The following is a 57671-nucleotide window of genomic DNA, read 5'->3' on the forward strand; positions in this document are numbered from 1 at the left end:
GCCCTGCGTCAGCCTTTCGGCCTGGGTTATGCGCCGACGCGGGTGCCGATGTCCGAGGCGGTACGGCAGGTGGCCGGTTCGCCCTACGGGGCCTGGGCGCTGACCCGTACTGGCCGGGTGTTCAGCCTCGACAATGGCGATCAGGTCGAAGGCTTGAGCGATATGTCGCAGATCGCAGCTGGCTTCCTCTATCTGGTGGGCAATCGCCGCGATGGGGTGGTGTGGGGCGTGGGTGCCGACGATTTCGGCCAGTTGGGCGACGGCAACTACGCCGAGGCCAAGCTCGCTTCGGTCGTCTACAACGTCAACGCTGGGACCAACGGCAACGACTGGTTCCTCGATCTGCAACCGGGCACATCCAAGTTGCCGACCCAGGGTATTCCACCGTTTATCTCGATTGCCTCACGTTCGGGCAGCACCTCGGCTTTCAACCTCAATGCCGAAGTCCGCTTCTTCCGGCCCAATCCGCCCGGCAGCAGCGGGGCGTTCAGCGCGGCGACCGATCCGGTTCAGGTCTTCGTCGCCGCGTTCTCGACGCCCGATGCCCAGTTCGGCGGCGGTCAGGGCTTTGCCTCGCTCGATACGCTGTTTATCCGCGATACACGCGGTTGGGGCCGCTATCTCGGCGGGCCGCTGCAACCGTATATGAGCGGCGTGCCGCCGACCGGCAGCACCCTGGTGAGTCTGCTCAAGGGAGAACGGGTCGATCAGTTGCCCAGCGGCACGGCCATCTATCTGGGCTGGGGCACCTCGGCCGACGAGATGCTGGCCAACGGCCGCTACAAGGTCGTCTACACGGTGAAATAGATGACCCGCGCCCACAGCCGGCGCCGCTGGCGTTCCGTGATCGTGATGGCGTTGACGCTGTCGCTGGCGTTCGGCCTGGTGGGCGGGCATCGCTTCTGGTACTGGATCGAATACCGCTGGTTCGATTTCCTGACCGTCCAGACCGCGCCCCATGCCGCCACCTTGCCCATCGTCGTGATCGGCATCGACGACGCCTCGCTCGCCGCCTTGCAGCAGCGCTGGCCGTGGCCCCGTGAAATCCACGCCCGACTGATCGATAAATTGGCCGCGGCGGGCGTGTCGGTGGTGGCGTTTGACGTGATCTTCGATCAGCCGACCGACCCGGCCAACGATGCTGCGCTGGCAGAGTCGATCCGCCAGGCCGGCAATGTGGTGCTGGCCGCCAACCCCTATCGGCAGGAGACGGCCTTCGGCCTGCTGTCAGGTATCGCCGAGCCTTTGCCAATCCTGCGCCAGGCGGGTGCGCGGGTCGGGCTGGTGGCCGTCGAGATGGAACTCGACCGCGGCGTGCGGCGCCTGCCAAACCGCGATGATGCCTTCTGGCGCCGTATCGTCGAGGGACTGCGTCGGGCCAATCCATCGATGGCGCCCCCACCGCCTTTGCCTGAACGGCCCTTGCTGCGCTATCTCGGGCCGGATCACAGCTTTCCCTACCTTCCCTACCATCAGGTGCTCGATACCGATATCGAACCGCTGCGTGAGGCGCTGGCCGGCAGTCTGGTGCTGATCGGCCGCGACACCCGCGCCACCGGCGAGCTGGGCGCGGCGCAGACCGATATGTTCTACACCCCGTTCACGGCCTATACGGGGCGCGATACGCCTGGGGTGGAAATCCACGCCACCGCCGTCGACAACGCGCTGCGCGGCGTGGCCATCGGCGAAGTGCCCTGGCAGGCACGGCTGGCCTTATTGCTTGTGGCGATGGGGTTGGGAACGCTGCTGCTGTCGCGTTTTCATGGCTGGTGGTCGTTGGGGGCGACGCTGGGCTTGGCGGGCGGAGCGCTGGGCTTGTCCTATGCGCTGTTTATCTGGCTCGGACTATGGCTGCCACCGCTGGGCGCCGTGACGGCGCTTGCCTTGTTCTATGTGGCGCGGGCGGTCGATGCCTTTGTGGTGGAACAGCGGCAGAAACAGCGGATCAAGCGGATCTTCTCGCTCTATGTCCCGGCAGCCGTGGCCGAACGACTGGCCCAGCAGGAAGAGGAAAGCCTGGCGCTGGGCGGCGAGCAGCGTGAGTTGACGTTGATGTTCACCGATCTGGCGGACTTCACGTCAGCAGCGGAGTTGCTGACGCCGCAGCAGACGGCGCGGCTGCTCAATGTCTATTTCGGTGGGATGACCGAAGCGATTTTCGAGCATCAAGGCACGGTGGATAAATTCATCGGCGACGCTGTGATGGCCTTCTGGGGCGCCCCACTGCCGGACACCCATCACGCCGACCACGCCGTCGCCGCCGCCCGCGCGATGCTGGAGGCCGAAGCGGTCATCAATGCACGGTTGAGCGATGAGGGACTTCCGCCCGTCTCCACCCGGATCGGCATTCATACCGGCGAGGCCGTGGTCGGCAATATGGGCGCCCCCAAGCGCTTCAACTACACGGCGCTGGGCGATACGGTCAATCTGGCGGCACGGCTTGAAGGACTGAATAAACGCTATGGCTCGCGTTTGCTGGTCAGCGGCGCGACCGTGGCGAGGTTGCGCGACAAGTCCGGGCTGCGGCTGGTGGAACGGGTACGGGTGAAGGGCAAGCAGGAAACCGTCGAGGTCTACACTCCCTGCCCCGACCCCTGGCTGGTAGAACAAAGCGCCTTCGCGCTCGATTACTACTGCTGGCAGGATTGGGATAAGGCGGAACAGATATGGAACGAGATCGTGCTGCGCTATCCCGACGATTTGGTGGGATTGCGTTATCTCGCGCGGATTAGTGAGTTGAGGTTTAATCCGCCGGCGGAGGGGTGGGATGGGGCGGAGAGTATGAGTGAGAAATGATCAATTCAAACTATAATTGGGGCGACCACTCAAAAATACAACCACCTTGAAATCATCTACTTTTCCTATTTAAAACAGAGAATAATTTCATGACATCATCTTTCTTATCACAAAACAACCATTCAGCCAATATCTCATAAAAAATGCTCTGAACCCTTTCATTTCCCACATTATAATCCGCCCCTATTCTTTGGAATATATCCCTCAAAGTCGACTTACAAGTATCTCTTTTTCCCTTTTCACTCATGGTGGACATATCTTTAAAATCTAATCGACTCACCAATTCTTTATGCCCTCCAAAAAAGTCCTTAAGAGACCTGTTGGCTCCAGCTATATCACGACTCAAATAATCCACCAATCCAACCTCAGGAGTACAAGGCAAATATTTTATCCGCTCATTGTAATCCGCAAATTCACCAAGCCTCTCATAATTTTTACTTTCCTCCCATCCTCTAACACTTTCATTTTTGACATCTTCATCTAGCACAGCCATCAGGACAGTACTACAAGGAAATACCCCTTGACTTCCCGACAGCATCCTAGCTGTATTCATAAATGGACCGACAGGAATAACCTTCACAACAGGAGTTAGAGCAGCTTTTTCCTCAAAGACAACATTTGCCCATAAACGTAGCAAAGCCTCACATAACCAGCGAGCAGCTTCATCTTCAACATAGATTACTCCATCAGGAGTTGGCTCTTCATCAAAGGTAATATTTCCCAGAACGTATGTTGGATAGCAATTTTTTACCATTTCAACAATCCCCTCATTACTATCCAAAAATATAATTTGTTGACGTTTTACATTTTTCAAAAGACTAACCGAATGAGTAGAAAATATTACAGTAAGTTCTTTTTTCTCAGCAATTTCAACCAAATACCGCAGAAGCTCAATTTGGGCTCTAGGATGAAGAGCCAATTCAAGCTCATCAATAAGCACCAAGGATTTGCCAACACATTTCTGAAGATGCTTTACAAGCTTTAAGACACATAACTCACCCAGACTAAAATTCTTCTCCGAAAAATATTTAATCCCCCCCTCGCCCTTACACTCCAGAACAAATACAGAATTCCCCGCCCCAGTAGTTAGGTTTACAGTTTTCAGTCCAGAAAATTTTTCGGTGCCCAATATCGTATTAGCCGTAAGCACGATCTCAGGATCTGCATCTTTAGTCCTCCTAACCAGAAAATCCTCGGTGCGAGGCGTAATGCGGTCCGCTGTTGCACCTATATAAAAAACTTCTGGGTATCCAAAATTATCGAGAAGCTTCCTCTTGGAGCGAGGTCTAGGCACCCATCGTTTCCCACCATAGGTGTATACAACCTCCATATCATTTACCCTGTAAATAACTTCCGCCCCTGTAAAATCATCAAGTCCTGACGAATGATAAGAACGTATAAAATGCTTAGCAAAGGCATGTGAATTTTTTATCCGCATAAGACACGCAAGCACTGTGCTCTTACCAGACCCATTCCTTCCAGACAACAAATAAACGCCTTTACCAGGAACTTCAAATTCCAGTCTTTTTATATGCTTTAGATTGCGAATGATTATTGAGTTAGCCATATAGACCCCAAAACAAACTCCGGCGCCCTATTCCCCCGCCCAAGCAAACAGGACGCCAAGAAACCAACAATCAAATATTGACACTCGGCGGAATCAAACTCGGCAACAAAAACTCATAAACCTGCTTCCGAGTCTTATTTCTCGCCTGAATCGTCTCTTCCACCCCCTGCAAATTCATCCGGAACATATCGAGCGGCCCGCCTGGTTTGGTGATTCTTGGGTCTTCGAACCACGGCAGATACGGGAAGGTATTGGTTCGATATTCCCCAAGCTGGCGGTAATGCACCGACCCCAGCAGATAAAGCACATTCAACTGTTCCTGCGCCTCATCAACAGGCGGCAGCAGCTTCAGCCAGGCGGACTGGCTCTGGCCGCTCTCCTTATTGGGCGCACTGCTCCAGCCTGCGCCGGAGATGGCCGGGGCGTAGGTCATGTCCGGTTTTTGCGGGAAATTGACGGCTGCATGCTGGGCGCTGGCCGTGTAGATCACCATGGTCAGCACATCGCTCAACTGCGCCTTGGTGTTGATGGGCGTGAAACCCTTGATCTTGCCGTTGCCGATCAGATCGGCCGTCCAGGCTGCCAGCTCGGTGTCGTTCAGGATGTCGGTATTGCTCTGGTAATAGACATCGACATAGCTCTCGGTCCATTTGGCGATTGCCTGCCATACCAGCAGGCCGTCGTCGCGGTAGGGGTAGTCCGGCAGATAGTTGGGGTTGTCGACCCCCCGGGCCTGCAAGTCCTGCGGCAGGCGCTTGGCGTAGAAGTCGAACGCCAGCCGGTCGTTGCCAGCAGCCTGCTGGGTGGCCGTGATGGTGGCGCCGAAGATATGGTCGATCGGGCCTCCCGGGGCAATCAGGCTGTCGGCGGCGCTCTTGTTGATGAACAGCGAACCCTCGAAGTGCGGCAGCAGTAGAACGTTGATCGGGTGGGTCTGGGCCAGATTGCGATGGGTGGCGACGCAGAACGCTTCCATCACCAGGTGGGTGCGCGCCAGATGGACAAACAGCTCGTGGTAATTGCCCTCGGCCACTTGCACCACGGTCTTGGCCATCTGCCAGCCCCAGTAGTCGGGCTGAGATGGGTCCGAGACACGCAGGAATATGGGATTGATCGCCGGGTTCTGGCCGTTCTGGATCGCCACCGGCACCAGCTCACTGCCGCCACGCGGCACGGCGAACAAGGCAATGGGCGCATAGACCGCCTTGGGTTGGCCATTGGTCTGGCCCGGGTTGGCGACCAGGCTGTCGAGTTCGGCGTAATCGAGCAGATAGAGGCGGTGGTCCTGAAGCGCGGCGGCGAGGCTGTCGCCCTTGCCCATCACCTGCTGGTATTGCGCATCGCTCAGCGGAAATTTGGCGGGCAGGCTCTGCACCCCGCTCAACAGCATCGGATTGGGACCGGCCACCCGCAGATGGGCGAATTCCTCATCGGTCATGAAATCGTAGGAGATGGACGGCCGGGGCAGCGTCTTGAACAGGGCCTGATAAGGCTCAAGCGGATCGCTGCCGCTGCTGGCGAGCTGGGCCGGCTTGGCCATCAATGCCTGCGCCAGGTCGAGCATCTGATCGAGCACTTCTTGCAGGGCCTGCTGGTGTTGCGTCACCAGATGGAAGGCCGCAGAACCCAGCCCCGACAGCAGCCGCGTGCCTTCGTCGGCCATGGTGGTCTTCAGATCGGCATGGAGCGGCTGCACGATGGCGCGCAGGTTTTCCAGCTTTTGCCCCAATGCGCCCAGTTCCGCACTGGCCGGCGAAGCGGCGAGCTTGGCAGCCAGCAGATTCTCCAGAATCGCCAGACCGGTTTCACCGACCTCAGCCAGCCATACCAGCGTCGGGGTATCGGCGTAAGGCACCTCGGTCGCCATTGGCACACCGACCACATTGGGCATGTCGTCGGTCCAGCAATAGGTCAGACGGGCGCTGTCGAGCTGTTGCTCGCGCTGTTCGCGCTCTTTCGGGGTGTCTTGCTGCGGCAGCGTCGGATGACGCCTGGGGAATAAATCGAACATGATCGGGTTTCCTCCTCGGGTAGGCGACGTCGCGCCGCCGCCGGCAGCGGCACGCGCCTTGCTGCGACCCGACGCAGACAGCACCTGGCGGCCCATCGGCAACGGATCGGGGTCGTACAGAGGGGAAACCCATTCATCGGAACGTCAAAAGAACAAAACCCCGGCGCTACCGGAAGGTTGTCCACAGATGGCGGATGCTCCGACTACCCCTCCCCGGCATTAAGCGCTCCACGCGGCTTGCACTGCTTACCGCGTGGGTTTATAGGAATTTATGTTCCTGTCTATAGATGCGTGGTTACCGCATTGCAAGGCTGATACGGTAACAAGCAGCACGATCTTTATTGCGCTGCCGCAAGGCGCCGCGCCAGTTGGCCCGTTACGCTCGCACCATTATCCAAAGGAGCTTCGCATCCATGTTCTCGCTTGCTGGCCGACGCGGCCTGGTGGTTGGAATCGCCAACGAACACAGCATCGCCTGGGGCTGCGCCCGTGCCTGCCATACGGCGGGCGCCGAGATCGCCGCCACCTATCTCAATGCCAAGGCCGAACGTTTTGTCCGCCCCCTGGCTGAATCGATCGACTGCCCCATCATCCTGCCGTGCGACCTGGAGCAGCCCGGCCAGCTCGAAGCGGTGTTCGGAGCGATTGCGGAGCATTGGGGGCGGCTTGATTTCCTGATCCACTCGGTGGCCTACGCCCCGCTCGAACAACTGCACGGCCGGGTGGTCGACTGCGACAGCGCCGCCTTCTTGCGGGCGATGGATGTGTCCTGCCACTCACTGATCCGCATGGCCAAGCAGGCCGAAGCGCTGATGCCAGAAGGCGGCACCATCCTGACCATGAGCTACTACGGTGCCGAAAAAGTGGTGGAACACTACGGCATGATGGGTCCGGTCAAGGCCGCGCTCGAAGCCACAGTGCGCTATCTGGCCTATGAACTGGCAGCACGCCATATCCGCGTCCATGCCCTCTCCCCCGGCCCCATGCCCACCCGCGCCGCTTCGGGACTCGCCCACTTCGACGAATTGCTCGCGCAAGCCGTCGCCAAAAGTCCCTTGCATACCCTCGCTACCCCCGACGATGTGGGCGCGCTCAGCGCCTTTCTGGTGTCGGACGCTGCCCGCAATCTGACCGGTTCGGTATTTCATATCGACGCCGGCTACAACATTGTGGACTGACCATGCCGATAGACGCCCTCTCGCTCCTGCTCCACCGCGCCCAAGGTCTGCCGCCATTGCCGACGGCCGTGGTCCACGCTTGCGACCCGGCCACCTTGCAAGGTTCGCTCGACGCGGCAAGACGTGGACTGATCGTACCGATCTTGATCGCCCCGACCGCCAAACTCGCCGCAGCGGCCGATGCCGCCCGCGTCTCGCTCGAAGGCATCGAACACCTCGACGTGCCGCATAGCCATGCAGCGGCGGCGCTGGCAGTCCAACTGGCCCGCGAAGGCCGGGTCGGTGCCTTGATGAAAGGCAGTCTGCATACCGATGAGCTGATGCACGCCGTGCTGTCGAGCACCAGCGGCCTGCGCACCGAACGGCGGGTCAGTCATGTGTTTGCCATGGAAGTGCCGGCTTACCCCAAACCGCTGTTTATCACCGACGCCGCCATCAATATCGAACCGAGCCTGATCGACAAACGCGACATCGTGCAGAACGCCATCGACCTGCTCCATGCGCTGGGCTTCAGCCATCCCAAGGTGGCGATTCTGGCGGCGGTCGAAACCGTCAATCCATCGATGCGCGCCACCCTCGACGCTGCGGCGCTGTGCAAGATGGCCGACCGGGGTCAGATCACCGGTGCCATCCTCGACGGACCATTGGCATTCGATAACGCCATTTCCGCCGAGGCGGCCAATGCCAAGGGTATTACGAGTCCTGTTGCGGGCTGCGCCGATATCCTGCTGGTTCCCGAACTCGAAGCGGGCAATATGCTGGCCAAGCAGTTGCAGTATCTGGCCGGCGCCCGTGCCGCCGGCATCGTGCTGGGCGCCCGGGTGCCGGTGGTGCTGACCAGCCGGGCCGACAATGCCGAATCGCGCATGGCCTCGTGTGCGCTGGCCCAGATTCTGGCGAACCGACCATGACCATCCTGACCCTCAACGCCGGCTCGGCGACGCTGAAGTTCGCCGCCTACTTCGACGACGGCGAACGACCGCTGCTGCATGGCCAGATCGAACATCTGGGCCCGTCCACCTCCGACCCGCCGCCGCGCTTCTACGCCTGCCGCGCCGACGGCCAGCATCTGCTCGAAACCGTGCTGCCGCAGCGCGACCCGGAAACCGCCCTCCACCATCTGGCCGCCTGGCTGGAAACCGAAGTCAGCTCGGTCACGGCCGTCTCGCACCGTATCGTGCACGGCGGCCCGCGCTATAGCCGCCCGACCCTGCTCGACGACGAAGCCTTCGACTATCTGGAGGGCCTGGTGCCGCTGGCCCCGCTGCACCAGCCGCACGGCCTCGCCGGTGCGCGCATCCTGCAACAGCAGTTGCCGCAGGCGCGCCATCTGGCCTGTTTCGACACCGCCTTCCATCGCACCCAAAGCGAACTGCAACAACGCTATGCCTTGCCGGAAGAACTGTTCCGGCTGGGCATCCGCCGCTATGGCTTCCATGGCCTGTCCTATCAATATGTGGCCGAACAACTGCCGCAGGTGCTGGGCGAACGGATCGGCCGTGGCCGGGTCATCATCGTCCACCTGGGCAACGGCGCCAGCGCCTGCGCGGTGGTCAACGGCCGCAGCATCGCCAGCAGCATGGGATTCACGGCACTCGAAGGCCTGATGATGGGCAGCCGCTGCGGCCGGATCGATCCGGGCGTGCTGCTGTATCTGCAGGATTCGCTCGACTTCAGCAGCGCCGATATTGCCGACCTGCTGTACCGCCGCTCCGGCCTGCTCGGCGTCTCGGGCATCAGCCACGATATGCGCCAGCTCCAGGCCAGCGCCCATCCGGCGGCACGGCGGGCAGTCGAGTTGTTCTGCCTGATGGCGGCGCGCGAGATTGCCTCGCTGGTGGTCAGCAGTGGCGGTATCGACGCCCTGGTCTTTACCGCCGGGATCGGCGAACACTCGGCCCTGGTGCGCGCCGGCATCGTCGAGCGGCTTGAATGGCTGGGTTTCCGGCTCGACCCGGAGGCCAATCACCAGACCATCGCCACCACGTCCTGCATCAGCGACCCGGGCAGCCAGCCCTCCTTGTGGGTGATCCCGACCAACGAAGAAGCGATGCTGGCGCGCCAGGCCGCACGCTGGCTTGAAGAGCACCAGTCGGCATGAGCCGCAAGCCTGGGTTTTCCCCTACCCCCAACAAAATCAAACATTTGTCATATAAAGTACCTTTTGTTAATATTCCACTTTTCCCACCCCCCTGCGCCCGCGCCCCATCAGCGCGGGCGTGGTTTTGCCCGATACCTGTCAATTTTTATATGCTGAATCGTTTGCGTATCCGGAATCGTCTTCGTATTGCTTGCTGCACCCTGGCGCTTAGCGGTGCCGTCCACGCCCAGGATCTACTGATCGACCACCAACCGATCGCCCTGCCTTCGATCGCCGACCTTGGCGGTTCCGAGCGCAAAACGAGCGATCTCGAGCAAGGCATTGCCACCGTCCTCAGCCAGACCTTCGGCCTGCCCGTCACCGCCCACCAGGACAAACGCGGCGTGCTGACCGTCGAGAGCAGCGCCGGCCGGCTGTACGGCCTGCCCCTGTCGCCGCTCCGTCGCGGCGGCAACACCAGCGACGGGCTGGCGACCCGCGACAACGGCGCTGTGGACATCAGCCGGGGTGGTGTCACCATTACCCTGATTCCCAGCCTCGCCGACCTGCAATTGGCCGTGCGTCGCCTGCGTGGTCAATTCGGCGCCGGCGCCGAACTCGAAGTACGTGAAGACGGCAGCCTGCTGCTCACCACTGGCGAGCGCCCGCGTGTCACCGATGCCGGGGTCTACTCCCTGCGCCCCGAATGGGCCGCCACCCCGTCGAGCGGCAAGGAAGGGCTGTGGAAGCTCGACGACGGTCGCTATGTGTTCCGTGACCAGGGCCGCGAACAGCAACTCCGCCCGGCCTTCGCCGATATGCCGGCCCTGCTCGCCGCGCTGCGTGCCAGCGATCCCGCAGTCGTCTGGTCGCTCAACACCGATGCCACCTTGAGCGCCCGCCTGCACGGCCGCCTCTACCGCTTCACCCCCGATCCGCGTCTGATCCAGATGCCGGAGTGCTACCGCAATCAAAGCTGGTGGCTCGAAGCAGGCGATTTCTACCTGCCGAGCCGCGACGGCAAGACGGCGCAACGGATCAGCGTCGAATAACCGCCAGGACGCCCTTAAAAGCGTCCAACCCCAAAAAACCCTAGGGTGCTTTAGCCGTAAGCGATGTAAGGCACCCTCACCCCGGCCTTTCACGAGACGTGGAATATCAAGATGGCTGCACTGCACGCCATCTCAAATTTTCCTGCTGAATTTTTTATATTTTATTCATTACCTGCCTCATAGCTTGCAGTGGATTTTCTTAAAATTTTCATTTTGAGCCCGCATCAACTCCCGGCGTGTCAGGGTGGCATGCCAGAGAATCGGGAATACAACGCCATGCGTTCCCGCCTGCCTGACGGCACAGCAGTTTTCTAGCGTGAAGAGAGAATTGATGGGAGAAACGTCGTTTCTCCCATTTTTTTCGTCTGAGATTCTCTTTCTGCTTCAGGCGCGGACAGCGCAATAAAAAAGGAAGATAGTTGGACGGATCCTGGCGGTTTTGCTGGCCACTCGCACTTACCTTATTCCAGAAGAATATGGGTTATGGATTCTCCGCCAATTGACGCATTTCCGGATTATTGACCAGCGATTCCCACTTTCCATTTTCCAGAAATGCCGCGCCATGCACGCCAGCCAACAGCAGCACCCCATCACCGACCGATAAATTTCCGGCGCAGATTGCGGCTTCAAGCGGCAATACGGCTGAAGTGAATTTACCGTCCACGATCTGATAGACGCCGTAGTCGGATGTACACCAGACCCGATCCTCGTACCAGACCATGTCCTTGAATGGCAGGGTGTAATCGTTCTTTTGCAGCATTTGCCAGTCATCGCCACGGCCGACAAAGACAGTGCCGCACTGTGCGCCGATATAGACTTTACCGTCTTCACCACAGCAAACGGCTGTCAAATACATATTGGAAGGAAAATGGCATTGGCTCCATCTTGCTCCATTCCAATGCCACACATCGCCTTTTCCACCAACGGCATAAATATCACAGCGCGAAAATCCGTCTATATCTTCGAAACTTGGCGCATAGGTCAGATCACTCCCGTCAAATTGAGTCAGAACATGACCTTCTTCGAGACCTATCCATTTACCGGATGATTCACGATAAAAGGCACAACGACCGCTATCTACAGCGTAAAGATAACCTTCAATTTCCTTAAGGCGTGTTACCGACCCGCCTTGGCTCAAAGATTTGGGGATTTCTGGCTCTACTTGATCACCGTCCAGATTGAAAGAAAACACCCAGCGTCGGTCATCCACGATGACTGCCTGACTCTCTGGTTTTTTAACTGCGGCCAGCATTGGATAGTCAAGCATATTAAAATCGATGCTACCCCAACGATTATCAGGATCCTCATCATCCCGCATGTAGAACACGAATCTCGTGGTTAATTCGTAATTCCATACTTCTTTTGAACCTTCAGGAGGATTAGCTTTGCCGAGCAGATAAAGAGTGTTGCGATTTCCGACGGCACAGCCAACCAAGGTATAGCCTTCGAAGTGTGACTGCCATGTTTCCAAATTCATTAGATCTCCAGACAGTTTTAGGATCCAGTGGAACTAGATGAAGAATTGCTGCCTGACTTACGACCACGGCGGCGCTCTACACCCTTTTCGTTTTGGCTATAACCCGTCTCTTTGTTCAGACGGGCATTGGGGCAACGCGACCCATAATAATTTTTCAATTGGCTTTCAATGCAATTGGGTCGGCAGCCTGATTCAGGGAAGGCGCGAAAAAAAGAAGCCGTGGCAGCTGCAATAGCTTGATCCATAGATACTTTTCCATCCGCACCAGCATTATCCTTAACTATTTTGTCAAGTCTCTTATGAACTTCGTTATGGGTACCATGACTCTGATTCACCCCTTCAACACAGACATTCGGAGCCTTGGGATATTCATAACCCGGGCAATTTACCCCTTGCATCATCTTGTCGGGGATCAGATGGTGTCCAGTCTGTCCCGGGCAGCAACCCGTACCGTCGAAAGCCTTCGGCTGCTCCGTATCCTCGTACCGCACCAGGATGCAACGACGTGCCCGGGTGCAAGGATTGGCCTTGGCCATCACACTCATCGCATCAGCGGCCATTTCTGTCGGGGTGACTTTCTTCATTCGCTTGAACAGGTCGTCCCACGTGGCTGTCTTGGGGTCCAGACCATAGCGTTCGAATAGCGATGAGGTCGCCTTGCCGAGATTGTCGAAGGCGCCGAACACTTCCTTTACCTTGGCGATCAGTGCAGGTGCCTCTTTCCCGATCTGGTAGGCAGTCCAGATACCATCGACCACGTCGATCACCAGACCCACCACATTGCCCACCAGCTCGGTGACCGGCACTACCGCCGCACCTACCCCGGTCGCCGCCGGTGCCGCCGCCACGGCCGAGATCACGGCATGACGGCTCAGGGTACGGGCGAGCATTTTGCCTGCTTTTTCCGCCGCTTCCTTGCTCAGATGGCCGAGCACCTCCATGGCCGCATCCTTGAGCATGTCGCGGGCGACCTGCCCCAGGGCGGTCGGGCCGTTGTCGAGGATTTCACGCAACGCGTCCATTTGGCCCGCATCGAATGAGCCGGGCTTGATCAGCAAGCCGTCGCAGTGCTCTTCAATCCAGTCGGCGACCGGACTGTCGACCTTGTTCTTGAGCTTGGAAAACGCCCCGGCCAGCTTGGGATGCCGCTTGGACAAGCGGGCGAGCAGATCTCTTTCCTGGTCCTTCTTGTCTCCGGGCTGGGGCGGCGCAGTCGAACATTTCTTCGCGATGTTTTCCAACTCTTCGTCACACGGGTTCTTGGGCCTCGAAGTGTCGATGTAATGCGTCGGTGGCGTATTGGGCGGCTGCGAACCGTGGTTATGGGTGGTCAGATCGAGATGGCGCGGCACGCAAAAGCCTTCGACCTGCACATCCATGGACCACGAGCGGAAATAGGCGCGCCCGGTGATCACATGGGTCGCCACCCCCTGCCCCAGCATACGGGTGGCCGGCTCGTTGCCGGTACTGCGGGAGAAATAGGACACATCTTCGAGCGCCACCATCTGTCCGCAGATGAATACGGTGTTACTGCCCTTGGCCAGATCGCGGATAAGGGCGGTATTGGGATAAGGCAGGATGATCGGTCCGGCGGATGGTGACGGCGGACTCCAGCACGGATCGGGGAAAGCCCCCAGCGAGCGGCCATTGGCCCCTTTGCTGGCGATTTCCCGGCTGTTGGCATAGACATGGGTTTCCACTGAATCGGCTCCACTCGTTTTCTTATCGATATCGAACGACCAGGGCAGCCCGCTCGCCGCCGTCATTGGCGAAATGCAGCAGGGCACCACGACCCGGTCCGTCGCCACGCCCCATGACCTCGCCGAGCCACGCCAGGGTCAGCGGCGCGCAGGCGGCACCGGTCTCGCCGATATATTTCGCGATCAATTCATGGGGAAAATGGTCGATCCGCTGCTCCAGGGTCCGATCGACAGCCAGGGCGGCTTCGCGGAAATACCAGCTCTCGCCGCTCACCCCACTGGCATGAAAATCCAGTGCGGACACGGCAATCTGAGCCTCGGCGCTGGCTTCGCGCATGATCCGGCACAGCATCTGGGCGCGTGAGGGTTGGTCAGACAGATAACAGGCCGGCTCGCGACCAGCTGCCGCGCCGTCGATCCACAGGGCCGGCCCGTCGGCCTCGGCCGGGCTCAGCACCACGGCACCAGCCCCTTCGCCAGGGATGAAACCATCGTGGTTGTCGGAACAGAGCAGCCGGTTGGCCGAGAGATAGTGGTTGATCGTGCTGGCGCTGAAATAGGTATCAACCCCGGCGACCATAACTTGCCGGGGCCGCTCTGACGCCGGCAGGGTGAACAGCTTGCGGGCCAACAGCACGGCCGGGGCGATGCCAGCCTTGCCCCAGGCGCAGATTCTCGATTCACCATGAAAAGACCGACCGGTCTGCTCCTGGCAGGCAGAAAACGCCGCTTGAGCCCAGCGGCCATCGATGCCCGGTCTTTCGGGTTCGGCCACCAACAGGATCAAGGCCGTTTCAGCCGGTTCCAGATCAGGTAGACGGGTCTGACATTCTTGGAAGATCAGGGAGAACATCCGCCCGAAACGCGCCGGTCCCCATTGCCCCATCTGCCAGAGTTGGGCACCGATGATGGGATTACCGTTGTAATCGACAAAATCGGTCTGACGGAAATGATTGATTTCGGCACGAATGGCGGCCACGGCAGCCGGCTGGCTGTACCCCACCGCGCAACACATGGCGCTGGCGAGCATACGCAAAGGAATTGCCATATTAAATATTCCTCAAAACCCTGACCCCTCAAAACAATGATTTTTAAAAATATCGAGGTAGCGACAGGCAGAAAGAAAAGGGAGAATTTTGGCTCTTATGACGGAAACTGCCAAGCCGCGTGACAAAGTTTTGCCGAACCACTCCACGTCACAAAGCAAGACCCTTCGCCGCAACCAATCCATCAACAATAATCCAACCAATTGATTTTCAAAAAAATCAAAAGTCTTTCAACAAAAATCAGAACGATTGGCCAATAAACCCACCAGAACCACATCATTGCAGAAATATAAAACACGTCGATTTATATCCACCTTTTATATAAGTCTATTTCCAACCCCTCAATCATCAGCCATTCAAAAAAGCCTCGACCCCATGCCAAAGCAAATCGGCATGGGGTCGCGTCTTAACCCGCAGGATTGGAAACCGTCCTATTTAAATCTCCGGCACCTTATTGGTTCCCTCTACCAGCCTGTAATGACCGTCACTGAAGCGATAGCGGGCGCTACCGGTCACTTGCTTCACATTGCGCTTGGGTTCGACCTCTTCTCCGTTTGCCATCACCGCTTCGGCCTTGCCCACCGGCTCGGCCAGGGTCGCTTCGGAGCCGGAGAAGCTCAGCACCAGATCGTCATAGTCACCGGGCTGCGCTGCGGCGACGAAACGCCATTGGGCCGTCACATCCCAGCACATCTCGGTGATCGGCGCGCATGCGCCACCATTGGCGGAAGCGATGCGGATCGACTCCTTGGTCAGCGACTTGACCTGATTGCCGCTCAGGTCATACAGCGCCAGCAGAGTCAGCGTATTGCCCTGCCACATCCCGCCGTGATGCATCGCCAGCCCGAGCCGGCCGCGGCTCAGGTCCAGCCATTGGGCCTCACCGCTGTTGCCCATCGAACCCAGGCCATCGAAATGGATATGGGAAAGCCTGACCTTCCAGACACCGTCCTGCCAGCGCAGTCGGTAGAGGCTGACCAGACCGGCGTCGGCATGGCCGAACTCGGGTTCGCCCTGGTCACTCGCCATGACCGAGTTGGTCAGCAACAGCGCCTCCCCGCCCGGCCGGGCGCGCAGCGAAATCGGCGAGACCAGATAGCGGCTGCTGACTTCGCGGTTTTCCGGATCGGGCAGATCGACCAGCGCGTCTTTCTGTTTGCCCCGGTAGTGCTTGCCGAATACCGCCTGCATCAATTGCTCCTGCGACGGCTGCGGTGCCGCAGCAACCGCCTTGGGCGGCGGGGGCGGCTCGGCATCGGAGCAAGCCGTCACACCGGCCAGCAGCGCTGTCAGCAAACATAGGGGGAGGAACTTCATAGATTTTTCTCGCTGTTGAGCTCAGGAAAGTGAAGATTCGGCATTGCAGCCTTCTCACTAACTATCCGTCGGTTTCTCTGTCCAATTCCCCCCATCCGCCCTCTACTTCGCTACAGCCTGTCCTGTAGAGAGCGGATATGGGAGACAAGGAAAGAAGAAGACAAGTATTTTTATTTTTTATTTATTTAGTGGGACCGATCTAGCAATTGTTTTTCCTAAAATTTTACTAATTACTGCAAGCAAGCTTCGACCGGCTCCAGGGCGACCGCACCGGAGCATAGCCAAAGCCAACCAGGCAAAATAGAAGGAAAATTACCGAAAACTGGTTCGGTCAGACGGGCGCTTAGTTTTCTTCTCGGACCATTTCACGGATTTTCAGCGCCAGTGCATCCATGGCAAACGGCTTGGTGACGACCTCCATACCAGGATCGAGCAATCCTGGCCGCATGGCGGCGCTTTCGGCGTAGCCCGTGATAAACAGCACCTTGAGTCCGGGCCGGCGCTGGCGGGCGATCTCGGCGAGCTGGCGACCGTTCATGCCGGGCAGGCCGACATCGGAGATCAGCAGATCGATCTTGTCATGACCTTCAAGCAAGGACAGCGCGGCCCGTGCATCAGCAGCTTCGAGCGCGCCGTAACCCAGCTCGGACAGCACCTCGACCACCAGCAGACGCACGGCCGGATCGTCCTCGACCACCAGCACCATCTCGCCGCGGCCCAGCGGCAGCTCGGCCGGCGGGTCGATCTGGTCGCGCTCGGTCTGGCTGCCGATGCGCGGCAGATAGAGCCGGATCGTGGTCCCGCGTCCTACTTCGCTGTCGATGCGCACATGGCCGTTCGACTGCTTGGCAAAGCCGTAGATCATCGACAGGCCAAGCCCCGTACCCTGGCCGATCGGCTTGGTGGTGAAGAAAGGATCGAACGCCTTGGCCTTGACCTGCGGGGTCATGCCGACGCCGGTGTCGGTCACCGAGATCAGCAGATAGTCGCCCGGGCTCAGGTCATCGTGTTCAGAAGGGTGGCTCTGGTCGAGCCGGACATTGGCTGTCTCGATGGTCAACTTGCCGCCCTGCGGCATCGCATCGCGGGCATTGATGGCCAGATTGAGCAACGCGCTCTCCAACTGGTTTTCATCGGCCGACGCCAGCCAGAGATCGGGCGCCAGCACCGTGGAGAGATCGATCTGCTCGCCCAGGGTGCGCCGCAGCAATTCCTCCATTGCCTGCACCAGACGGTTAAGGTCGAGCGGTTTGACATCGAGCGACTGGCGACGGGCAAAGGCCAACAGGCGCTGGATCAGCCCCGCTGCCCGATGGGCCGAGCCCGAAGCGGCCTGCATGAACCGGCTCAGATCATCGAACCGGCCCTGTTCGATCCGCCGGCTGATCACGCTGAGCGAACCGATGATACCGGTCAGGATATTGTTGAAGTCGTGGGCAATCCCGCCGGTGAGCTGGCCGATGGCCTCCATCTTCTGCGACTGGCGCAACTGCTCCTCGATCTGGCGCTGCTCGGTGATATCGCGGCCGATCACATAAAAGCCGCCCTGGCCGGGCGTGGCGGTCCAGGAGATCAGCCGATAGCTGCCATCGGCGCAGCGCAGCCGATCCTCGAAACGGGCAATCGACTGGCCACGCGCCAGGGCCTGCCATACTGCCGCAGCCTCGGCACAGTCGTCCGGATGCAGCAGCGCCTTGAACGGCCGCGACAGCAGCTCGGCTTCATCGAAGCCCAGTACCTGGCTCCAGGCCGGGTTGATCGAACGGAAGAAGCCGTCCTCGCCGGCCACCCCCATCAGATCGCGCGAATGGCGCCACAACTCGTCGCGCTCGCGCGTGCGCATGGCGACCCGCTGCTCCAGTGTCTCGTTGAGCTGGGCCAGCATTTCCTCGGCCGTTTTGCGTTCGTGAATATCGCTGTTGCTGCCAAGCCAGCCGGTCACTTCACCGCCGGCATTGCGCAAGGGCTGGGCACGGGCGCTGAACCAGCGGTATTCACCGTCCTGGCGGCGCAATCGCAATTCGGTGTCGTAGAACACCCCACGGCTGCGGGCGTCGTCCCAGATCGCGGTGACGCGTGGCATATCCTCGGGGTGGATGGCCCGGCCCCAGCCGTGCGGCAGGGCGATTTCAGGGGTCAGGCCGGTGTATTCGTAGAAATCCTGACTGATAAAGCTGAGGCTGCCGTCGGGGTCGGCAAACCAGACCGTGGCGGGCGCCAGCTCGATCAACTGACGCAGCCGCAATTCGGCCTGCTTGCGTTCATGGATATTGAGCAGCACGCCGGGAAAACGCAGCGGCCGGCCATTCTCATCGAGTTCGCAGTGGCCGTTGGCCTCGACCCATAGATAGCTGCCGTCGGCCTGGCGCACCCGGTATTCGGCCCGATAGGCGCTGCCGCGCGCCATCGCCTCGTGCCGTCGCTCCACCGCGGTTTCGCGGTCATCGGGATGGATCGCCTCCATCAAGGCCTCGATCGGCAGCCCGCGGTCGGCCAGGGCGTCGTCAAGTCCGAAGGTCTGCGCAAAACGCCGATCGGCGGTCAGGATATTGTCGGCAATATCCCACGACCAGGTACCGAGGATGGCGCCCGAATTAAGCGCGAGCTGCATGCGCTCGGTCGCCCGATGGACCGCCCGCTCGGAGCGGTAGCGTTCAGTGATGTCCTGCACCGCCGAATAGAAGCCCAGCACCCGGCCGTCGGCGTCGCGATGCGGGCTATGCGTCACTTCGGTGATCCGCACCCCGTCGCCATCGGGCAACTCGGCCCGGTAGTGGACCTCTTCACCGGCCAGCACCCGCTCGATATAGGGCCGTCGCGCCTCATAGATCGCCGGCCCCATCACTTCGAGCACGGTATGGCCGACGATGCGGTCGAGCGGCCGGTTGAACCAGGTCTCGTACAGCCGATTGGCGAACTGGAAGCGCTGTTCGTTATCGACATAGGCAATCAGCAAGGGAATCGCATCGGTAATCGCCCGCAGCCGTTCCTCACTCTGGCGCGAAGCCGCCTCGGCCAGTCGGCGGGCGGTCAGATCGACCGTGATCGCCAGCACGGCGCGCACAGCGCCGCTTTCATCGAGAATCTGCCGCAGGCTGCTGCTGACCCAGACCAGGCTGCCGTTGGGGCGGACATAGCGGCGATCGACCGACACCGGGTCGCCCGTTTCCACCACATGGCGAAACAGCCGGCGGGCGTTGGCCACATCATCGGGATAGGTCAGCGAAGCAACCTCGACCCCCAGCAATTCCTGCCGGTCACGCCCAAGGATTGTGCACATGGCGTCGTTGACGCGCAGGAAGTGGCCTGAAGGGGAAAGCTCCGAAATCCCGACCGCCGCCTCGGAAAAGATCGCCTGCAATTCATGTTCGCTCGCCCGCAAGCGGCTTTCTGCACGGTGCAGGTCGGTGCGGTCGCGCAGAATCTTCAGATAGCCGCTGCTCTGCTCGCCGCGCAAAGGCATCAGCGAGCTTTGGGCGTAGAAGCGGCTGCCGTCCTGGCGCAGATACCAGCGCTCATCGGGCACATGACCTTCGGCATCGGCCCGGGCCATTGCCTGGGCTGGATAAGCCATTGCCCGATCCTCAGGCACGAAGATCATGCTGATCGGCCGGCCGATCGCCGCCGGGGCTGGCCAGCCGAAGATATTTTCCGCGCCACGGTTCCATTCGATCACCGTACCGTCGGCGGCGCAGGTGATAATGGCGTATTCGCTCTCGCGCGCCAGAATATCGCCAAGCAGCGATTCGACCGTGGACGCACCGGCTTCAGGTGCATGCTCCGCTTGCAACAGGGCGGCGCACAGGGTGGCATTTTCGGTATTGAGCCGGTCGATTTCTCGCTGCAAGGCTTGCAGGCTGGGAGCGGGTTTTTCGTGCATAAAAGTCGAGTAAGGAAGAAACCCGAAGCTGGGTCTTTGGGGAGAAACAGGCGAGGCAACTGCTGAAAGTCAACGGATTCTTGCCGATCCGTTCCATTTCCTTTTCATATTTATAAACGGTGGCCAGTGAAAAAGCCGGCCGGTCCAGCGCACCCGACGAACAAGCGGACGGAGGGCCAGAAAGCAGCGCCGGCACGGCAGTCCGGCTCTGCCCTCAAACACCGGCTCAGGCTGCGCCGAATACCTTTTCCCGCAATAGATGCAGTTGGTCGCGCAATTGGGCGGCTTTTTCGAATTCCAGATTCTTGGCCGCATCGAGCATTTCCTTCTCGATCCGCTTGAGTTCCTTTGCCAGCGCCTTGGCATCCAGCTCCTCAAGCTGACGCAGCCGTTTCTGTTCGAGGCGGTCGGCCTGGGCCTGCTCTTCGTGGTAGACGCCGTCGATGATGTCCTTGATCCGCTTGACCACCCCCTTGGGCACAATGCCGTGCTCGGCATTGAATGCCTGCTGGCGGGCGCGGCGCCGTTCGGTCTCGTCGATGGCGCGGCGCATCGAGTTGGTGATGACATCGCCGTACAGGATGGCCATGCCGTTCAGATGGCGGGCGGCGCGGCCAATGGTCTGGATCAGGCTGCGCTCGCTGCGCAGGAAGCCTTCCTTGTCGGCGTCGAGAATCGCCACCAGCGACACCTCGGGAATATCGAGACCCTCGCGCAGCAAGTTGATGCCGATCAGCACATCGAACACCCCCATCCGCAGATCGCGGATGATTTCCACCCGCTCGACGGTTTCGATATCGGAGTGCAGATAACGCACCCGGATACCGTGTTCGCCGAAGTACTCGGTAAGCTGCTCGGCCATCCGCTTGGTCAGCGTGGTCACCAGCACCCGCTCGCCGACTTCGATGCGCTTTCTGATTTCGCTCATCAGGTCGTCCACCTGGGTGGCGACCGGTCGCACCTCGACCACCGGATCGACCAGCCCGGTCGGCCGTACCAGTTGTTCCACCACCTGGCCTTGATGCTTCGCCTCGTAGTCGGCCGGCGTGGCCGAGACAAAGACGGTCTGCGGCATTCGCTGCTCGAACTCCTCGAACTGCAAAGGCCGGTTATCGAGGGCGCTGGGCAGACGAAAGCCGTAATCGACCAGATTTTCCTTGCGCGCCCGGTCGCCTCGATACATGCCGCCGATCTGGCCGATCATCACATGGCTTTCGTCCAGGAACATAAGGCAATTTTCAGGAAGATAGTCGAGCAAGGTAGGGGGCGGCTCACCAGGGTTTTTCCCTGAAAAGTGCCTGGAGTAGTTTTCGATCCCCTTGCAGAAGCCCACTTCATTGAGCATCTCCAGATCGAAGCGGGTGCGCTGCTCCAGCCGCTGCGCCTCCACCAGCTTCATCTGGCGATGGAAGAATTCGAGCCGCTCGTGCAGCTCGCTCTTGATCGTCTCGGCCGCCCGCAGCACGGTGGCGCGCGGGGTGACGTAGTGGCTGGACGGGAACACCGTGTAGCGGCCCAGGCGCTGGCGGATGGCACCGGTGAGCGGGTCGAACAGTTGCAGCGATTCGATCTCGTCGTCGAACAGCGAAATCCGCAGCGCCAGATCGGCGTTTTCAGCCGGGAAGATATCGATCACATCGCCACGGACGCGGAAATTACCCCGGGTGAATTCGACATCGTTGCGCTCGTATTGCATCTGCACCAGCCGAGCCACGATCTCCTTCTGCGGCAGGGTGTCGTGTTCGCGGATATGCAGAATCATCTGGTGGTAATCGGACGGGTCGCCGATACCGTAGATCGCGCTGACGGTGGCGACGATGATGCAGTCGGGCCGCTCCAGAATGGCCTTGGTGGCCGATAGCCGCATCTGTTCGATATGTTCGTTGACCGCCGAATCCTTCTCGATAAACAGATCGCGGCTCGGCACATAGGCTTCGGGCTGGTAGTAGTCGTAGTAGCTGACAAAGTATTCGACGGCGTTTTCCGGGAAGAACTCGCGGAATTCGGCATAGAGCTGGGCCGCCAGCGTCTTGTTGGGCGCCATCACAATGGCCGGCCGGCCGCTGCGGGCGATGACATTGGCCATGGTATAGGTCTTGCCCGAGCCGGTGACGCCGAGCAGGGTCTGATATTTGAGGCCATCGTCCAACCCTTCGAGCAGCTTGGCGATGGCTTCGGGCTGGTCGCCGGCCGGCGGGAACGGCTGATGCAGCCGATAGGGGCTATCGGGAAAGGTGACGATCATGACAGAACACTCCTCGAACAAATGGCCAGTGCATTCAGCAGCCGCCGTGCCGATGGCCGGCGGATTTATCGGATGGGCAGCGCAGGCTGCGTCCGCGACGATAGCAGGGAAACCACTGCTGCCGCCAAGGAGTTTGGCCCCAAGCTGATCAAGCAGAAAATAAATGTTTTAGGAAAAATACCTGCAAGATATTTAGCATGTATCGAATAAATAATAAAATTTTATCCGATCACCACGAAGACCAGCCTTTATCTCGGTCCAGCGCCCAGCTATCCCGGACAAGCCATCGACCCCACCCGCTCCAGCCCATCCCCCCAAAGCACCGGCACGGCCCTGACAAAGGCCGTGCCGGTCTGATGGTGGGGCGGATCGGTCAACGTCCGGTTTTCGTAAGGTAGCGTCTCTTTGCCTTCACCTTTACTGTGGCATCCGCGCGATGCCAGCCTGGACGCTCACTGAACGCCCAGGCGCCTGCGGAGTTGTTCCGCAAGGAGGTTTCAGAGGAATTCGATTCCGTCGCCCGAGACTTCGCGTTTGCTGGGGTTGCCATAGATCGCGATATTGCCCGAGCCGCGGGTGGACGCCTTGACCTGTTCGGCCACGGTGGCGGTGATGTCGCCCGAGCCGAACACGGCCAGGTCGGCCTGCTGGCTGGTCAGTCCGGTCAGCGTTGCGTCGCCCGAGCCGAACACATTGGCTTTGACCTGCTTGGTCTGACCGTGCACTTCGATGCTGCCGCTGCCTTTGATATCGAGATACAGGGTCTGGGCGTTGACCTTGGACAGCTTCATATCGCCCGAGCCCACGATCGACAGCTCGGCGCTACCGCTTTCCAGCGCTTCGCCATTGAGATCGCCCGAGCCTTGCAGCGAGGCCACGAGCTTATCGACCCGGCCGGCCAGGGTCAGGTCGCTTGAGCCTTTGCTGGTCACGTCCAGCTCGCCGCCCTTGAGCTCACGCACGCTGATGTCGCCCGAGCCGAAGCTGCTGATGCTGCGCAGTGCCGGCGTCACCAGCTTCACTTTCAGCGGGACCACGATGGTCAGGTTCTCGTCGGGCTCCATCCGGACCTTGAGCGTGTCGCCCTCGACCACGGTCTTGATATAGCTGAGCACCTTGGCGCTGCCTTCGAGTTCCATCGCGGGCACATCGCCGATGGTGACGTCGATGTCTATCGGGCCGTAGGACTCGATGGCCTTGATGGCCGCGACCTTGCGGCTTTCCTTGGCAACCGGGGCCGTATCGGTGACCGTGACCTTATCCTTGGACAGCGAAATATTGACCTTCTTCACCTCGCCGGTCTTGCTGTCCACCTCGACATGACAGGCGGTCAACAACGGTAGGCAGGCCAGCAATAAGGGCAGTGCTTTCATGATGTTGCTCTCTCTTCAAATTAACATTCCGATCGGTATGTTATACCGAAAATTGTTGAATTGCATCTCCCTTGCAACGGTCTAAGCCACACCGACGCAACATTTGTACAGTTTTAACCCGACGTTAACCGGATATGGCTACCATTCGCCCCTTTTCGCCGCAACCAAAACAAAGAGGGGAAATCCGATGAAGTTCCAACCGAGTACGCTGGCCGTACTGATCGCTGCGCTGACGCCGGCAGCGTTCGCCGACACCAGCTACCACCGACTGGCCACCGGCGCCCTGCGCCAGGACTGGCAGGACGAGCAAGCCTTCGCGACCGACAATGACTGGTCGCTGGTGCCGTCGATCATGGGTTATGCGCAGGACCTCAAGGTCAAGGGCGGTACCGATCCGCGCACCGTGCTGGCGCCGCTCAACGCTGCCAAACTGGTGGTCAAGCCGACCCAGACGCCCGACAAGACCAGCAGCGGCACCATTGCTCGTTTCAAGGTCGACAACAATCCGGTGGTCGCGCTGCAAGGATCGAGCGGCACCAATGCGCTGGCGCTGGTGCTGCATCTCGACAGCCGGGACGCCCGCAATCTGAAGCTGTCGTTCAACGTGCGTGATATCGACGCCAGCGTTGACAACGCCAGGCAGTCGCTGGCGGTGCAGTACCGGATCGGCGACAGCGGCAACTTTATCAATCTCGACGCGGGCTACCTCGAAGACGGCAGCGAGGGCCCGTCCAAGACGGCCAGCCGCACCGTCAGCCTCGATCTGCCGGCCGAACTCGAACAGCAGGCGCAGGTGCAGGTGCGTATTCTGACCGTCGATGCCAGCGGCAACGACGAATGGCTGGGCATCGACGATCTGGTCCTCAGCGCCGACGGCCCGGCCGATACGGTGGCGCCGACCGTCTCGGCCGCGACGCTGCAACTGGGCGGTGCCCGCTCGCTGCGTCTGGCGGCCAAGGTGGACGAGGACGCGACCTTGTTGGTGCTGGCCCGTCCCGCCGGCGAGGCAGCGCCGGATGCCCAGCAGGTCCGTGACGGCGCCCAGGCTCAGGCCGCCGCCGCAGCCGGCCAGTTGCAGGCGCTGGAACTGGCCGGACTCACCCCGGCAACCGATTACCGCCTCTATCTGGTGGCCCGCGATGCAGCCGGCAATCTGTCGGCCGTGGTCGATCTCGCTGCCACGACCGCAGCAGCCGGCGACGATACGGCACCGCTGCTCGACCAGCTCAGCTTTACGCCCGGCGATGCCGGCCGTGGCAGCCTGAGCGGCCAACTCAACGAACCGGCGCGGGTGTTTGCAGTCATTCTTCCCGCCAGCGAAGCTGCGCCCTCGGCCGAACAGGTGCTGACCGGCCGTTCGGCCCAGGACCGGCCCGCGCCCTGGCATAGCCGGATCGACAGCAACGGCGCCGTGGCCTATCCGCTCGAAGGTCTGCAAAGCGGCATCGACTACGCCGCCTATTGGCTCGCCATCGACCCGGCCGGCAACCGCTCGGCTGTGTTGAGGCAGCCGTTTGCCCTGCCCTTGACCAAGAGCCCGATTCACGCCATCCAGGGCAACAGTGCCGTCAGCCCGTTCGACGGACGCACCGTGCTGGTTGAAGGGGTGGTTACGGCGCTCTATCTCGACGAAGGCAGCTTCAACGGTTTCTATATCCAGTCGGCCGATGAGGAGATCGACCAGGACCCGGCCACCTCGGAAGGTCTGTTTGTCTATGCCGACAAGGCCAAGCCCGCCCTCAAGGTTGGCGACCGGGTGGCGGTACGCGGCGCGGTCAAGGAGTTCTACGAGCAGACCCAGGTCGTGATGAACGATGTCAAGGTGCTGGCGAGCAGCCAGACGCTGCCGAGGACGCTCGAACTGACCCTGCCCGCCCCGACCGATCTGGAACGCTTCGAAGGCATGCGCGTGCGCTTTCCACAGACGCTGACCGTGAGCGACAACGACGGCCTGCTTCAGTACGGCGAGCTGGTGCTGTCGGCCGGTGGCCGCATCCATCAGCCCAGCGATGTGGTCGACCCCAACGATGCCGACCCGGCCGGCACCAGCAGCGACGGCAAGAGCAATGTTGCCGCCATGGACGCCTATACCCGCGCCAATGCCCAGCGCAGCGTGATCCTCGACGACGGCAGTGGCAAGAGCAAACCGTTCCCGCTGCCCTATGTCGATCCGGCGACGCAGAGCGTGCGGGTCGGCAGCACCATCGACGGCCTTGAGGGTATTCTGACCTACCGCAACAACGGCTATCGGATGCAGCCGGTCGGCCCAGTAACGATCAAGTACGCCCCGCGCCCTTCGGTGCCGCGCTTTGGTGATGAGAATGTCCGGGTCGCCAGTGCCAACGTCCTCAACTACTTCACCACGCTGACCAGCGCCAACCGCAATGCGCGCGGCCCGGACAATGCCGAGGAATTCCAGCGCCAGCACGCCAAGACCGTGGCGGCGCTCAAGGGCTTGGACGCCGATGTGCTGGGTCTGCTCGAAATCGAGAATATCGACGCCGCCAAGGCAGTTGCCACACTGGTGGAGGCACTCAATGGCGGCAGCGGCGGCACCCCCTATCAGATCGTCGATGCGCCGATTCCGTCGTTCGCCGCCGGTAGCGATGCGATCAAGGTAGCGCTGATCTACCGCAGCGCCGTGGTGGAGACCGTCGGTGCGCCGGTGCTGCTCGATCACAGCAGCTATGACCGTCCGACCCTGGCTCAGCAGTTCCGCCACAAGGAAAGTGGGCGGACCTTCTGGGTGGTGGTCAACCATCTGAAGTCGAAGAACTGTAGCGGCAGCTCACCCGTGGCCGACCGCGACCAGAAGGATGGTCAGGCTTGCTTCAACGCGCTGCGTAAATCGCAAGCGGCCTTGCTGGCCGAGTTCGCCAGGAAACTCAACCAGGACGGCAGCGCCGAGGGCGTGCTGTTGATGGGGGACTTCAATGCCTACAGCGAAGAAGACCCGATCGATGTACTGCGCGCAGCAGGCTTCAGCCGACTGGTGACGGAAACCAGCTCCTACCGCTATCAAGGCCAGACCGGCTCGCTCGACCACGCCCTGATCGACGCCAAACTGGACAAGGTGGTCAAGGGCGCGGCCAAGTGGAATATCAACGCCGACGAGCCGGAATACCTCGACTACAACCTCGACGGCAAATCGGCGGCACAACAGGCCACCATCGCCAATGGCGGCTTCTATGCGGCCGATCCGTACCGCGCCTCCGACCACGACCCGGTCATCGTCGGCCTCAAGTTGACGGCACCCATTCCGACACCGACACCCACTCCGACGCCGACGCCGACGCCCACTCCGACGCCGACACCCACTCCGACGCCGACACCCACGCCCGTTCCCGTCCCCACCGAAGTCAATTTCACCCCGGTGGAAAGCTTGGCAGGGCTGGGGCTGGGGCTGGGTAGTGGCTCGGGAACGGGTGCCTGGCTGTCGGCCAATGGTGTGATCGTGGTCGATAGCCAGAATCTGGCCTCGCTCGATCTGACGGACCGGGCACCGAATGGCGCGCTGCTGCAACTCAAGTCCGGTGCAACGCTGCGGCTGCCGGGGGTGGTCCAGCGCGCTGGCAGTGACGGGGCCTGGTTGCAGTGGCATCGCCAGGGCGAGCGGCAAGGTCTGGTACTGCGCCAAGGCGAAATCGAACTCGAAGGTATCCAAGCCGGTTCGGTGATCGGCCTGAGCGGCCCGCAGGGCACGGCGCTGCTGGCGACCGAGCCGGCCAGCCGTCTGCGCTGGCAGCGCAATAGCGACGGGGTACAGACCCTGCAAATCGTGAGCGGTGGAGTCGCCTTGAATTCGCGCCATTTTGCTGCGGGCGAAAGCGTCAAGCTGGGCCGCGACGGCGAGTTCGCCGGTTGGTGGCTTGGTTCGGCCGATGGTCGAGGCAATCTGACCGGTGACGCGCTTCCCCTGCCCAACGGTGCCGGCTGGCAATCCCTGGCCTGGACTGCCCGCCTCGACGGCACGCCGGTCCGACTCGGCGGCCAGACACTGCCGCAGCAACTCGTCGGCGCGCTGGGATTCATCAGCAACGCCATGATCAACGCCCAAGGTGTGGTGCGGCTCGACGGTACTGACGGGGTCCGCTATACCGGCCAGCCGCTTGGCCGGATCGAAATCGATCCGATGGCCGCCGACCATATCGGCTTCGACAGCGATGGCCGGCTATTGCTGCGCAGTCATGGTGTGCTGTTGAAGCTGGTGCCGGGTCTGGACGATCCGCAAGCGCTGCTTGAGCAACTGCGTCAGGAAGATGTCGCTGCCAAGCTGACCCAGCAGGCCGACGGTCACTGGCTGGCCCAGCACCAAGGCCGTCTGCTGTCGCTGCAATCGGCCTGGGCACTGGGCGACTTCGGCGGCGCGCTGAGCTACCGCAATCGGGCCGGACAGGTACAGACCTTGTTTGGCGCCGTCCACGACCTGAGCGCGCTGCGCCGTACCGCCCAGGCCAACGACGCCACCTTGCAGGTGGGCATCGACGGCAGCGTGACGGTTACGCTCGGCGGTAGTGCATTGCGGCTGATTCCGGAACCGGCGCTGTTGTCGGGCAACGGCGACAAGACCTGGTGGGTCGAGCCGGGCCGCTTGCTGCTGCGTGGGGAAGATGGTCGGGTGCAGGCGTTCAGGATCGAGTAAGACCCAGCTTTCTCAGGAATGAAAAAGCGCGAGCCAACAACTCGCGCTTTTTTATTTTCTTTTCTATCAGGCTAATTATCTAGCAAACAGCCGGCAGGATATTTTCCATAACAAAAATCAGTCTTCCTCGCTCTGCCCCATCGCCTGCTCCACCACCTTACGGGTCAAGGCCGGCGCGAAGCCCTGGATAAAGGAATAGGCATAACCACGCAGATAGGCATCGCGGCGGATGCCGATGCGGGTGGTCGACGGCTCGAACAGATGGCTGGCGTCGATAGCGAACAGTCCTTCGTCGCGGTAGCGGTCGTAGGCCATGCTGGCGATGATGCCGATACCCAGGCCCAATCCCACATAGGTCTTGATCACGTCGGTATCGATCGCCGTCAGCACCACATTGGGCGTCAGGCGTGCGGTTTCAAAGGCGCGGTTGATCTTGGAGCGGCCGGCAAAAGCGAAGTCGTAGGTGATGATCGGGTATTGCGCCACATCGGCCAGCGTCACCTGACCGCGCAAATCGAGCAACGGATGGTGATCGGGCACGATCACGCTGCGATTCCACTGATAGCAGTCGAGCATCGCCAGTTCAGGGAACAGATCGATACCCTCGGTAGCGATGGCGATATCGGCTTCGCCGGCGACCACCTGTTCGCAGATCTGGGTCGGGCTGCCCTGTTTGATCGACAGCTTGACCTTGGGGTAACGCTTGAGGAATTCCTGGATGGTGGGAGGCAGCGCATAGCGTGCCTGAGTGTGGGTGGTGGCGATGACGAGGCTGCCTTCTTCCTCGTTCACGAACTCTTCGGCCACGCGCTTGAGGTTCTGTGCTTCGCGCAGGATACGGTCGGAGATCCGCAGGATTTCACGGCCTGGGGCCGTCACATCGACCACCCGCTTGCCGTTGCGCACAAACACCTGCACCCCGAGTTCGTCTTCGAGCAGCCGAATCTGTTTGGAGATGCCGGGCTGTGAAGTGTGCAGCTTTTCTGCTGCTTCCGAGACATTGAGTCCCTGTTTATAGACTTCGACCAGATACCTTAGCTGTTGCAGCTTCATCGCGACTCCGAGCGACCGTGCCGGGAAGCGGAAACGGCCGGGCTGTTAATAACTCTCTCTCATAAAATACTAACACATTAGTCTTTTCGGTTAATTAACCCCCCTTCGATAATGGCCAGGCTGTTTTTCGCGGAGCCGACCCGGGCGCCTCGCAGCCGGCGGCCCTCGGACCGCTGTGCCATTGGCCCGGACTGCCCGCCATCCCGATCGCAACGGCGTGAAACAACCAGCCACAGAGCCTGGATAAGCCGCCGGCCCCCGCCTTCTTCCCTGGAGAGCCCGCATGTCCCTGTCCACCAAGATCGAGCAGACCGTCGCCTTGCTGCGCCAGATCGCCGCCGACTATCAGCCGGCCGTATTCGCCAATTCCTACGGTGCCGAAGATATGGTGATTACCGATCTGATCGCGCGCCATGAACTGCCCATCGAGATCTTCAGCCTCGACACCGGTCGTCTGCCCGCCGAAACCTATACGCTGATGCAGAAGACCAGCGAGACCTACCCTGTCATTCCGGTCAAGGTCTATTTCCCTGATACCGTCGCCACCGAAGAATTCGTCGCCCGCGAAGGCATCAATGCCTTCTACCGTTCGGTCGAGCTGCGCAAGGAATGCTGCCGCATCCGCAAGATCGACCCGCTCAAGCGCGCCCTGACCGGCCGCAAAGCCTGGATCACCGGCCTGCGCCGCGAACAATCCCCGACCCGCACCGACCTCGGCCCGCACGAGTGGGACAGCGGCAACGGCCTCGACAAATTCAATCCGCTGATCGAATGGACCGAGCGCGAAGTATGGGAATACATCCGCGCCAACGACGTGCCGTATAACGAACTGCACGACAAATTCTATCCTTCGATCGGCTGCGCCCCGTGCACCCGCGCCATTGCCGTCGGCGAAGACATCCGCGCCGGCCGCTGGTGGTGGGAAAATCCGGAAACCAAGGAGTGCGGGCTTCACATCAAACGCTAAGCCTGCATAAAATCAAAAAACAGGAAATTCGTTTGCAATACTCAAAAACGATTTTAGGTAAAAAACAAAAATATAGTTAATCACACTTCTACCATGCGGAAGTGCTCTCCCATCCGGCTTCGGTCGCGCAGCGGTTGATCGGTCCTCCGACACCGCCCGCAACCGAAGCCGTTTTGCTATCCGACAGTCCCGCCCTCTCCCCCAAGTCCCCAACGGTTACCGCATGACCGGCACAAGGCTGGACGATATGACCGCCTCGGGAAAGGCCGGCCTCTCTGCTCAATCGGGCGCTTCATCGGGAAACACCTTGCTTGAGGGCGGAATCCAGACCTCGATGATGTTTTTGCGGTTGTTCCGGTCCTGAGGCAGTTTCACCAGTTTCCACTCGATCTGGGTGCCGGCAGGTTGCAGCGCCGCTGCGCAGCGATAGGAAGCCTCCGTGTAGTAGATCACCGTCGGCAGCGGGAACGGTTGCGGCCGCCGCAGACCAGAGCGGTTAGCCGTGTCCCACACATCCTCGATCGGTGGCACAGAAGGGCCTAATTGTTTCCAATATCTACGCAGCTTCCTTACCTGGCTGCGCAGTTCTGGTCCATAAATTTGCAGATAAACCGTTTGCCCCCGGCATTCGGGCTTTTCCCGGACAGGCGTGCCCGGTTTCTCCATCGAATCTTCGCCGGGCTTGTCGGGAACTGCTGACCTTGGCGCTTCTGTCGCGCCCGATTTGTCCTTGGGTCTGGGCGCCGCCGTATTGCCGGCCGTCTGCGGAAGAGGTGGCACAGTCACCTCACCCGATGCCGACTTTTTCGAGGGAGGGCTTATCGTCGTTGATGCATCGGTGGCCGGCAGGCTGTCGGTGACTTTTTTCTCGGAAGCCGCCTGGGTAGCGACTGGTCTGGGATGGCTGAGGACCGGCAGCCAGCAGTTGGCTTTGGTCTGGGTATCGATGCGATAGTCCCGTGCCCAATACCTGGGCGAGCAGATCACGCCAGGCTCACTTTGCAGACAACGTGGCAACTGATCGTCATCAAGCAGTGCCTGACAGGAAGGATGGTGGGAAGAGACGGCGGCGCAGGATCGCTTCGTTTGCTGCACCATCAGCGTCATCAGATTGGATTGCTTGAAAGCCGCCAGATTGCGTTCATTGCATACCGCGTCACCGACATGAAGCAAAGCGGTCGCCATCTCCCCCAAGCGAGCATCCGCCACTGCGGTCTGTTCTGACGCGCTTTTGCCGAAGAGATCGCTCAGGCTCTTGAGCACCTCGGGGTTGATGCGGCCTTCTACCTGGTTCTCGTTCAACTCGGTGCTGACTGTCTGCCACAGGGCAAGCCCTACCGAAGCGGCAGCGCCAAGGCTCACGGAAGCCGATACCACCCCGGTCGAGGCAATCCGGGAAGACAGACGTTTGGTCGAAAATTGCAGCGTCTTTCTGCCATTGGCGTCCTGAACCAGCACCGCCCCGTCGTCATCCATAAAGCAGTCATCCGCAAAGCGGCAAACATCCTTGAGCTGCTTCAACTCGATGTTTTTGCCGATGGTATTGCCAAGCTGGAAATAGCTCTCCCACTGCGCCTCGCTGAAAAACTGATCGGTGGTGGGTTCCTGCGGAAACAGCGGATTGTCGGCCTTGAAGTTCACCAGATCGACCGAACTGCCATGACACATATTCGGCTTGACGATGACCATAAAGCCCCGCTTACCGCTGCGACGGTAATCGATGCGCGCCAGGGCAAGGCAGGCATAGCTGTCGGCGGAAGCCACATCGTTGAGTGAACCGAAGATATCCCTGAGCGCCTGATCGGGTTCCTTGGGCCGCAGGAAGGTGATATCGACCTGCAAATCGATCCGTGCCTTGCGCAGCAGGTTTTCCAGATCACCGAAGGCATAGCGGGGATCGGCGCCGCAATCGGCCAGAACGATCAATTCGCATTCTTCGCGCAATAAGGGGTAGACGCCGGTATTCTCGAAATGGCCGCCATCGCTGAGAAACCAGTTACGTCGCTGCTTGCCATCGAAACGGCCGAATAATTCGCTCAATAACTGGCGGTATTTCCCGAGCGGCTGGCGGAAATCAACCTTCTTATCCTCCATGCCTATGCTGTCCCACCAATAGCCCAGCCGTATACCCGCCAGCGTCAGCAAGGCAGCGACGCCCAGACGGGTCGAGGCACCAAGGCCCGGTGCAACCGCCGCGCCCGATATGGCCACCCACGACCCCAGCGTCAGCGTGGCGGGGTCATGCGGCCGGAACCAGCCTTGTTCCTGGGTAGACATCCAGCCTTCCGGCCCGACGGTCAGCAGCAGGCCCTTGCGGTCGCGGTTGAACAGACAGCCTTTGGGGTCATGCGACTGGTTGATGCAGACATTGAGCAGATGCACCGGCCCGCCGCTGCGATGCGGCTGGTATTGGCACATCGGCAAGTCGTCGCCCGGTTGCACCCGATTGACCGCCACCACCGCACCGCTGCCCAAGGTTTCGGGAAAGGCCGTCAAAGGCTCGGCTCCGAACCGGTCGGGATTGGTGGCTCCAAGATAGCTGCGCACCAGCCTGGCGCGATAGAACAGGTAGAGCGAGGAACGGTTCAGGAACTCGCGGTTATCGGCCGAAACCGCGATCCATAACAAGGTGGGAATGAATAGCCAGCCCAGCCATTCCCAAGCCGGGTCGAACTGAAGAGATACCGGCCGGCTGGAGAACAGCACGCTGGAAGTCAGATCGTGCACCAAGCTGATCCAGAAGATCGCCACCATGCTGAGCACCAGCAAGCCTGCATAGCCGATCAACCCCATGGCCCCGGACCGCACCCCGGGAGTCAGACTTTTCGGCAGATCGGCCACCTTGGGCAGCACCGCCCGCAGCACCACCGCCAGCACCCCGACCCCAAGCCCGAACGTCCCTTGTTCTCTGGCTTCGAGATTCCCCAGATGCCAGGCCAGATAGTCGATCACGCCAAGTCCCAGCACCACCAGCCCGGCCATCAGGGTGACAGAGAGCGCCGCCGTCAGGCGGTTGCGGAGAACGTCTATCGTGAATCGCACGGCCGGCTTGGGAGGCGCTGCGGCAGCCGTGCCCTTGCCAGATCTGGGACAGGCAAGGTAACAAAACACGAACGCCATACTGATACCGCACAGCCAGGCCAGCATCAGGGCGATCAGTACGACCACCAGTACCGTCGGCAGCGGCAGGCTGCCGGTAATATGCTCAAGCTGGCCATCGAGCCAGGGGGTTGCGTGGCGCAGCAGCAAGGCTATTCCCAGCACCATCGCCACAGCAGTCACCACATACTGTTTACCCACCCGGCCACCGGTTTCGGCAGGAATAGCCCAGAAACAGCAGGCCAACACCAACCCGACCCAGACAATGAAAGGCAGCAGCAGCCAAATTGTCGGCCAGCCTGACAACACCCCCAGCAAGGCCGAGCCGTTCCATGCCGCCAGCCAATTCTTGCCTTCGCGTGGCCAGCACCCGCCGTCGCGGAATACACAGTCGGCCCACTGCCATACCGCCAGATCGAATCCGACCAGCAGACACCCCAACACAATGAACAAAAACGCCAGCTCGACGTGGATGGCGAACAGATTGCGGCCGAAGGAGGCTGCTGCGAACAGCATGTCGCGCGTGCCACCGGGAATCAGATAACGGCCATTGGCCCGCAGCCATGCGGTAAACCAGCGGGTCTCGGCCCCCGCCAGCCCGCGTTCGACTTCAAGCGGCTGAGCCGCCTCCCCTTTCTGACCTTCGCGGTGAAACAGCATGCCGACCGTGGCGCCGATATAGCCGCCACCTGATACGGTCGAGAGCAGATCGAAACGATGCAGCAGACCGTTTTGTGCCAATGCCTTGACCAAGCCGAAACAGAAGGTGGCACTGCGAATCCCACCACCTGATAGCGCCAACCCCCACGGTCGCTCCGATAGATGCGCCTGCTCCGCTTCGGGCAGCCGCCGACGACGTTCGATCCACAGCTCGCGGATCGAATCCCTGCTTGATAGCTTGTCCATGTTTCCTCCTGGCGGCCATGCTCGAATCGCTGCAAATCCCGCAGCGGTGGCGGCTCGCTACTTCCGTCATAGACAGCCCGATGCCCACAAGCATCATCGCAATGACGGAACGATCAGACGCAGAGGTGAAGGAGGAGAAGGCGGAGGTTCACGATTTTTGTAGTGTCGTGCTCTATGCTGGGTGGGATGTTGCGGTGCTCCTGGCAGGAAACCATCCATCGGAAGCACGATAAAAAATGCTCACCAAGCCGCCACAAACAGGAAGCTATGCTATAGTTGCGCCCCACGGAAGGTTGGCAGAGCGGTTGAATGCACCGGTCTTGAAAACCGGCGGGGTCGCAAGGCCCTCCAGGGTTCGAATCCCTGACCTTCCGCCATTATTCGAGACAAAGCCCTGATTATTCAGGGCTTTTTCCTTTTTATCTTGCTGAGTATGCCATTGGGTATGCCATCTATAGCTCGCTGTTGAGCCTTCCCCCAGGACAGGCTAAGCACCGTCTGAACGTAATCTATCTGCTACCCCCTGGCTGAAGCAGCTCAGCTCGACTCCCTGTCTAATCGAAAAAGAATTCTTTGGACAAAGCACCCCCACCTTGGGGGGCGACCCACGCGGTAGGTAGGGGGGCCTACTGTGGTGGTCAAGTATTTTCGGACACGACGATAGGGTGTTTTTCTGTCCAGTTACGCTCATAAGCGTTGGGCGACAGATAGCCCCGTTTCGAGTGCCGGCGCACGCTGTTGTAGAAGCCGACGATGTAGTCGGTGACGTCGCGTTTAGCCTCAGCCTGGTTGGCATAGTCACGCTGCCAGACCCGTTCCATCTTGAGGTTCAGGAAGAAGCGTTCCATCACGGCGTTATCCCAGCAGTTGCCTTTTCGGCTCATGCTCGCGCGCAAGCCATGGCGTTCGAGCAGGCGGCGGTGAGCCTCGCTGGCATACTGGCTGCCTCGATCAGAATGCACGATCAGACCGGGTGCTGGGCAACGCTGGGTGATAGCCCTCTGCAGCGCGGAACAGACCAGTTCGGCTGGCATCGTCGGCGCCATGGCCCAGCCGACGATCTTGCGCGAGAAGAGGTCCATCACGGCGGCCAGGTAGAGCCAGCCGCTGCGTGTGCGTAGATAGGTTATGTCGGACGCCCAAGCTTGGTTAGGCGCCGCTGGTTCGAACTGCCGGTCCAGCACATTGGCCGCCGTGGGCAGGCCGTGCCGGCTGTCCGTCGTGTGACGGAATTTGCGTTTCCAAGTGGCCTGCAACCCGTGAGCACGCATAAGACGACGCACCCGGTGGCGGCCCAACTTGATCCCTTCGCTACGCAGCGTCGCCTGCAAACGCCGACTACCATAGCAACGCCCCGAACGGACAAAGGCCGCCTGCAGCCGGACGCTGACTGGGCATACCTTGGTTTTCCGGCCGCTGCGCCGTTGAGCCGCGTAGTAACCCGACCGGCTCACTCCCAGAACCTCGCACATCCTCGCCACGTTGCCGGCCTTCTTCTGCAGTTGGGCGATGCGCCGGTAGATCACTTCAGTTCCCGGGCGAAGAAGGCCGATGCTTTTTTTAACAGCGCGTTGTCCTCGCGTAGCCGCCTCACTTCCGCCTCCAGCGCTCGAATGCGCTGCTGCTCCGCCGTCAGGGGCTTGCCGATTCCACGCTGCCCCGACAACTCGGCCTCGAACTGCCCCAGCCAGCGACGGACCGCCGTCTCACCAAGGTCCAGGTCACGACAAACCTGGCCGACACTCAGCCCCTCGTCCTTGATCATCTTCACGACCTGGAGCTTGAACTCCGCGTCGAACGTTCTGCGCTTTTTACTCATCCATTTCTCCTCGCTTGGTGAATCATCCACCTATCGAGGTGTCCGGCCAAATTAGACCACTACATCTGGGGTTTGGTGAACCTACCGGTAGGTAACATCTTCCTGCGCCCCTGCTCACACTTGTTTGGCCTTAGAACGGTGACCTCCTCCCGCTTAACCGAGCGGTCGGAACTAGAGATTCCCAGCTTCAAGGTGAGCGCGTCGGAACTCGCTCGGGGTCAGGTTGCCCAGCGAACTGTGCGGGCTGAATTCGTTGTAATCCTGTCGCCAGCGTTCGATCTTGTCGCGCGCATCGTCCAGCGACAGGAACCAGTGCACGTTCAGGCATTCGTCCCGCAAGCTGCCGTTGAACGACTCGATGAACGCATTATCCGTGGGTTTGCCGGGACGTGAGAAGTCCAGCGTCACCCCATGCTCATACGCCCACTGATCCAGCGCCACCGAAATGAATTCGCTGCCGTTATCGACCCGAATCCGTTGTGGCGTCCCGCGCAGCGTCTGCAGGTGCCGCATCGTCGCCACCCCATCGGCCGCTTTCAGCGCGTAATCCACCGTGATCGCCAAGCTTTCCCGGCTCCAGTTATCCACCACAGTTAACGCCCGGATCTTCTGGCCGTTGAACAGCTGATCGGCGACGAAATCCATGCTCCAGCAGTCGTTCAAACTGGAGATCGCCGGCCGCTCCTGCCGGTGTGCTGCAGCCGCACGCCGTCTTGGCCGCTTGCGCCGCAGATTCAGCCCTTCCTCGCAGTAAATCCGGTAGGTCTTCTTGTGATTGATCAGCCAGCCCTCGCGCCGCCGCAGCACATGAATGCGCTGGGCGCCGTAACGGATGCGCGTGGCGGCAATCTCCCGGATCCGCTGGCGCTCGGCGCGGTCATCGCGCGGCCGTGGCCGATAAAAATAGGGGGCTTGGCGCAGCTGCATCACCGCCGTGGCGCGACGAATGCTGACGCGATACGCGCCGATCAGAAAATTCGCCAGCTCGCGTTTGCGAGCCGGCTTCACAGCTTTTTTTGGATGACCTCCTGCAGCATCTGCTTGTCCAGGCTCAGGTCGGCCACCATGCGCTTGAGCCGGGCATTTTCTTCTTCCAGCTGCTTCAAACGGCGTAGTTCGGTCACGCCCAGGCCGCCGTATTTCTTCTTCCAGTTGTAGAAGGTCGCCTCGCTCACGCCCATCTTGCGGCAGACCTCCGCCACGGTCGTGCCCGACTCGGCTTGGCGCAGCGCAAAGGCGATCTGCTCTTCGGTGAACTTCGATTTTTTCATGACAAATCGCCCGGATAGGCTCAAATTTGCCAGAAATCTCTACTTTTGAACGCTACGGTTTTGCGGGGGGAGGTCAAAGACTAAACCCACCCAAGACCCATCTGATTACAAAAAATGTTTCGACACCCAATTTTCACAAGCACATCCCCACCTTCTAAATGAACCCAAATCATGGATTCCCCCAAAGGAAGTACGGGATGCCCTATTGAGGTTGAAAACATAAAGTGCTGACTTACTAAAAGATCGCTCACGGCATCACCCTCCACAAAGTCGCATTTTACTTCCCCAATGTAACATGCAAACCCATCTTCATCAGAGAAAATGTTCTGAAAATTCAACAAGAAACAATCAGAACATTCCAATATCGCTAGTGGCATGCCTTGGGTCATGTCTGACAGCACGACCTGAACACTTCGACCGTCGGGTGATACGACCAGCTTGTCAAGATTTACATCTTTCCATAACAGCATTTTTTCGCCCTATCGCTCGTATTATTTAACATAGTGTCCTGTCGAATGGGATTGATCGGGCAAGCGCTGCCCTTCGTAGTTTACACGCTCGTTATACTTCCCGCTTCCATCAGTCTTCCAGACCCTTCTGGTGGGTATAACCTCTCCATCAGGTTTTATCGTAACCTTGGAGCCATCAGGTCTCGTCCACGTTTCATACCCCCCTTCGCTGGTTCCTTTATTCTGATATCCCTTCTGTTCCAAATCCTTACGAAGCTCTTCTCTGGTTTCTGGGCGTTTAGATTGGCCGTCATTATCATTTCCTTCTGGAGGTGAAGAATTAGCGCCGGCACTTCCATTGCTTGCCCCACTTGTAGAAGTTGTAGTGGTCTAATTTGGCCGGACACCTCGATAGGTGGATGATTCACCAAGCGAGGAGAAATGGATGAGTAAAAAGCGCAGAACGTTCGACGCGGAGTTCAAGCTCCAGGTCGTGAAGATGATCAAGGACGAGGGGCTGAGTGTCGGCCAGGTTTGTCGTGACCTGGACCTTGGTGAGACGGCGGTCCGTCGCTGGCTGGGGCAGTTCGAGGCCGAGTTGTCGGGGCAGCGTGGAATCGGCAAGCCCCTGACGGCGGAGCAGCAGCGCATTCGAGCGCTGGAGGCGGAAGTGAGGCGGCTACGCGAGGACAACGCGCTGTTAAAAAAAGCATCGGCCTTCTTCGCCCGGGAACTGAAGTGATCTACCGGCGCATCGCCCAACTGCAGAAGAAGGCCGGCAACGTGGCGAGGATGTGCGAGGTTCTGGGAGTGAGCCGGTCGGGTTACTACGCGGCTCAACGGCGCAGCGGCCGGAAAACCAAGGTATGCCCAGTCAGCGTCCGGCTGCAGGCGGCCTTTGTCCGTTCGGGGCGTTGCTATGGTAGTCGGCGTTTGCAGGCGACGCTGCGTAGCGAAGGGATCAAGTTGGGCCGCCACCGGGTGCGTCGTCTTATGCGTGCTCACGGGTTGCAGGCCACTTGGAAACGCAGATTCCGTCACACGACGGACAGCCGGCACGGCCTGCCCACGGCGGCCAATGTGCTGGACCGGCAGTTCGAACCAGCGGCGCCTAACCAAGCTTGGGCGTCCGACATAACCTATCTACGCACACGCAGCGGCTGGCTCTACCTGGCCGCCGTGATGGACCTCTTCTCGCGCAAGATCGTCGGCTGGGCCATGGCGCCGACGATGCCAGCCGAACTGGTCTGTTCCGCGCTGCAGAGGGCTATCACCCAGCGTTGCCCAGCACCCGGTCTGATCGTGCATTCTGACCGAGGCAGCCAGTATGCCAGCGAGGCTCACCGCCGCCTGCTCGAACGCCATGGCTTGCGCGCGAGCATGAGCCGAAAAGGCAACTGCTGGGATAACGCCGTGATGGAACGCTTCTTCCTGAACCTCAAGATGGAACGGGTCTGGCAGCGTGACTATGCCAACCAGGCTGAGGCTAAACGCGACGTCACCGACTACATCGTCGGCTTCTACAACAGCGTGCGCCGGCACTCGAAACGGGGCTATCTGTCGCCCAACGCTTATGAGCGTAACTGGACAGAAAAACACCCTATCGTCGTGTCCGAAAATACTTGACCACCACATAGATCGAATGGAGCGGAACAAACAATAATTGCCAAGGATCGGCAAGTTCATATTCTAATCACCTTCGCTACCCAGTAAAAATGGGCCCGGCAATGCGCCGGGCCCCATCGCCGTCCCTACGGGACGTTGAGCGCATCCTCAGCAGAGGGGCATCTTGATTACTTCAACAATTCGCTCATCGTTTTGCTGATGTCGCAACGCACCGATAACTGGACTCACGACCGGCAAATTGACCACTGCCTATCACCTTTGCGCCTTAGGATCGAGCTTCACCTCGCCGTTGTCCGAGTAAAAGCGATATCCATAAGGCAATCCTAGAAATTGGATCAGCTCTGGGCGCTGTTGCACTAAGTGATATGCATGGACCTTCTGCAAGGTCTTAGTGTCGCCATTGTATAGGTCAGTTGTTATCCACCATCCGGACATATGCTCAGGGGATGGGTACCTGACTCCCTGGACATCCCCCCCTTCGTACACACCCACGGAAATTACAACATTCTGCTCTAAGTAAGGAGGTACAAATTCAGCAGAGTGCTTTGCACATAGGCGGTTTTGATCTACCCAAAATCTAATTGCGTTGCGTATTCCCGGAACAAATTCCATTGTTTCCGGATCTAGCTCCCAAAAAGTGATTTTTTCCGATGCCATAGCAACGGCTTTCGTTAACCAAAAACCATAGCGAACAGTTTCTCCTGCCTCTATCTTCCCGCCGAGAGATACATAATTTAAGAGAAATAGCAGAAAATCTCTATACGCATCTATGTCGCTATGACTAGGCGCCGCGACGGAGAATTCGTAACCAGTTGACTGCATTAGTCCGTCAGTTTCGACGGTCAAACCATTCCGTACAAGGATGTTCATGGGAGCTTGCCCTGCAATTGTTTGCCACGAATTTGACCGCCTTGCGACTTACTACAAGTCTTGCAATGAGGGTAGAGCTGCTGCGCCCCACTTGGTGGTGGGTTCAATGCGTTCGGTGGCTGATGGTCGGGGATAAAGTGCCCACTTTTTGTACCGGGCTCACGGTCGCCGCAAGTGTGACAGCCTGTTTTGTTTCCGATTTCATCGATATCGCTTCTTTCCAAGGCTTTCGGCCAAGCCAGTTGTTAAAGTCGGAACGGATAGGGTTAATATTCCAAGGTTGATTTTTAACGACATCCGGCACTCGTTTTCCGATACCTTGATTTCTTTCAAAAAGCCAATGGTGGCGCTGCACACCATTTGGATCGGCATGATGTTGTTTTTGCTCATCCACTTTCGTGTGGCATCCCATGTGTGACTTCCAGCAGTTTTGAATTTGAATGCACCTTTAAAAAGTCCATCATTAATCCACCACCAACCATCGAGAGCCCAACACCAGTCCAGTCTACGCAGCTCCAATCCCCATCATTTTGGTATAATTGCCACCCCAATTCAGCTCCCCCGAAAACCAGCCCCCACGCAAACTCGCCAGTTGGGTCGATTTCCACTAAGGGATTGACATGAGCGTAAACGTACGTATTTACGCCGTCGTATAGCCCTGATAGTCCCAGGGGTTCAAACGATTTGTTGGCGGCTCCAGATAAAAGAAGGCCCGGGCGTTTAATGAGATGCCCGGGCCTCAAAATCGTACCAAGAGGCGATATTAATCGGCCTTAGCACATTGTATGGATTGGACCCATGTCGGCAGGGGATCTCTGTTCGCAATCTCCCCTTCAAAAAATATGAATGACTTCCCCATGGAATTAAGACCATGAGCCGTTTCAAGCACTTTTTTTACACCAGCGGGATCCAGAGTAAGCAAAGGGCCAATCGTCAAATCATTAACTTTGCTGCATATTTTTAAATCCAACAAAACTCGGCTTGTTCCTGGAAGACTTAGCAAGTCTGAATTTTTTTTGACATCAAATTCTTCCATTATTTCTGTAGCCACGCGGGGGTCATTCAAGTATGTACTGATTCTTCCGTGAAGGCTTTTTCGGGCCAGCACGCCCCACCAAGATTGGTTCAAGCACTTCCAAGCATCAGAAAAATCAAACTTTGGAATATTGTGCTTTTGGTCAAATTGCGTTTTCAGATAACAAAATACGAGCCTTTCCAGGTCCCCACTTATAAATCCAGGGAGCTTTAAACAATAAGTGTTGCCAGATCTTACGTGAAATTCCGGCAGCAACATATTTCCCAGTCGACCTGGGTTTATTTTGACGTCATACATTTAAAGCCCCACTTTATTTCTAAGTGCCCCCCAAAAACTTCTAGAAGGCATTGGTCGATTACCCATTGGGGGTTCCCGGTTCGTCCATTGACCGTGTTTTAGCAGCTGGCGTATATAATGCGGATTTCCTGTTTCCTTATACAGTTCCTGAGCTGCCGCCATACGATGATTCCCTTCTGATAAATGATATGTTCCATCAGGGCTACGTATTCCTCCTATGCGCAACTCAGGTTTTTCATATTGGAAACTCCCATTTCGCATAGCATCTTTGATGCCGTCTATTTGCTTTGGGTTTTTCAAGCCAACTTGCTGAGACCGAATCCTGGGCGGTTCCCAGTTCCAGTCCTCGTCATCATCGGGGCCATTGGGCGGCAAACTTGCGCTATTCGGGCCAGCTGCACTCTGCGCCTGAGTGCCGCTCTTCTTAGAGTTTTCCGACATCTGGCAAAGTTTATCTCCTGCCCAGATACCGAGACCCAGACCAATTGCTGCCCCTACAACTGAACCAACAGGACCTGCGAAACTTCCGAATTCAGCACCCTGGACAGCGGTGAGGATAGGATTTGTACCCTCGCTATCCTTATATTTAGACGGATTATTAAGAACATAGGCGTATGTGTTAATGCCTCCTACAAATCCAAGAGGGTCGCTTTGTGCATATCGTCCTGTAACCGATTCATAATCCCGGAAGAAGTTATAGTTCAGTCCGGTTTCCTGGTCGAAGTATTGGCCCGGGAAACGCAGGTTATAGACGAGCTTCTTCTTATCCTGATCCGGGTCTTCATCGGGTGCGCTGTTACCAAATGCATCGGACTCCCAACGCCACACGGCTTTATTGCTGACAGGGTCACTGACCGCCCTAGGCGTGCCCAGGTGGTCCGGATGGACATAGTAGACCGACGTTTTGCTGGGGCTCTTAGCGTCCGGTTGAATCGTGGCAATCGGCAGCTCCCCTAACCACACCGTTTCCTGGATCAGGCTACCGTCGGTCTTGTACTCGCCCAGCAGATGACCTTGCTCATCGTAGACAAACCGAGCCCCTGTCTTGACCAGCCGTTCCCCCCAAGCATTGTGGCTGTACTGATAGGTCTTGCCATTTGTGGTGACTTTGACCAGCCGTTCCGCCCCGTCGTACTCAAATGTCCGGGTGCCATCGCTTTGCAGATGACCCGTCGCGGTATAGGTCCGCGTCTGGGTGCCCAGACTCGTCAGCCGATTACTGGTGGCCTCAATCGTTGAGGCAGTGGTCGTGCCATTACGGCTGACCTGGGTCCGGTTACCGTTGGCGTCGTACTGATAAGCGTCGTTGCGATTGGTCGCGGTTTCGCTCGTCAGCCGATCCAGCTCGTCATAGCCAAATTCCTGCGTCCGCTTGGCATCTTGCAGGTCTTCTTGCTGCTTGACATTGCTGGCCCCGTCAAAGATCAGCCGCTTGGCAAAGATGCCAGCCGACTCGACTCGGTAGAGGCGACCGTTGGTGTCATAGAGCCGGGTATGGTGCAGCCCATTTGCCCAGGTCCAGCCCTGCGGTCCACCGAAGGGTTGATACACCACCTGCGTCAGCAACGGCTTGCCGTCCAGATTGATCGCGACGATCTGACCGTTCTGCCGAACATAGTCGATTACCCGACCTGATGGCGTCGTCAGCCCGGATAGTTGATTCGCCGGTGTCCAGCGATAGCTCACCGTTTGCGTCAGCGTGCCAATCTGCTGGGTTTTGGCTTCCAGTCGGCTTTGGCTGTCGTAGCGGTAGCGCGTGGTCGCGGTGTTGTCCTTGACCTCACTGAGCCGGCCGACGTTGTCCCACTGGAAGGTCCAGTTCGGTCCGCCTGCATGACGCTGTTCCGTCAACCGCCCAGCAGCGTCGTACTTGAACTGGGTGGTTTGCCCGGCGGCATTGGTTCGGGTCTTGATCCGACCATCAATCTCGCGGGTTTGGCTACTGGTCCCGGTGTCGGGACTGATCTGCTTCACCAGCTCATTGAAACCGTTGTACTGATACTCGGTGACCAAGCCCTTCGGGTCCGTCACCTTGACCAGGTTGTCGCGACGGTCGTAGCCCAGCTTGGTAATCCCGCCCTTGGGGTCACGGATCGTGGTGAGCCGGTTAAACGCATCGTATTCGTAGCGCGTGGTCCGGCCGAGATGATCAGTCGCTTCGGTCCGGTTGCCGTTGGGGTCATAGCCATAGCTAACCCAACTGCCATCAGCTTGGATGACCTTGGCCAGCCGACCCAGCTGATCAAACTCTTGTTTAAGGGTGTGGGTAATGGCTGCCTGAGAAGGCAGGGCGGCCAGGGCCGCCGCCAGCGTGAAGACGCTGGCGAATCGAGGAAATCGCATAAGAAACTATTCGCTGTCTTGTTGAGTCGGCAGGCTGTTCGGGGCGATCAAGGATGCCTGCTGGGCATCCACGTCGGCCATCGCAGCGGCCAAGGTGCCGTTGGCGTCCTGCACATCCTGTTGAAGTCGATTACCGGCGGCATCCAACACGTAGCGGATGCTATGGCCCTGGTTGTTGCGGATACCGACTAACCGGTGGGCTGGGTCGTACTCGTAATCGATCTGGCTGCCATCGGGCAGATTGACCTGCTTGAGCAGGCCCGTCGGCGCGTATTGGTAGCGCGTCACAGACTGACCCTCGCTGTAGGTCAGCAAGCGACCCCGAGCGTCGTAGGTCATCGATGTCACCACGCCATCAGGACGAGTAATCGACAGCGGTTGACCATGGGCGTTGTGAGGACCATACGTCGTGACCAGCCCAGCAGGATCCTTGACCGAGACCAGATTACCCGTGGCGTCATAGCCAAACTGGGTGCTGCGGCCTGCCGGATCGGTCATGCTCATCAAGCGGTTGGCGCTGTCGTAGCCATAGCGCCAGCTTCGTACTGAACCCTGTGCCTTGATCGTCTTATTGGTCAGGTTGGCACGCTCGTCGTAGACCAGGCTGATGGTTTCATCCTCGGTACGGATCTCGGTCGGCAGGCGGAATGTCGCATGCCATTGCGTAGTGAACGCCCGAGGCGCCGAGCTGGTCGCGGCTTCAATCCGCGTCACTTCCAGATCACGGACCGGGTCGTAGGTGAACCACGTCACATTGCCGTTGAAGTCGGTCTGTTCTTGCGGATTGCCAGCCGAGTCGTAGGTAATTTTGCTTGCACTCGACGGGCAGCCTGAACCCGAGGGTTGGGAGTTACCGATCGGCAGTACCCGACGGCCAATCCGTTGGAACCGGAACAATCGCGGTGCGCCTTGGGGACTGATCTGCATCGCCGCCGAGAAATCACCTTCTCTTGCAAAGCTCAGGGTATAGCGATCTATGCCGCCAGCGTGCTCAGAACTGACCGCGGCGCCGTCTCGGTTGTAACTCCAGGTGGCAAAGCGCACACCGTTCTCATCAATCAGGCCCGACAGCTTGTCGGCACGGGTGGGGTCGTCGTGGACATACTGACGGGTTGTCCCATCGGCATGCGTGACCTTGGCTAAGTAGCCCTTCGGCGAATAGTCAAAGCTCGCCACCAGACCTGTCGTGCCCGAAGCATTGCCGCTCTCGACTTTGCTGAGCCAATCGTCTTCGAGTCCACCCAGTGTTTCCCGACGGTAGGTAAAGGTCAGCGTGCGACCCGTGGTTTCATCCTTGACTTGGCTCAGCAGCTTGTCGGCATAGGTCAGCGTGTAGCGCTTGCCGCCCCCTTCGATGAGCGAGACCAGATTGCCCTTGGCGTCGTAATGCTCGGTGTTCAGGCCATCGAAGACGGTAAAGCCCGTCGGGCCAATGGTCAGCTTGAGGGTGTTTTTGTCGGTCGCACCGATAATCCGGCCATCCGTCGTGGCGGAGAAAGAAGCCCCATCGGTACGCTCCAGCCGGTAGAACAACAGACGCGGTTTCGGGCCTCGATCAGTCGGAGTGACATGCCCCACACGCTCCTTCCAATCCGGGTCCATATCGCGCGGAAGGCCTGGATCAATGAAATAGGAATAGATCGGCAGTACCCGGGCGTGCCAATTGTGGCGCCAGCCTAAGCCCTGTTGATGCTTTAGACCCGTGTCATGGCTGTTATAGAACCGGACAAAAGGTACGCCCAGCAAGGTATCAATTTCACGCTGGAATTTATTGCCTGTCGCGGTATTGATCGGATTGCCCGTGCATTCCTTAGGCATCCCCAAATTCGGATCAGCCGTATCGTCCGGGTCGCGCTCTTCGGGTTTCGGATTAGGCTTGCACTGATCCGGCGACACATCTTTCACCAGATACTCGCCCTCGGGGCAAATCTTGCGGCAGCGCTGGCTGACTTTGCCAAAGAAGGTTCCATCTGGACAACCAATGATAGCGCGGAGAATAACGCCGGTAAGATAGCCTTCCCCATCAACAGTCAAGTCATAGCACTTGGCTCGCATACCATTGGGCGCCAAGCACTCATAAGGACCTTTGGTGACTTTCCACCAATTCCGTTTAGGCTTCGGGTAGAAATGGTCTACCCATCCTGAAATACTGGTGCTTTCGATACAGGCATTAAAAATGTCACAGACTTTGGGATAGGGAATGGTGGTGCCATCGTCATCGGCAGCCAGGGTGAGCGGAGAGATTCCCAACAAGGACACGGCAATAGCAAGTTTTCGAATACTGCGTGGACCATGACCCATAGGGAAAGCAAGATGGTTTAACCAGCTTTTCATTCAATGACCAAAAAATAAAAGTAAAAATCGACCCTGGATGTGCAAGAACCTGCACACCAAGTTTCAGGATCAACCAAGGGGGAAAAATTATATCATGCCAGCTCAGGCAGGACTACCGTTTCCCTTAAGAAACAACCTGTTTGAGTGAGGTGCGGTGCAAGTGGTGCATTTGCACTTTTAGTTTTTGGCAATTGGAAGTGACTCATGATTTGGAAATACCAATACAGTTCTGTGTTTGAACAAATCACCAGTTAACGAGCATGACAGCGTTATCAAATAGCGCCGATCAAACCGCCACCTCAGCTGCCTGACCTTGTCCCTCACGGGCACTGCAACATTCCCCCGACCACCATACAGCCATTAGTGCCCACATAAGCATTTCCGCTTCGCCGATAGAACTGCCCGACGTTATCGAAGCAGCCTGACCCATTACAGTGCGTGAAGGTGATGGGAGACGGCGGCATATGAACTGCTTGCGGGGTCTTCATTGGCGCATTGGCCGGCTGCTCCACCTCACCGACCTGCCCACTCAGCACTTGGCAAGCCCTATAAGCCCGGGTGAAATCGCCCATCTTCTTGGGCTCTTCCACCATCTTCCGGCAGGCCTCTACGCGCAGGCGCTCCAGCTCTTCCGCCCGCTCGTCGATGCCTTTCGCGCTCTTGCGCGCATTCACCCCAGGTTCGGTTTGGGAGCCTTGCATCTGGCTAGCCTGAGCCCGCAGACGCTGACCATCAACGATGGCGTTATCCACGATGCGGACCTGCTCTGCGGACTTGCTAGTGGATGGGCAAGGCGTCTGGGAGTAAGTGACCTTGCCATCGTTTCCGATGCACTTATTGACGCCGGCAACGGCCGGCAGAGACAGCAGGACAGTCAGAAATAGGTGAGTGAATTTGGTTTGCATGATGATGCTCCCGCAAGATGAGTTCGTTTTCGTCCTACGTCAGCGATGCCTCTAGAGCCACAGCCTGCGTGGCAGAAAGAATCGCTGCAGGAAGGTTGAACAAGCATTTATTACATATATGTAATTTTATGCATTCTATGCGGTATGCGGTTTGTCCGCAAAGTCCTCGTTGGGGACACTGCCGAGATGAATCTCGGGTACATCATCAGAACGCTTCGGGAAGCTCGAAACTGGTCGCAAGACCAGCTAGCCCATGAGGCTCAAACCACAGCCGCCACGGTCTCGCGGATCGAAAACAGTAAGCAGGACACGACGGTCGAGCTGGCAGGAAAACTCGCAGCGGCCTTTCAGATGCCGGCTTACGAATTGATCGCCATGGCAGAAGGATATGAAAGGGTGAGTGAACCCTTGTCCGTTCCCGAAGAAGGGCAGTTGGTTGATGCGTATCGGAGAATGGATAAGAACAAGCAGCAAGCTGTTCTTCAGTTGATGGAATGGCTAAAACGGTAGACCTACGGATTTACGGCTTGCTCACTCCTTGCTGAACACCGACTCTTCTGCACCTCTTATTCCCGCCCCGTAGAGGCTGATTGGCGACCTTGCTCCTTAGCGACGACGTCAGGGCTAAGCCAGACCCGCAGATAGCGTCCATGGCCCTTGCTGCGCTCAAACCAGACCCGTTTTCTGCGCCACCCGGCATCTAGCAGAGTTTGACTTAATTCCTGCGATGAAAAGCCCAGCGCACTCGATAGCTCCTCCATCGACCAATGGCGGTGCCTTGCGGCAGGAGGGAGTGAGGCGTACCAAGCGTCATGCTTAGCCCGGGCTTTTGTCACCCCCTCCTGACAACCGTTCACAGGCGGCACGGCTTCCGCTTGCAGCTTGTCGGCTTGGCGCCGTAGCTGCGCAATATATGCACGCATTCTGATATACCTTTCAGGACGGGGTGGTGGTTACTTACCACATGCACTTTTAGCCACCCTCATCCACCCAATATTGGGCAGGGTGGCAAGCTGGGTTCTAGCTATACCTAGCTGCATCCACCCTATCCACCTATCCAGCTAATTTATTTAAGTAATCCACTTTCCTGTTTGAGGTCTACCTACATGCGCATGCATATAGAAGAACCCAATTTAGGGTGGCTGGCTGGATACGGTGGATGAGCCCAGGTTTTATGCGGCTTTCCGCAGACAAGCGGCTGTCTAATTAAGGTGGCTAGGGTGGCTAGAATCACGGTTTTTCCTTACCAGTGCGCACCCAATATTCGAACAGAGCTTTCGTTTGTGCTTGATCGGGAAAAAGCCAGCAACGAACCTGCCGTCCTCCTACGATGGGGCGGACATCTTGGACATGCCTGCCGAATATCTTGCTGATCATCCTCCCTAACACCGTCACAGTTGCCTGGTGATTCCGCCCCACGGTGCCGGATCGCATTGTGAATTCGTGAAATGCTGTGCTTAGACCTTGGCGAGGTTGTTGGCAGACCCACCCACTGTCTTGGGGGTGCAATGCCTCCTCCTCTATGCGTTCCCAAAGGAACTGCGCACTCAAAGGTAAACTCGCCAGCTTCTGCTCATGCAATGCGTTGGTCTGGGGCACATCCCTTACATTGAAATTTCCCAATTTGTAATGGAGCAGGTCATACAGCATGGCTTCTAGACCACCATTATTTAATTGGTTTTGAAGCGCGTGGAAGTAGGCCTGATCACCTTGCTTCGCCGCACTCACGTCGAGCACGAAAAACCGTCGCTCATCAACTGAGGCAGGAACTACCCATTGAGAGTTAGAAGCCATCAAAATATGAAGGCAATTCGACACCATTTCAGCATCCACCCCCTTTCTCTCGATCAAAATTTGGGGTTCAGTGATTAACTGCTTAAGCACACTCTCACTCTTCTTGTCGCCCGCATAAAATGCCTCATCTGCAAACAAAAAGGAACAGCCATGCAGATGAGCATTAAAATTGCCGACAAGATGTTGTGTAGTGGTCTAATTTGGCCGGACACCTCGATAGGTGGATGATTCACCAAGCGAGGAGAAATGGATGAGTAAAAAGCGCAGAACGTTCGACGCGGAGTTCAAGCTCCAGGTCGTGAAGATGATCAAGGACGAGGGGCTGAGTGTCGGCCAGGTTTGTCGTGACCTGGACCTTGGTGAGACGGCGGTCCGTCGCTGGCTGGGGCAGTTCGAGGCCGAGTTGTCGGGGCAGCGTGGAATCGGCAAGCCCCTGACGGCGGAGCAGCAGCGCATTCGAGCGCTGGAGGCGGAAGTGAGGCGGCTACGCGAGGACAACGCGCTGTTAAAAAAAGCATCGGCCTTCTTCGCCCGGGAACTGAAGTGATCTACCGGCGCATCGCCCAACTGCAGAAGAAGGCCGGCAACGTGGCGAGGATGTGCGAGGTTCTGGGAGTGAGCCGGTCGGGTTACTACGCGGCTCAACGGCGCAGCGGCCGGAAAACCAAGGTATGCCCAGTCAGCGTCCGGCTGCAGGCGGCCTTTGTCCGTTCGGGGCGTTGCTATGGTAGTCGGCGTTTGCAGGCGACGCTGCGTAGCGAAGGGATCAAGTTGGGCCGCCACCGGGTGCGTCGTCTTATGCGTGCTCACGGGTTGCAGGCCACTTGGAAACGCAAATTCCGTCACACGACGGACAGCCGGCACGGCCTGCCCACGGCGGCCAATGTGCTGGACCGGCAGTTCGAACCAGCGGCGCCTAACCAAGCTTGGGCGTCCGACATAACCTATCTACGCACACGCAGCGGCTGGCTCTACCTGGCCGCCGTGATGGACCTCTTCTCGCGCAAGATCGTCGGCTGGGCCATGGCGCCGACGATGCCAGCCGAACTGGTCTGTTCCGCGCTGCAGAGGGCTATCACCCAGCGTTGCCCAGCACCCGGTCTGATCGTGCATTCTGATCGAGGCAGCCAGTATGCCAGCGAGGCTCACCGCCGCCTGCTCGAACGCCATGGCTTGCGCGCGAGCATGAGCCGAAAAGGCAACTGCTGGGATAACGCCGTGATGGAACGCTTCTTCCTGAACCTCAAGATGGAACGGGTCTGGCAGCGTGACTATGCCAACCAGGCTGAGGCTAAACGCGACGTCACCGACTACATCGTCGGCTTCTACAACAGCGTGCGCCGGCACTCGAAACGGGGCTATCTGTCGCCCAACGCTTATGAGCGTAACTGGACAGAAAAACACCCTATCGTCGTGTCCGAAAATACTTGACCACCACATTGAGAGTTCGAAAGATGAACCGCGTTTCGCCCAAACAGCTTTACTAAGGCATTGCCTAGGGTGCCTTTACCTGTACCCTTCCCCCCTCGCAATACTACCGCTACGCCAGGTGGGGTACCGGGCTGCTGAACTAGCCATGCCATCCAGGCATATAAATAACGCGCATGGTCAGCATTGCTAGAGCAAATTACCTCCAAAATATGTTTTTTTAATAAGCTCCAATCTCCAGGTCGAGGCTGAACAGCGAATCCTTGCCAGAGATTGAAATAGGCGGCAGAGCAACCATTCGGGGCAAAGACTACTCCCTCATACTGTCTACGTGCCAGATGATGAAACCAAGCCCTAGCAGCATTAACATTTTTTCTTCTGCCGCGGCGAATTCAAATTTGAAGTGCAATCGGGAAGCAAAGAAAAAAGCAGAGGGAGGCGAAGTGCTATAGGATGAGCTTCCGTTTTCCGCCAAGAAAATAAAAACCCATGAATTCCTACAGGCACTTCAGCCAAGCCGAACGATACCAGATAGAAAAAGGGTTGGGGGAAGGAATTTCACAAAAAGCGATTGCTGAGTTGTTGGGTAGAAGTTCGTCCTCAGTGAGCCGAGAAATCAAGCGAAACGGTGGCCAGCCGGGGTATCGAGCCGTAACAGCTCAAGAACGCAGCAGTCAAGTAAAAAGAACTGGCTCGCACATAAAAGAATGCCTGTGGCAAGAAGTCGTGCTCAAGCTAAAAGAAGATTGGAGTCCTGAGCAAATATCGGCTTCATTAGGCAAGGCCATCAGTCATGAGACCATTTATCAGTGGATTTATGCCAACCCGGAGAATGAGCTGTGGCGCCATCTACGCCGCCGCCAACCGCGTCGGCGTCCATGGCGACGAGGGGTAAAGCGTTGCATCCTGATGAATCGTCGAGACATTTCGGACCGCCCAGCGGTGGTGGAAAGCCGAGAACGGGTGGGTGACTGGGAAGCCGATACGGTGATTGGGGCGGGTCAAGCAGGGGCGATCTTAACGCTGACCGAGCGTAAAACAGGTTTAATGTTGGCCTATCCGCTAGCGAAGAAAACGGCCGAGGCGGTCAAGATAGGCATGATCCATTTATTGATGCCGATTCGGGAATGGGTCAAAACGATTACGAGTGACAATGGGACAGAATTTGCGCGTCATGAACAAATTACTGAAGCATTGGAAGTCGATTTCTTTTTTGCTAAACCGCACTCTCCTTGGCAGAGAGGGAGCAACGAAAACACCAATGGCCTATTGCGCCAATATTTCCCCAAAGGATCACCCTTGGATAAAGTGCGAGAGGCCGATGTTCACTTTGCTATGCAGCGCTTAAATACTCGCCCGCGAAAGCGGTTTGGCTATGTGGCGCCCCTGCAAAAATTCGAAAAACTGACGGGAACGACGCAAGTCCATCATTTAATTGGAATTGCACTTCGAAATTGAATTCACCACCTTCAACGTCAGCATGATTTGAATGACTTGATCGCTCGGGGCATTCGTAGGGTTATGCAACAAGGCCTCTCAAACGCTATCGCTGTGCCATCGCACAGCTAGTATGTCGCATTACAAAATACTGAAACAACCTTGTCTGCTTCAAACCATATCTGCAGTCCAAGCGAGAAGTATTCATATGGAATCTGCTGCTCATTGTCCGATACCCAGACTGCCTCGCCTATCTCGTCAGGATTTCCCAACGCTGCTATTAGATCCGCAGGTGACATGCCGATAAGACAGATTCCATCTATTACACAATCCTGAAAGCAAGCAATACATATGATAGTGTCGTCTTTTATGTAAATGTCGACTTCATCATTCTTTCTGAATATGCGCCATTTGGTTTCTTCGTCGTAGCTGTCTGGGCACTCGACGTAACCGGCAGACATAAGAAACTGAAAATTGGCGCCGAACAGAACGTCATCGACAGAAACTCTTGGCTTTATTTTGTGCATCGTTATTTCATCCAGTGCATTTCGCTCTTCGCCCTACGTTGAGCGGTTTGCTTTATATTTTTTATCTTTTGCTCAATTTTCAGGCACTCGCGCTTCGAGGTTGTGTTTTTTAGGTCCTCATCCAGTTTGTCGATTTGCTTTTTGGCCTTCTCCAGTGCATTTCTATCACCATATGGATCGCTTTTTCCCGTTTTAGGACGACGCTCGTCATCCGGGTCCTCGTCTCCAGAGGGCTTTATTGCATAACCCAATCTCAGGTCGAGTTACCCCTTTGCTGGACGGAATTCAGGGGTGAGCCACCGTGGTGGGCATGCCCAGCAGCACGAAGCGATTCAAGATCGCACAGCGTACGGGGATTTCGGCGACCTGCCGTTCAGGGTGTCGGGCCGGCAGTCGCTCGCCGAGCCGCTTGAAGCAATGCATTGCGGTTTCTACCAGGCTGCGCCGATGGTAGCCGCTCCAGCGCTTCCAGATCGCCCGCCCCACGCGCTTGATCGCGGCCAGTTTGTCGTTGCGGTGGGCTGCCCAGTCGGTCTGCTCCCGCCAAGGCTGGGCATCCCGGCGCGGGGGAACCAGCAATTCGGCGCCCCACGCCTGAACGGCGCGATAGACCAGTGTCCGTCGGCTCCATTGAAAAAGCCCTGATCACTCAGGGCTTTTTCTTTTCATCTGCTTGCCCGCTCCACAACTGAGCGGTCTGCAAAGGCGTTGAACAACTCAACCCTCGGCCACCAACTTATCCTGGGTTTTGCTATCGAAGTCGCTTGCCGCATGGCGCTCATGCAACTGGCCCGACAGCTCGCCCCAGGTGCGGTTGACCATGCGGCCGCGCTTCACGGCCGGGCGTTCGGCGATCTGGGCGGCCCAGCGCTGCACATTGGCATAGGTCTGGACCTGAAGGAATTCGGCCGCTTCGTAGATTTGCCCCAAAGCCAGAGCGCCGTACCAGGGCCAGATGGCGATATCGGCAATCGTGTAATCGTCTCCAGCCAGATAAGCGGTCTCGCCCAGGCGCCGATCGAGCACGTCGAGCTGGCGTTTGGCCTCCATGGCAAAACGGTCGATGGCGTATTCGATCTTGGTCGGGGCATAGACATAGAAGTGGCCGAAGCCACCGCCGAGATAAGGCGCGCTGCCCATCTGCCAGAACAGCCACGACAGGCATTCAGCACGTTTGGCCGGATCAGCCGGTATAAGCGCCCCGAACTTGTCCGCCAGATGCAGCAAGATCGCGCCGGACTCGAACACCCGCACCGGCGTCGGCCCGCTGCGATCCAACAGCGCCGGAATCTTGGAGTTCGGGTTCACCTCGACAAAGCCGCTGCTGAACTGATCGCCGTTGTTGATCCGGATCAGCCAGGCATCGTACTCGGCCCCGGTGTGCCCCAGCGCCAACAGCTCTTCCAGCATGATCGTCACCTTCGCCCCATTGGGGGTGGCCAGGGAATAGAGCTGGAGCGGATGCTGACCCACGGGCAGTTCCTTGTCATGGGTCGGTCCGGCAACAGGACGGTTGATATTGGCAAACTGGCCGCCGTTTGCCTTGTTCCAGGTCCAGATCTTCGGCGGGGTATACGGGGCGGTCGTGTCGGTCATGCGGTGAACTCCGAGTGAGAGGATGGCTAGGACAGGCAGAACGAGACCCTTCATGCGTTCTGGCCCATAAGGCTTCTTCCTTTGCTGTCTCAATGGGGATGAATGCCGACTTCATCAACCCTAGGGGGCCAGGTTCTTAAAGGTATTTATCTCGCCAACGGATGCACAGCCATGAAAAATCCGTTCAGAAAAATCGGGAACTCAGTATTATCTCCAGCCTCGACACCACTCACTTGCGCCCAAAACCATGAACACAGAAAGAAATTTAAAAGACTTCCCTGCGAATGATAATGGGGATGTTTTATGGCGGATGTTCTGCAGCGGTGACAATCTTGCAAAACCTCGGGAAATAGAGTTTTTCCTGACATTTCCTGAAGAATCGGCTGCTCTCGACTGTGCTCGCTTGCTTTTGCAATCGAGACACAGGATTTCCCTAGCCCCCCATCACGGCAAATGGCAGCTTGCCATTTACCCTTATATGCAGCCAACGCATGAGAACATAACAAATTTTGAAGTGTTTTTAGAAAGCAGCGCTGCTCCCCTTGGCGGCGAAAATGATGGATGGGAATGCTTTGAGCAAAGTTAAATCCCCTCCAGCCTCAAGATACTATCCTAGCTGGCTACTTACTCTTAACCTGGGATAAGAATGAAATAACTTTCGGCCCAATGGCCCTTACCATATCTCATATTCTTCGATATGAAATCGATCGGGATACTCTGAAAATCCTGGCAAAATCTTTATCCGCTTCACCGCCTCTTCAGCGTCTTGCTTAGTAAGATAAATGCCGATAAATTTCACATCCTCATCTTCATTTGGCAGCGGGTGGATATGATTAACCAGAAATACTGTTTCCATGAAAACCCCTCTACAGGCCATCAATTATTACGGGAAATCAAAAATACATACACTGTTCAAATGTCAGCCCACACCATATCAAAAAGCAGAAACAGGCCTTCGACACCGAACAAAGACAACTCAGCCGATCCAATTTCCCGAATCGGCTGAATAATCTCAAGAGCAGCACCTAACCAGCACAGCCATATCGTTTCACTTTCGCATCAACGACCTGAGCGGATCAGATAATCGAAGGCTCCCAGACTGGCCTTGGCGCCCTCGCCCATTGCAATAATGATTTGTTTGAAGGGCACAGTCGTCGCATCGCCGGCCGCGAAAATACCGGGGGTGGACGTCTCTCCACGCTCATCGATTTCGATTTCGCCGCGTGGTGACAGCTTGACGGCTTCTTTCAGGAAATCGGTGTTGGGCAGCAAGCCGATCTGCACAAAGATGCCTTCGAGCGCTATATGGTGCTCGGTGCCCGAGACACGATCCTTATAGCGCAGGCCGTTCACCTTCTGCCCATCACCCGTCACTTCGGTGGTCTGCGCTTGCAGGATGACCGTCACATTCGGCAGGCTGCGCAGCTTTTGTTGCAGGACGGCATCGGCGCGCATGGCGTCGCCGAATTCCAGCAAGGTGACATGGGACACGATGCCCGCCAGATCGATCGCGGCCTCGACACCCGAATTGCCGCCGCCAATCACCGCTACCCGCTTGCCCTTGAACAGTGGACCATCGCAATGCGGGCAGAAGGCCACGCCACGGGTCTTGTATTCGGCCTCGCCGGGGACGTTCATTTCGCGCCAGCGGGCACCGGTCGCCAGAATCAGGGCTCGGCTTTTCAGCGTTGCGCCCGAGGCCAGGCGGACCTCATGCAAGCCGCCCTGCTGCTCTGCCGGCAGGACGCCGACGGCGCGCTGCAAATTCATGATGTCCACTTCGTAGTCGCGGACGTGCTGCTCCAGGCCGGCTGCGAGCTTGGGACCTTCGGTCGCCTTGACCGAGATAAAATTCTCGATCCCCAGCGTATCCAACACCTGACCGCCGAAACGATCGGCCACCACGCCCACCCGGATACCTTTGCGTGCAGCGTAGATCGCTGCCGAAGCGCCGGCAGGGCCGCCGCCGACCACCAGCACGTCAAAGGCGGCTTTCTGGCTCAGTTTTTCCGCCTCGCGGGCAGCGGCGCCGGTATCGACCTTGGCCAGGATTTCCTCCAGGCTCATGCGTCCCTGCCCGAAAGGCTGGCCATTCAGGAAAATGGCCGGTACACCCATGATCTGACGCGCTTCCACTTCCGCCTGGAACAGCGCGCCGTCGATCATCGTGGCCTCGAAATTGGGGTTGAGCGCGGCCAGCGTATTGAGCGCCTGCACCACATCCGGGCAGTTGTGGCAGGACAGCGAAACAAAGGTCTCAAAGCGGAAATTGCCCTCGATGGCCTTGATCTGCGCAATCACGTTTTCATCGAGCTTGGGGGCATAGCGACTGACCTGTAGCAGCGCCAGCACCAGCGAGGTGAATTCGTGTCCCATCGGCAGCCCCGCGAAATGTACCCGTGGCGCCTCGCCTTCTCGGGCGATGGCAAACGAGGGACGGCGCGGGTTGTTGCCGTTTTCGCGGACGCTGACCTTGTTCGACAGCTCGGCGATTTGGCGCAGCAGTTGCCGCATTTCCTGCGAAGCGGCGCTGTCGTCAAGCGAGGCGATCAGTTCGATGGGGGAAACCAGACGTTCCAGATAGGTCTTGAGCTGGGCTTGGATGGCGCTGTCGAGCATGGTGATCTCCGATGTCAGGCGCGTCCCCGGCCCGGCCGGTGCAAGGGATGCAGATAAGCGGTGTACAGGGGAAAGCCTGTGGTTTTCCGCTGGGCACTACCTGTGGCTTCAGTCTGCCCAGGCGCAACCCGGCTGCGGGCTGTCCTGGGCAATCTTCAGGTGACTTGAGCTGAGTTAGATCTTGCCGACCAGATCCAGCGACGGAGCCAGGGTCGTGGCGCCTTCTTTCCACTTGGCCGGGCAGACCTCACCCGGGTGGCTCGCCACATACTGCGCAGCCTTGACCTTGCGCAGCAGCTCTTCGGCATTGCGGCCGATGCCCCCGGCGTTGATTTCGATGATCTGAATCCTACCCTGCGGGTCGACCACGAAAGTACCGCGCTCGGCCAGTCCCTCTTCCTCGATCATCACGCCGAAATTGCGGGTCAGCGTGCCGGTCGGGTCGCCCACCAGCGGGTACTCGATCTTGCCGATGGTTTCCGAGGTGTCGTGCCAGGCTTTGTGGGTGAAGTGGGTGTCGGTCGAGACACCGTAGATTTCCACGCCCAGCTTCTGGAATTCGGCGTAGTTGTCAGCCAGATCGCCCAGCTCGGTCGGGCAAACAAAGGTAAAGTCGGCTGGGTAGAAGAAGAACACCGACCACTTGCCCTTGACGCTGACGTCGCTCACGGTGACGAAGTCGCCCTTGTGGTAGGCAGTGGCTTTGAACGGCTTGATTTCGGTGTTGATCAGCGAGGTATTCATAAGATTTTCTCCTGTCGGTTGAACAGTGCGGGTTGACGGAGTGAATCTTAGGGAGGAGGGCAACATTGATCCAATTGATTGTTCTTCTGATATCAATAGCAATTTTCTATATTGCTTCGGCTGTCTGTTATTGAAGAAATCAATGGCAGAGATCGTGAATCCTCATTGGTAACTTGGCGATCCGCCT

At 58.3% G+C, this 57671-nt stretch carries 38 protein-coding genes, 1 tRNA gene and 2 pseudogenes (1 of these 41 running past the window's edge); 14 read left to right on the plus strand and 27 right to left on the minus strand.

Annotated features, from left to right (window positions below):
* On the plus strand, positions 1-807 hold the 3' portion of the coding sequence (locus ACFOW7_RS06100) for an RCC1 domain-containing protein (RefSeq protein ID WP_378162131.1). 1734 nt of this gene lie to the left of the window's left edge; only the last 807 of its 2541 coding nucleotides appear in the window; the start codon falls outside the window, past its left edge; the stop codon is at positions 805-807.
* A complete protein-coding gene (locus tag ACFOW7_RS06105; RefSeq protein WP_378162133.1) occupies positions 808-2796 on the plus strand; it encodes a CHASE2 domain-containing protein in 1989 nt (662 codons plus the stop codon).
* Positions 2797-2848: 52 nt separating this feature from the next.
* Here ACFOW7_RS06105 and ACFOW7_RS06110 read toward each other — a convergent pair whose 3' ends face one another.
* Together ACFOW7_RS06110 and ACFOW7_RS06115 are read right to left on the minus strand one after the other, a co-directional pair.
* On the minus strand, positions 2849-4363 hold the full coding sequence (locus tag ACFOW7_RS06110; protein ID WP_378162135.1) for an ATP-dependent nuclease: 1515 nt from the start codon (positions 4361-4363) through the stop codon (positions 2849-2851).
* Between the two features lie 70 nt (positions 4364-4433).
* On the minus strand, positions 4434-6374 hold the full coding sequence (locus tag ACFOW7_RS06115) for a lipoxygenase family protein (protein WP_378162137.1): 1941 nt from the start codon (positions 6372-6374) through the stop codon (positions 4434-4436).
* A 413-nt stretch (positions 6375-6787) separates the two neighbouring features.
* Between ACFOW7_RS06115 and fabI the strand changes: the two genes are divergently transcribed.
* From fabI to ACFOW7_RS06135, 4 genes are all read left to right on the plus strand, one after another.
* On the plus strand, positions 6788-7552 hold the full coding sequence (gene fabI / locus ACFOW7_RS06120; RefSeq protein ID WP_378162140.1) for an enoyl-ACP reductase FabI: 765 nt from the start codon (positions 6788-6790) through the stop codon (positions 7550-7552).
* A gap of 2 nt (positions 7553-7554) precedes the next feature.
* Positions 7555-8463 carry a bifunctional enoyl-CoA hydratase/phosphate acetyltransferase gene (locus ACFOW7_RS06125; protein ID WP_378162143.1) on the plus strand — a complete coding sequence of 303 codons (909 nt, stop codon included), beginning with the start codon at positions 7555-7557 and terminating at the stop codon, positions 8461-8463.
* A complete protein-coding gene (locus ACFOW7_RS06130) occupies positions 8460-9653 on the plus strand; it encodes an acetate/propionate family kinase (protein ID WP_378162145.1) in 1194 nt (397 codons plus the stop codon). The genes ACFOW7_RS06125 and ACFOW7_RS06130 overlap by 4 nt, the downstream gene beginning before the upstream one ends.
* A gap of 161 nt (positions 9654-9814) precedes the next feature.
* Entirely contained in the window at positions 9815-10684 is an 870-nt protein-coding gene (locus ACFOW7_RS06135; protein ID WP_378162147.1) for a hypothetical protein, read from the plus strand.
* Positions 10685-11165: 481 nt separating this feature from the next.
* On the opposite strand, the gene ACFOW7_RS06140 is transcribed toward ACFOW7_RS06135, so the two are convergent.
* From ACFOW7_RS06140 to ACFOW7_RS06170, 7 genes are all read right to left on the minus strand, one after another.
* Complete coding sequence (locus ACFOW7_RS06140) at positions 11166-12161, minus strand: hypothetical protein (protein ID WP_378162149.1); 996 nt, start codon at positions 12159-12161, stop codon at positions 11166-11168.
* Positions 12162-12178: 17 nt separating this feature from the next.
* The gene (locus ACFOW7_RS06145; protein WP_378162151.1) at positions 12179-13861 is read right to left on the minus strand and encodes a PAAR-like domain-containing protein; all 1683 of its coding nucleotides are present in this window, start codon (positions 13859-13861) and stop codon (positions 12179-12181) included.
* 22 nt (positions 13862-13883) lie between these two features.
* On the minus strand, positions 13884-14909 hold the full coding sequence (locus ACFOW7_RS06150; RefSeq protein ID WP_378162153.1) for a hypothetical protein: 1026 nt from the start codon (positions 14907-14909) through the stop codon (positions 13884-13886).
* 433 nt (positions 14910-15342) lie between these two features.
* Positions 15343-16224 (minus strand): hypothetical protein, encoded by an 882-nt coding sequence (locus ACFOW7_RS06155; protein WP_378162155.1) that lies wholly within the window; start codon positions 16222-16224, stop codon positions 15343-15345.
* Positions 16225-16567: 343 nt separating this feature from the next.
* Entirely contained in the window at positions 16568-20104 is a 3537-nt protein-coding gene (locus ACFOW7_RS06160) for a PAS domain S-box protein (protein WP_378162158.1), read from the minus strand.
* Positions 20105-20330: 226 nt separating this feature from the next.
* Positions 20331-22349: an excinuclease ABC subunit UvrB gene (gene uvrB, locus ACFOW7_RS06165; protein WP_378162161.1), complete on the minus strand. Its 2019-nt coding sequence runs from the start codon at positions 22347-22349 to the stop codon at positions 20331-20333.
* Between the two features lie 497 nt (positions 22350-22846).
* Positions 22847-23722 (minus strand): head GIN domain-containing protein, encoded by an 876-nt coding sequence (locus tag ACFOW7_RS06170; protein ID WP_378162163.1) that lies wholly within the window; start codon positions 23720-23722, stop codon positions 22847-22849.
* Between the two features lie 187 nt (positions 23723-23909).
* On the opposite strand from ACFOW7_RS06170, the gene ACFOW7_RS06175 reads away from it, so the two are divergent.
* Positions 23910-28364, plus strand: a complete 4455-nt coding sequence (locus ACFOW7_RS06175) for an ExeM/NucH family extracellular endonuclease (RefSeq protein ID WP_378162165.1) — start codon at positions 23910-23912, stop codon at positions 28362-28364.
* A gap of 117 nt (positions 28365-28481) precedes the next feature.
* Here the strand turns inward: ACFOW7_RS06175 and cysB are convergent, their stop codons facing one another.
* Positions 28482-29417, minus strand: a complete 936-nt coding sequence (gene cysB, locus ACFOW7_RS06180) for an HTH-type transcriptional regulator CysB (RefSeq protein ID WP_378162167.1) — start codon at positions 29415-29417, stop codon at positions 28482-28484.
* 283 nt (positions 29418-29700) lie between these two features.
* Between cysB and ACFOW7_RS06185 the strand changes: the two genes are divergently transcribed.
* Complete coding sequence (locus tag ACFOW7_RS06185; protein WP_378162170.1) at positions 29701-30384, plus strand: phosphoadenylyl-sulfate reductase; 684 nt, start codon at positions 29701-29703, stop codon at positions 30382-30384.
* Positions 30385-30663: 279 nt separating this feature from the next.
* Here the strand turns inward: ACFOW7_RS06185 and ACFOW7_RS06190 are convergent, their stop codons facing one another.
* Entirely contained in the window at positions 30664-34389 is a 3726-nt protein-coding gene (locus tag ACFOW7_RS06190) for a hypothetical protein (RefSeq protein ID WP_378162172.1), read from the minus strand.
* 287 nt (positions 34390-34676) lie between these two features.
* Here ACFOW7_RS06190 and ACFOW7_RS06195 point away from each other — a divergent pair.
* Positions 34677-34766: transfer RNA gene (locus ACFOW7_RS06195), tRNA-Ser, on the plus strand.
* A 261-nt stretch (positions 34767-35027) separates the two neighbouring features.
* On the opposite strand, the gene ACFOW7_RS06200 is transcribed toward ACFOW7_RS06195, so the two are convergent.
* The 3 genes from ACFOW7_RS06200 to ACFOW7_RS22025 all read right to left on the minus strand — a co-directional run bounded on the left by ACFOW7_RS06200 (position 35028) and on the right by ACFOW7_RS22025 (position 37949).
* A protein-coding gene (locus ACFOW7_RS06200) for an IS3 family transposase (protein WP_378161821.1) occupies positions 35028-36208 on the minus strand; the annotation gives its coding sequence in 2 pieces (ribosomal slippage) (positions 35028-35941 and positions 35941-36208; 1182 coding nt in all).
* A gap of 171 nt (positions 36209-36379) precedes the next feature.
* Positions 36380-37479 (minus strand): IS3 family transposase gene (locus ACFOW7_RS06205; RefSeq protein WP_378162174.1). Its coding sequence is split into 2 segments (ribosomal slippage): positions 36380-37218 and positions 37218-37479, totalling 1101 coding nucleotides; the frame shifts between segments, so codons are not numbered across the junction.
* Between the two features lie 80 nt (positions 37480-37559).
* Positions 37560-37949, minus strand: coding sequence for a hypothetical protein (locus ACFOW7_RS22025; protein ID WP_449252216.1), 390 nt, complete (start codon positions 37947-37949; stop codon positions 37560-37562).
* Between the two features lie 424 nt (positions 37950-38373).
* On the opposite strand from ACFOW7_RS22025, the gene ACFOW7_RS06210 reads away from it, so the two are divergent.
* A protein-coding gene (locus tag ACFOW7_RS06210; RefSeq protein ID WP_378162176.1) for an IS3 family transposase occupies positions 38374-39554 on the plus strand; the annotation gives its coding sequence in 2 pieces (ribosomal slippage) (positions 38374-38641 and positions 38641-39554; 1182 coding nt in all).
* A 252-nt stretch (positions 39555-39806) separates the two neighbouring features.
* On the opposite strand, the gene ACFOW7_RS06215 is transcribed toward ACFOW7_RS06210, so the two are convergent.
* The 6 genes from ACFOW7_RS06215 to ACFOW7_RS06240 all read right to left on the minus strand — a co-directional run bounded on the left by ACFOW7_RS06215 (position 39807) and on the right by ACFOW7_RS06240 (position 47339).
* Positions 39807-40424 carry an immunity protein Imm33 domain-containing protein gene (locus ACFOW7_RS06215; protein WP_378162178.1) on the minus strand — a complete coding sequence of 206 codons (618 nt, stop codon included), beginning with the start codon at positions 40422-40424 and terminating at the stop codon, positions 39807-39809.
* 103 nt (positions 40425-40527) lie between these two features.
* Positions 40528-40836, minus strand: coding sequence for a hypothetical protein (locus tag ACFOW7_RS06220; protein WP_378162180.1), 309 nt, complete (start codon positions 40834-40836; stop codon positions 40528-40530).
* A gap of 351 nt (positions 40837-41187) precedes the next feature.
* A complete protein-coding gene (locus ACFOW7_RS06225; protein ID WP_378162182.1) occupies positions 41188-41757 on the minus strand; it encodes a hypothetical protein in 570 nt (189 codons plus the stop codon).
* Positions 41758-44100: an RHS repeat-associated core domain-containing protein gene (locus tag ACFOW7_RS06230; protein ID WP_378162184.1), complete on the minus strand. Its 2343-nt coding sequence runs from the start codon at positions 44098-44100 to the stop codon at positions 41758-41760.
* Between the two features lie 6 nt (positions 44101-44106).
* Entirely contained in the window at positions 44107-46434 is a 2328-nt protein-coding gene (locus ACFOW7_RS06235) for an RHS repeat protein (RefSeq protein WP_378162186.1), read from the minus strand.
* Positions 46435-46754: 320 nt separating this feature from the next.
* A complete protein-coding gene (locus tag ACFOW7_RS06240) occupies positions 46755-47339 on the minus strand; it encodes a DUF4124 domain-containing protein (RefSeq protein WP_378162188.1) in 585 nt (194 codons plus the stop codon).
* A 186-nt stretch (positions 47340-47525) separates the two neighbouring features.
* On the opposite strand from ACFOW7_RS06240, the gene ACFOW7_RS06245 reads away from it, so the two are divergent.
* Positions 47526-47849: a helix-turn-helix transcriptional regulator gene (locus ACFOW7_RS06245; RefSeq protein ID WP_378162190.1), complete on the plus strand. Its 324-nt coding sequence runs from the start codon at positions 47526-47528 to the stop codon at positions 47847-47849.
* Positions 47850-48569: 720 nt separating this feature from the next.
* On the opposite strand, the pseudogene ACFOW7_RS06250 reads toward ACFOW7_RS06245, so the two are convergent.
* Positions 48570-49307, minus strand: a pseudogene (locus ACFOW7_RS06250) (primase-helicase family protein); the annotation flags it as partial.
* 76 nt (positions 49308-49383) lie between these two features.
* Here ACFOW7_RS06250 and ACFOW7_RS06255 point away from each other — a divergent pair.
* Positions 49384-50564, plus strand: a protein-coding gene (locus ACFOW7_RS06255; RefSeq protein ID WP_378161821.1) for an IS3 family transposase whose coding sequence is annotated in 2 segments (ribosomal slippage) — positions 49384-49651 and positions 49651-50564 — 1182 coding nt in all. Because the reading frame shifts where the segments join, the coding sequence is not laid out codon by codon here.
* 486 nt (positions 50565-51050) lie between these two features.
* Complete coding sequence (locus tag ACFOW7_RS06260) at positions 51051-52019, plus strand: IS30 family transposase (RefSeq protein WP_378162192.1); 969 nt, start codon at positions 51051-51053, stop codon at positions 52017-52019.
* A 107-nt stretch (positions 52020-52126) separates the two neighbouring features.
* Here the strand turns inward: ACFOW7_RS06260 and ACFOW7_RS06265 are convergent, their stop codons facing one another.
* From ACFOW7_RS06265 to yghU, 3 genes and pseudogenes are all read right to left on the minus strand, one after another.
* On the minus strand, positions 52127-52525 hold the full coding sequence (locus tag ACFOW7_RS06265) for a hypothetical protein (RefSeq protein ID WP_378162194.1): 399 nt from the start codon (positions 52523-52525) through the stop codon (positions 52127-52129).
* Positions 52526-52810: 285 nt separating this feature from the next.
* A pseudogene (locus ACFOW7_RS06270) lies at positions 52811-53134 on the minus strand (transposase); the annotation flags it as partial.
* A 108-nt stretch (positions 53135-53242) separates the two neighbouring features.
* Positions 53243-54121 (minus strand): glutathione-dependent disulfide-bond oxidoreductase, encoded by an 879-nt coding sequence (yghU, locus tag ACFOW7_RS06275; protein ID WP_378162196.1) that lies wholly within the window; start codon positions 54119-54121, stop codon positions 53243-53245.
* Between the two features lie 247 nt (positions 54122-54368).
* Between yghU and ACFOW7_RS06280 the strand changes: the two genes are divergently transcribed.
* Positions 54369-54707 carry a ribonuclease E inhibitor RraB gene (locus tag ACFOW7_RS06280; protein WP_378162198.1) on the plus strand — a complete coding sequence of 113 codons (339 nt, stop codon included), beginning with the start codon at positions 54369-54371 and terminating at the stop codon, positions 54705-54707.
* Positions 54708-54794: 87 nt separating this feature from the next.
* On the opposite strand, the gene ACFOW7_RS06285 is transcribed toward ACFOW7_RS06280, so the two are convergent.
* From ACFOW7_RS06285 to ahpC, 3 genes are all read right to left on the minus strand, one after another.
* The gene (locus ACFOW7_RS06285; protein ID WP_378162200.1) at positions 54795-54977 is read right to left on the minus strand and encodes a DUF7336 domain-containing protein; all 183 of its coding nucleotides are present in this window, start codon (positions 54975-54977) and stop codon (positions 54795-54797) included.
* Between the two features lie 203 nt (positions 54978-55180).
* Positions 55181-56740: an alkyl hydroperoxide reductase subunit F gene (gene ahpF, locus ACFOW7_RS06290; protein WP_378162203.1), complete on the minus strand. Its 1560-nt coding sequence runs from the start codon at positions 56738-56740 to the stop codon at positions 55181-55183.
* Positions 56741-56914: 174 nt separating this feature from the next.
* Positions 56915-57484, minus strand: coding sequence for an alkyl hydroperoxide reductase subunit C (ahpC, locus tag ACFOW7_RS06295; protein ID WP_378162205.1), 570 nt, complete (start codon positions 57482-57484; stop codon positions 56915-56917).
* Between the last annotated feature and the right edge of the window lie 187 nt (positions 57485-57671).

The organism is Chitinimonas lacunae, assembly GCF_042650885.1.
GTDB classification, from domain to species: domain Bacteria; phylum Pseudomonadota; class Gammaproteobacteria; order Burkholderiales; family Chitinimonadaceae; genus Chitinimonas_A; species Chitinimonas_A lacunae.

Bases quoted from the DNA above. Each gene is read 5' to 3' on its own strand.
- ACFOW7_RS06265 (WP_378162194.1), bottom strand. From the start codon at position 52,525: ATGCACAAAATAAAGCCAAGAGTTTCTGTCGATGACGTTCTGTTCGGC.
- ACFOW7_RS06155 (WP_378162155.1), bottom strand. From the start codon at position 16,224: ATGAAGTTCCTCCCCCTATGTTTGCTGACAGCGCTGCTGGCCGGTGTG.
- ACFOW7_RS06125 (WP_378162143.1), top strand. From the start codon at position 7,555: ATGCCGATAGACGCCCTCTCGCTCCTGCTCCACCGCGCCCAAGGTCTG.
- ACFOW7_RS06150 (WP_378162153.1), bottom strand. From the start codon at position 14,909: ATGGCAATTCCTTTGCGTATGCTCGCCAGCGCCATGTGTTGCGCGGTG.
- ACFOW7_RS06185 (WP_378162170.1), top strand. From the start codon at position 29,701: ATGTCCCTGTCCACCAAGATCGAGCAGACCGTCGCCTTGCTGCGCCAG.
- ACFOW7_RS06285 (WP_378162200.1), bottom strand. From the start codon at position 54,977: ATGGAAACAGTATTTCTGGTTAATCATATCCACCCGCTGCCAAATGAA.
- ACFOW7_RS06110 (WP_378162135.1), bottom strand. From the start codon at position 4,363: ATGGCTAACTCAATAATCATTCGCAATCTAAAGCATATAAAAAGACTG.
- ACFOW7_RS06140 (WP_378162149.1), bottom strand. From the start codon at position 12,161: ATGAATTTGGAAACATGGCAGTCACACTTCGAAGGCTATACCTTGGTT.
- ACFOW7_RS06230 (WP_378162184.1), bottom strand. From the start codon at position 44,100: ATGCGATTTCCTCGATTCGCCAGCGTCTTCACGCTGGCGGCGGCCCTG.
- ACFOW7_RS06175 (WP_378162165.1), top strand. From the start codon at position 23,910: ATGAAGTTCCAACCGAGTACGCTGGCCGTACTGATCGCTGCGCTGACG.
- ACFOW7_RS06130 (WP_378162145.1), top strand. From the start codon at position 8,460: ATGACCATCCTGACCCTCAACGCCGGCTCGGCGACGCTGAAGTTCGCC.
- ACFOW7_RS22025 (WP_449252216.1), bottom strand. From the start codon at position 37,949: ATGCTGTTATGGAAAGATGTAAATCTTGACAAGCTGGTCGTATCACCC.
- uvrB (WP_378162161.1), bottom strand. From the start codon at position 22,349: ATGATCGTCACCTTTCCCGATAGCCCCTATCGGCTGCATCAGCCGTTC.
- ACFOW7_RS06170 (WP_378162163.1), bottom strand. From the start codon at position 23,722: ATGAAAGCACTGCCCTTATTGCTGGCCTGCCTACCGTTGTTGACCGCC.
- cysB (WP_378162167.1), bottom strand. From the start codon at position 29,417: ATGAAGCTGCAACAGCTAAGGTATCTGGTCGAAGTCTATAAACAGGGA.
- ACFOW7_RS06245 (WP_378162190.1), top strand. From the start codon at position 47,526: ATGAATCTCGGGTACATCATCAGAACGCTTCGGGAAGCTCGAAACTGG.
- ACFOW7_RS06190 (WP_378162172.1), bottom strand. From the start codon at position 34,389: ATGGACAAGCTATCAAGCAGGGATTCGATCCGCGAGCTGTGGATCGAA.
- ahpC (WP_378162205.1), bottom strand. From the start codon at position 57,484: ATGAATACCTCGCTGATCAACACCGAAATCAAGCCGTTCAAAGCCACT.
- fabI (WP_378162140.1), top strand. From the start codon at position 6,788: ATGTTCTCGCTTGCTGGCCGACGCGGCCTGGTGGTTGGAATCGCCAAC.
- ACFOW7_RS06235 (WP_378162186.1), bottom strand. From the start codon at position 46,434: ATGAAAAGCTGGTTAAACCATCTTGCTTTCCCTATGGGTCATGGTCCA.
- ahpF (WP_378162203.1), bottom strand. From the start codon at position 56,740: ATGCTCGACAGCGCCATCCAAGCCCAGCTCAAGACCTATCTGGAACGT.
- ACFOW7_RS06160 (WP_378162158.1), bottom strand. From the start codon at position 20,104: ATGCACGAAAAACCCGCTCCCAGCCTGCAAGCCTTGCAGCGAGAAATC.
- ACFOW7_RS06260 (WP_378162192.1), top strand. From the start codon at position 51,051: ATGAATTCCTACAGGCACTTCAGCCAAGCCGAACGATACCAGATAGAA.
- ACFOW7_RS06220 (WP_378162180.1), bottom strand. From the start codon at position 40,836: ATGGGATGCCACACGAAAGTGGATGAGCAAAAACAACATCATGCCGAT.
- ACFOW7_RS06225 (WP_378162182.1), bottom strand. From the start codon at position 41,757: ATGTATGACGTCAAAATAAACCCAGGTCGACTGGGAAATATGTTGCTG.
- ACFOW7_RS06240 (WP_378162188.1), bottom strand. From the start codon at position 47,339: ATGCAAACCAAATTCACTCACCTATTTCTGACTGTCCTGCTGTCTCTG.
- ACFOW7_RS06215 (WP_378162178.1), bottom strand. From the start codon at position 40,424: ATGAACATCCTTGTACGGAATGGTTTGACCGTCGAAACTGACGGACTA.
- ACFOW7_RS06280 (WP_378162198.1), top strand. From the start codon at position 54,369: ATGAACACAGAAAGAAATTTAAAAGACTTCCCTGCGAATGATAATGGG.
- ACFOW7_RS06105 (WP_378162133.1), top strand. From the start codon at position 808: ATGACCCGCGCCCACAGCCGGCGCCGCTGGCGTTCCGTGATCGTGATG.
- ACFOW7_RS06115 (WP_378162137.1), bottom strand. From the start codon at position 6,374: ATGTTCGATTTATTCCCCAGGCGTCATCCGACGCTGCCGCAGCAAGAC.
- yghU (WP_378162196.1), bottom strand. From the start codon at position 54,121: ATGACCGACACGACCGCCCCGTATACCCCGCCGAAGATCTGGACCTGG.